The organism is Allorhodopirellula heiligendammensis (genome assembly GCF_007860105.1).
Classification (GTDB): domain Bacteria; phylum Planctomycetota; class Planctomycetia; order Pirellulales; family Pirellulaceae; genus Rhodopirellula; species Rhodopirellula heiligendammensis.
In genome coordinates this window covers 2186056-2243726 of record NZ_SJPU01000002.1, presented here as the reverse complement: position 1 = coordinate 2243726, position 57671 = coordinate 2186056, and the positions used below count along the sequence as shown (strand labels likewise).

29 protein-coding genes (2 of these 29 only partly in view) are annotated in these 57671 nt (G+C 57.3%); 15 read left to right on the top strand and 14 right to left on the bottom strand.

The window, feature by feature from the left end; genetic code table 11:
- The 3 genes in view from Poly21_RS18495 to Poly21_RS18485 are tightly spaced (each overlapping or abutting the next) and all read right to left on the bottom strand, a layout consistent with a single transcriptional unit that may run on beyond the window.
- Positions 1–123, bottom strand: partial view of a hypothetical protein gene (locus Poly21_RS18495; protein ID WP_146408336.1) — the beginning only. It extends 3444 nt beyond the left edge of the window; the window shows 123 of its 3567 coding nt (coding positions 1–123); its start codon is at positions 121–123; its stop codon lies off the left edge, out of view.
- Entirely contained in the window at positions 123–686 is a 564-nt protein-coding gene (locus tag Poly21_RS18490) for a KdsC family phosphatase (RefSeq protein WP_436967503.1), read from the bottom strand. Before Poly21_RS18490 ends, Poly21_RS18495 begins: the two co-directional genes overlap by 1 nt.
- On the bottom strand, positions 683–1684 hold the full coding sequence (locus Poly21_RS18485; protein ID WP_302119533.1) for a KpsF/GutQ family sugar-phosphate isomerase: 1002 nt from the start codon (positions 1682–1684) through the stop codon (positions 683–685). Before Poly21_RS18485 ends, Poly21_RS18490 begins: the two co-directional genes overlap by 4 nt.
- 616 nt (positions 1685–2300) lie before the next feature.
- Here Poly21_RS18485 and Poly21_RS18480 point away from each other — a divergent pair.
- Positions 2301–4598 carry an ADP-ribosylation factor-directed GTPase activating protein isoform b gene (locus Poly21_RS18480; protein WP_302119532.1) on the top strand — a complete coding sequence of 766 codons (2298 nt, stop codon included), beginning with the start codon at positions 2301–2303 and terminating at the stop codon, positions 4596–4598.
- A gap of 216 nt (positions 4599–4814) precedes the next feature.
- Here the strand turns inward: Poly21_RS18480 and Poly21_RS18475 are convergent, their stop codons facing one another.
- The 4 genes from Poly21_RS18475 to guaB form a co-directional block, all read right to left on the bottom strand.
- A complete protein-coding gene (locus tag Poly21_RS18475) occupies positions 4815–5729 on the bottom strand; it encodes a phosphatidylserine decarboxylase (RefSeq protein ID WP_146408825.1) in 915 nt (304 codons plus the stop codon).
- A 127-nt stretch (positions 5730–5856) separates the two neighbouring features.
- Entirely contained in the window at positions 5857–7047 is a 1191-nt protein-coding gene (locus tag Poly21_RS18470; RefSeq protein WP_146408334.1) for a DUF2786 domain-containing protein, read from the bottom strand.
- A 147-nt stretch (positions 7048–7194) separates the two neighbouring features.
- A complete protein-coding gene (locus Poly21_RS18465; protein WP_302119530.1) occupies positions 7195–8985 on the bottom strand; it encodes a hypothetical protein in 1791 nt (596 codons plus the stop codon).
- The gene (gene guaB, locus Poly21_RS18460) at positions 8918–10402 is read right to left on the bottom strand and encodes an IMP dehydrogenase (protein WP_146408333.1); all 1485 of its coding nucleotides are present in this window, start codon (positions 10400–10402) and stop codon (positions 8918–8920) included. Before guaB ends, Poly21_RS18465 begins: the two co-directional genes overlap by 68 nt.
- Positions 10403–10686: 284 nt before the next feature.
- On the opposite strand from guaB, the gene Poly21_RS18455 reads away from it, so the two are divergent.
- Positions 10687–13383, top strand: coding sequence for a DNA translocase FtsK (locus Poly21_RS18455; RefSeq protein WP_146408332.1), 2697 nt, complete (start codon positions 10687–10689; stop codon positions 13381–13383).
- A gap of 188 nt (positions 13384–13571) precedes the next feature.
- Here Poly21_RS18455 and Poly21_RS18450 read toward each other — a convergent pair whose 3' ends face one another.
- The 3 genes from Poly21_RS18450 to fusA form a co-directional block, all read right to left on the bottom strand.
- Positions 13572–14756 carry a DUF1559 domain-containing protein gene (locus Poly21_RS18450; RefSeq protein WP_146408331.1) on the bottom strand — a complete coding sequence of 395 codons (1185 nt, stop codon included), beginning with the start codon at positions 14754–14756 and terminating at the stop codon, positions 13572–13574.
- A gap of 119 nt (positions 14757–14875) precedes the next feature.
- Positions 14876–15031, bottom strand: a complete 156-nt coding sequence (locus tag Poly21_RS27690) for a hypothetical protein (RefSeq protein WP_302119528.1) — start codon at positions 15029–15031, stop codon at positions 14876–14878.
- A gap of 1010 nt (positions 15032–16041) precedes the next feature.
- Positions 16042–18129: an elongation factor G gene (gene fusA, locus Poly21_RS18445; protein ID WP_146408330.1), complete on the bottom strand. Its 2088-nt coding sequence runs from the start codon at positions 18127–18129 to the stop codon at positions 16042–16044.
- Between the two features lie 1093 nt (positions 18130–19222).
- Here fusA and Poly21_RS18440 point away from each other — a divergent pair.
- The 11 genes from Poly21_RS18440 to Poly21_RS18395 all read left to right on the top strand — a co-directional run bounded on the left by Poly21_RS18440 (position 19223) and on the right by Poly21_RS18395 (position 52069).
- On the top strand, positions 19223–20170 hold the full coding sequence (locus Poly21_RS18440; protein WP_146408329.1) for a purine-nucleoside phosphorylase: 948 nt from the start codon (positions 19223–19225) through the stop codon (positions 20168–20170).
- The gene (locus Poly21_RS18435; RefSeq protein ID WP_146408328.1) at positions 20167–20919 is read left to right on the top strand and encodes a tributyrin esterase; all 753 of its coding nucleotides are present in this window, start codon (positions 20167–20169) and stop codon (positions 20917–20919) included. The genes Poly21_RS18440 and Poly21_RS18435 overlap by 4 nt, the downstream gene beginning before the upstream one ends.
- Before the next feature lie 231 nt (positions 20920–21150).
- Entirely contained in the window at positions 21151–22662 is a 1512-nt protein-coding gene (locus Poly21_RS18430) for a trypsin-like peptidase domain-containing protein (RefSeq protein WP_302119525.1), read from the top strand.
- A 30-nt stretch (positions 22663–22692) separates the two neighbouring features.
- A complete protein-coding gene (locus Poly21_RS27685; RefSeq protein WP_302119524.1) occupies positions 22693–22848 on the top strand; it encodes a hypothetical protein in 156 nt (51 codons plus the stop codon).
- Between the two features lie 530 nt (positions 22849–23378).
- Complete coding sequence (gene purD, locus Poly21_RS18425) at positions 23379–24686, top strand: phosphoribosylamine--glycine ligase (RefSeq protein WP_146408327.1); 1308 nt, start codon at positions 23379–23381, stop codon at positions 24684–24686.
- Positions 24687–24784: 98 nt separating this feature from the next.
- Positions 24785–26188, top strand: a complete 1404-nt coding sequence (locus Poly21_RS18420) for a UTP--glucose-1-phosphate uridylyltransferase (protein ID WP_146408326.1) — start codon at positions 24785–24787, stop codon at positions 26186–26188.
- Positions 26189–26587: 399 nt separating this feature from the next.
- Positions 26588–28219 carry an efflux RND transporter periplasmic adaptor subunit gene (locus Poly21_RS18415; RefSeq protein ID WP_302119522.1) on the top strand — a complete coding sequence of 544 codons (1632 nt, stop codon included), beginning with the start codon at positions 26588–26590 and terminating at the stop codon, positions 28217–28219.
- A gap of 71 nt (positions 28220–28290) precedes the next feature.
- A complete protein-coding gene (locus Poly21_RS18410) occupies positions 28291–29088 on the top strand; it encodes an ABC transporter ATP-binding protein (protein ID WP_146408324.1) in 798 nt (265 codons plus the stop codon).
- Between the two features lie 16 nt (positions 29089–29104).
- Positions 29105–30436: an ABC transporter permease gene (locus Poly21_RS18405; protein ID WP_146408822.1), complete on the top strand. Its 1332-nt coding sequence runs from the start codon at positions 29105–29107 to the stop codon at positions 30434–30436.
- Positions 30437–30789: 353 nt separating this feature from the next.
- Positions 30790–41694 (top strand): dockerin type I domain-containing protein, encoded by a 10905-nt coding sequence (locus Poly21_RS18400; RefSeq protein ID WP_146408323.1) that lies wholly within the window; start codon positions 30790–30792, stop codon positions 41692–41694.
- 586 nt (positions 41695–42280) lie between these two features.
- Entirely contained in the window at positions 42281–52069 is a 9789-nt protein-coding gene (locus tag Poly21_RS18395; protein WP_146408322.1) for a dockerin type I domain-containing protein, read from the top strand.
- Positions 52070–52146: 77 nt separating this feature from the next.
- On the opposite strand, the gene Poly21_RS18390 is transcribed toward Poly21_RS18395, so the two are convergent.
- On the bottom strand, positions 52147–53379 hold the full coding sequence (locus tag Poly21_RS18390) for an Lpg1974 family pore-forming outer membrane protein (RefSeq protein WP_146408321.1): 1233 nt from the start codon (positions 53377–53379) through the stop codon (positions 52147–52149).
- Between the two features lie 411 nt (positions 53380–53790).
- Here Poly21_RS18390 and Poly21_RS18385 point away from each other — a divergent pair, with 411 nt between their 5' ends.
- Both Poly21_RS18385 and Poly21_RS18380 read left to right on the top strand, forming a co-directional pair.
- Entirely contained in the window at positions 53791–55248 is a 1458-nt protein-coding gene (locus tag Poly21_RS18385; protein ID WP_302119520.1) for a sulfatase family protein, read from the top strand.
- A gap of 100 nt (positions 55249–55348) precedes the next feature.
- Positions 55349–55801, top strand: a complete 453-nt coding sequence (locus tag Poly21_RS18380) for a hypothetical protein (RefSeq protein ID WP_302119519.1) — start codon at positions 55349–55351, stop codon at positions 55799–55801.
- Here Poly21_RS18380 and Poly21_RS27680 read toward each other — a convergent pair.
- The 3 genes from Poly21_RS27680 to Poly21_RS18370 all read right to left on the bottom strand — a co-directional run.
- On the bottom strand, positions 55795–55962 hold the full coding sequence (locus Poly21_RS27680; RefSeq protein WP_302119518.1) for a hypothetical protein: 168 nt from the start codon (positions 55960–55962) through the stop codon (positions 55795–55797). The genes Poly21_RS18380 and Poly21_RS27680 overlap by 7 nt on opposite strands.
- Positions 55963–56475: 513 nt before the next feature.
- Positions 56476–57438: a polysaccharide biosynthesis/export family protein gene (locus Poly21_RS18375; RefSeq protein ID WP_146408318.1), complete on the bottom strand. Its 963-nt coding sequence runs from the start codon at positions 57436–57438 to the stop codon at positions 56476–56478.
- A gap of 14 nt (positions 57439–57452) precedes the next feature.
- Positions 57453–57671, bottom strand: partial view of an AsmA-like C-terminal region-containing protein gene (locus tag Poly21_RS18370; RefSeq protein WP_302119517.1) — the 3' portion only. Its footprint extends 3615 nt past the window's final position; 219 of the gene's 3834 nt are visible here — the last part of the coding sequence; its start codon lies off the right edge, out of view; the stop codon is at positions 57453–57455.

The window sequence follows — 57671 nt, the reverse complement described above, 5'->3', positions numbered from 1 at the left end:
AGCGATGGGTGCATACTCGACCACAGGCGGTTCGAGCCACTTCGCTGCGGTAAAGTGATAGCCACCTGCAGCGACAGCGATCACGCTGAGGCCGATGAGATAGTCGCGAAAGGGACTCGCCATCACTCCTCTTTCGTCAAGTGTTCGCGCCATCGGTCGCCACCGCGAAGCAGACGTTCGATCAGCTCACGCACAGCTCCTTCGCCGCCGCGGGCCCGGAGTGTCCAGTGGGCTGCCTCACGGACATCGGTCACGGCGTCGTCCGGAGCAGCGGCCAGACCGACACGCTGCATCACCTTCATATCGGGCAAATCATCGCCGATATAGCAGACGTTCTGCGGCTCAACTCCCATCGTTTGCAACATCGTAGCGGCAGCGACCCATTTGTCGTTCGCACCCTGGCCGACATGTTCAATGCCCAACTCGGCAGCGCGGTGGGCCACCATCTCACTGGAACGCGCCGTGATGATGCCAAAGTGAAATCCGCTCCGCATCCACAATTTAATTCCGAGCCCGTCGCGGGCGTGAAATGATTTCGATTCACGGCAGGTACCCTGCTCATCGGTTAGATACGTGATCCTACCGTCTGTCATGACGCCATCGACGTCTGACAAAATACAGGTGATTTCAGCGGCAATCTCAGCGTCGCTGCGCAGCCGGTGGGATGTGGGGATGACGGAGGTCACGTTGCGGGCGTCTCATGGTTGGTCGGGTGCAGGGGCAGGATTGGGGACGCCACCTCGGTCGTCGTCACATCGCCAGCGGCAATCAGATCCGTGATATCAATCATCCCCAGCGGGCGCCCATCCTGGCAGACGACAGGCAGCTCGCTGATGTGTCGCTCAGATAGAATCGCAACTGCTTCGGCAAGCGGTCTACCGCTGCGAATGACAACTGGCGTTCGAATCATGACTTCGTTGATGGCCCGATCGAGGCTATTTTCCTGTCGACGCTGGAGTAGTTTGACGAGATCGCTATCGGTGAAAATCCCAGTCAGGTGCTGGTCAGCATCCACCAACAGGACCGCGCCGCTACGTCGCTCGGGGGTTTTTCCCGCAATCGCATCGCGCACCGGCAGATGATCAGGCGACACCCGACATTCGTGTAAGCCACGCATGACATCGTCGACGCAGCAGAGCTTGCGGCCGAGTGCACCGCCGGGATGGTACTTGGCGAAATCGGCGGGCCCAAATCCTCGCAACCGCGAGGCCAGCAGCGCGATTGAATCACCAATCGCCAACATCACGGCCGTCGTCGTGGTGGGTGCCAAGTTATGGGGACAGGCTTCGCGGTGGCGCCCCATCGGCACCACAATGTCCGCCAGTTCAGCTAATGGATTGGCCTCATCCGCCGTGATTGCAATCACGCCAGCGGCTTGAGACTTGAGATACTCGCAGGCTCGAACCACCTCTTCGCTGCGTCCAGAATTCGAAAATGCAATTACCCAGTCGGCCGCTTGAACGCGTCCCAAATCACCGTGCACAGCTTCGCTGGGATGTAAAAAGTGCGATGGAGAACCCGTGCTGGCCATCGTCGCGACGACCTTCTGGGCGATCCACCCCGCCTTGCCTACGCCCGTTAAGACGACGGAACCGGCACACTCCGCGACTCGTTGGGCGGCCTCAGTGCATGCCGAGGAGGCAAATGCGACCGCCTCACTGATCGCCCGAGATTCGGACATCATCGTATCGCGAACAAACCGGACCTGCTCAACCTGCGACAGCGAAACCGAGCAACCCTGCGATGGTGGAAATGTGTCGGGAGCGGTAAGACCAGCTCCACGGGATGGTTGGGGTTGAGGCGACACGGCAAGCATCCATGCGGAACGTGCAAATTTGCTTCGCGCAGGCGGCGAAGATTACCAGACGGGAAGCTACTCAAACGAGCAGATCGGTCGCAAGATGAACCCGAACCTGCCAATTTTCTTCCCGCCAGTGAGTTTCACAGCATGATTACACGCTCAGAAAACATTGGGTTTTTGGCGTAGCTTCCGTTTGGAAACTCGCGCAGCTTGAGAGCTCTGACAGGTCTCCACTGATGCGACGCAAGCTACTGATGAGTATCGGCTGAAGCGTTGTCATTGGATCAGGCAAAGCTGATCATCCCCCAACATCCTCCTGGAGAGTGAACAAAAGATGCACCAGGGGAGTGCACATTCGGGTGAACTTATCAGCGCAGCGATCCGATAGGTACGGTTAGAACCCGTCGTCCTCGGAGAAGTCGTTGTGCCAGTACTGTACCCATCCCACCCAACAGATGTCTGTAGTCCTCGCCGCCGAAGATTGGCGCTGTGGATTTTGATGGGTTGTGCGTCACCAACGCTGCTGGGGGCTGGGCAGACATACGCCACTGACGAAGTCTCCTCTGCCATTGAATCGAATGAAATCGATGAGGTGCAGATCAAAGTGCCGACGTTCCGGCCCACACCAACGGTGCAATCCGTGTTGGGATTGCTGCCCGGGGAATACAGTGAACCCGTCGGCACCTCGATTCAACTGCTGCCGCCCGCCCCTCTCCTGTCAAGCGACAAAAGTACTGCGTCGCCCACGTCTGGCGTACCGCGTGAAGAACCTGCTGCAGCAGCGGCTGCCAAACCAGTGCCACCGCCGATGCTGGTAACTCAGGAAACCGCGAAATTAGGGAAACCGCAGTTAAGCTGGCAGCCCCGCGGATCCACGCTTCAACCGCCGACTCAACATGTCGCGGCGCAACCCACTCGGCGAGCTGCCGGTGAGCACGCGGCAGGAGCCGCCAATCCTGACACAACGACTGAGGTCACGAAAAACAATCTTCCCAGCCTGCAAAACGCTGGACAAGAGAGCATGCTGACGGCGAGCCGGCGCGGATATCCCGCCTGGATCGAACCCGAGCAAGCAGGCGTCGCTGCGAATGCCGCGAAAGCAGACGTTGGCAAGGCCGATCCATCGCAAGACGCGTGGCGACCACGGGGCACGGCGACACAGCCTCAGCCGCTGCGTGATCCGCTGCCGGAGTTGGCCCCGCCTCCCAAAATCACGCCACCGAGTGCCGTCAAAAAAGCCGTGCAAGGCCCGATCACAGCTCCCGTCGAAGACGATGTCATCACCTCGCGTCAAGCGACTGTCGGCAGTGGGCTGCCGAAACGCGCCCCTGTGCAAGCGACGCCGACGCAAGAAAAGCGTCCTGCATGGACGACTCCATCGGAGCAGTTGCCCACACTCGATGAGCTCCCCGATCATCCCGATCCGAAAATCTCGAAGCCCACGGCGGCTAAGAAAACAGACGCTCATGACGGCAACAACGAAGGCGTCGCCGAGGGACCGCTGGATGTGGATGACTGGGACGGCGCAGCCGTTCGCGAAATGAAAGCACCAGAGGATTCCGCGGCGAACCTGTCGACAATCGACATTCAGCCGCTGGTGATCGATACCGTCGAGACACTGCGTGCTGCCGAGGACACGGCTGACCTACGCGACATCCAAGGTCAGCAGGATCGATCCATCAAAGGTCTGTACGTTCCCCAAAAGACCTCACCCAAACCGTCGATGGGCCAGACCATCCGACGCGACGCGACGGGCCGCGAGAAAACGCACGCCGGCAGCGGCGCCGTTGCCGAGCTCAGTCCTGCCATCGCTCGACTACAACAACCGATTCTGCAAACTCTCCGCAGCTTTCACGCGCGAACCGAACAAGCGGACGCGCGAAGCAATTGGGGCATGATGCACGCCATCATGGTGTACGGTACCGATACGCGGATCATCGCCCGCCGCCGAAATTACAGCGCGATCGCGTGGATGGCGGGCAACAATGTATGCCGTGGCAACCGTCTGATGACGACCGAGCGGGGCAACATCAAAATTCGCGAAGGCACCGGGCTACAAGGTCACCAGGCCCAGTGGCTCGCCACGCTGTCCTTGGCAAGTGTCCCGGCTAACTATCCGCTCTACGCGGACAACAAGCGTTTCACAATTGAGGACCTTGTGCAGGTCGAGGCTGCTGCTTGCGAAGATGGCAAGGAACTCACCTTCACCTTGATCGGACTGGCTCACTATCTGGATACCAATTCCACCTGGGAAGGGGTTGGGGGCGAGCAGTGGGATTTTGAACGATTGATCGCTGCGGAACTGGATCAACCTATCGTCGGTGCTGCCTGCGGGGGAACTCACCGCCTCATGGGCTTCGCCCACGCGTTGCGAAAGCGACGACTTGAGAGCGAACCGATCGAAGGTCAGTGGAAACGCGCAGAGAAATTCCTCGACGATTTCGTGCAGTATTCCTATACGCTACAAAATCGCGATGGCTCGTTCAGTACAAACTGGTTTGAGTCCCCGGAAGATAATGGTGACCTGTCACGCAAAGTTCAAACAACGGGACACATCCTCGAGTTCTTGCTGACCCACCTGCCCGATGAAGAGGTTGTCAACGATCGGGTGGTCTCGGCTGTGCGATTTCTCACTGCCGCAATGCGACGCGTCGACATGGATGACGCGGGCGTGGGCTACCGCGCACACGCCCTACGGTCATTGGCGATGTTTCACCAACGGGCCTATGGAACGGCGCCGGTCTACCCGCCTGGCCAAATGGCATTCGGTCAACACCGCAATCAGCATCAACGCTAAGCCCACTCGCGGCGATGCCCAATGCCCAAGTGGTCGACGTCCGGTTAATCCCGTCGACATCGATGACGCTCGAATGTGAACCGCGTGCCCTCAGGCACCGGGCAGCACTGCCGGCTCGGTAGCTTACGAGTCGCGGCGCACTCATGCCACGCGGTACGGAACTGGCCCCACCGCAGCCGATTAAAACGATCGGCCAACCTCGGTCGCGGTCGGTCGCTAGCTGGCCGATCCATCCTCGTGAATAGTAACCCCCAGATGATCCCCAACCCGGGCATAGAGTTCACGATGTTGGCGCGAATTCTCGATTAAATCGGAATCGAATTGAACTCGACCTGGAGGAAAAATCACGATGGTTGATGATCCTCCGAAGCGGAAATAGCCCTTTTCGCTTCCCTTGGCGACCGGAGCACCCTCACGGTAGGTTTGGCGAATACTACCAACGCAGGTGGCGCCGATTTCCATCACCAGGACTTTCCCAATGGTAGGCGTCTGAACCTCGGTCATGCACCGCTTGTTTGTCGCCAGAATCTGAATGTTTTGCCGGAGCGCAATCGGGTTAACCGAATACAACGGGCCGTTGATCAGGCGGGTAGGCCCGGGCACGCCTGCCACAGGAAAGTGAAAGCGATGATAGTCGACGGGGCATAGCCGAGATAGCAACAGGCTGCCCTCGGCGTACTCCTCGGCGAGTGCAGGATTATCGACCAGCGTTGCTAAATCGAACATCTCCCCTTTGATGAATAATCCCTCACTGCGAGAGAGGTCGGGGACGCAGAGATGACGACCATCCGCAGGGAAGACAATCGAATTCGGACGGGTATCGACCGGGCGGGCCGCGGGTTTCAGCTCACGATAAAAGAACTCATTGAAGTTGGCAAAGTCATCGACGTCACGGACAAACTCGTTTGCGTCGAGCTCGTAGTCGCGAACGAACGGAACGATTTTTTGGCGGGTGCTCGGCCGATCCATCTTCCACCCGTACCAATGCGAGAATACGGTTCGTTTGACAAGCGTATTGAGGGACACTCGCCCGAGCAACGTACCGTAGGTCCAGCGCAAGGCCTGGTCACCGTAGACTTTCTCCACGCACGTTTTTTGCAAGTAGCGATCGTAGTAAACAATTTCGTCCATGGCTTGCTTTTCGGAGATAGCGAGGTGGGCAGAGGGATGCCATCCCAGATCCCACGCTGATGTTTTGGTCTGGTCAAACAGCTTACTGCTGGCTGCTTGGCTCACGGTAATCCATTGTGGCAGCGTATTAGGAAGGCGTGGAGGAATGACCGAGGCGTTTGCGTCCACTGGCCCCCCGGAGGTCATGTTTGGATCCATGTTGTTTGCCGCGATGGGCAGCGTCTGGGTCGTGCTGACTGCGACCGCTACCGCCTTTGCGAACGATCGATACATCGCATTCGAGTTTCAGCCAGTCGCGGGCCGCCTGCTGGACCGCTAATGTGCGTGCATGAATCAAGGTGCTTTCGCTGATCTGTATCTCAGCATCATCAGCTGAATGGTAGCGAGGTAAGCCACGAACGTAGCCTTCGGCATACGAGGCACCACTCCCGCGTGCGTAGCCACCGTATTGTAACTGGGCCGACGCCGTAATGGTCAGCAACAACTCACGAAAGAGGGCGATGCAATTGTTGACATCGTCGAGGGGGCCATAAAACCAAAACAATGTTCGGGGGCCACGGGTACCAAAATACCAACTCGTCAGTGGGAAAATCTCATCAACAACGTAGGCAGCTAAACACTTTTCCCAACCGCACGCGCGGCGACCATTGACTGGGCACGCCATGTTGGTGAACCGCATGTTGTCAACATTATCGTCCTCGACGATATCGTCACGCGAGAGGTTGTGACGTAGCAGCAGGTTCTGCATCATCCGCAGCGCATTGCGTTTTTCCCCTTCGGTACTGGCGGCGTTCGTCGCGGTGCTGTCGAGGGATCGCAGGCGATGCAGAACCTTGTCGAATTCTCTCTGCGTGAGTGTCTGTTGGGCGCTTTGCTTGGACCGCCGTGAGGCGATGGGCATCGTTGATTCGCCGGCAACCACCGGACGTGTCCAATAGGCTGCGACAACAAAATTGTCGTCATCACTGGGGTTCCAAGTGTCATAAATCACGTGATCGATGACACTGCAAAAGTGCCCCGCACGGCGGTGCTTGGGCGCGGCCAAATGCACAATTACCGCGCCTGTGGGCAGCACTGCGGAGGCCAGACTCATGCCATCGCCCTCATGACGCTCCCATCCCAGCGTGTGGAGGTGCTGAGCGGCGACGCTGGTCGCTAACCCATTTCGCGGGGTCATGTCTGCGATCGCACCAAGAGCCCCGTAAACGTCGCGGTAGCTGGTGCCGGTGGCGATCGCAATTGCACGGGTGACGCAGTCACCGGCCAGCCCTACGTACCCGCTATCGGCGCGTCCGCCATCGTCCCAAATTAATTCCATTGCTCCGCGTCTCGTTCGCGTTCGATCCAGCGTGGTGTTGGCATCCACGCAAGTACGACGATGTTGTCAGCTATCCCATGGACTTTGCCAAGAGGACGGAGGGAGCAGGCGTCGCCAGGCCAGGGCCAGACAGTTCAGGACTCAACTCTACGGAACCAACAGTGCTGTCCCGGTGATGGCGGTGGCTTGGTACCACGCACCTTTCACGCTCAATGGCACGGGTGGGATAATCCAGGGGGCACAGTTGCCAGGGCGATAGTAGCCCAGCGCGTATTGGCATTCATGTGGGGAGTGGACACCCATCTTGTAAGGTAGCACGGCGATGTTCAGGAAGAAGTGAGCCGACGAGATAATCGGTTGAGCCAGTGGTCCAGCGGTATGACCGTATCGCTCAAGGTTAACTTCTTCAAAATACAGTGGTTTGTGACACAGATTGGACGCCGCATAGGTCATGGTCGTTGGTGTCCATTGCCGCGATGTATAGGCAACTTGCTCGATCAAGCATTCGGTGGGTAGCCCCCAGTTCTGCGAGATGTACGCGAGATCAGCTTCGCTGAGCTGATTCAGCGGCAACTCTTCCTTGCTACCAAACTCAGTGCGAATGATCGCGTTTTCATATGCGAGATCATCAAGTCGTCCCGTACCCATCGGCCGGCCGTCAATGCTGCGCCATGTGCGAACCTTCTGATTCTCATTGAAACGATCTTTGAGCTTCTCGAACTCTTTCAAGTCGATCACGTCGGGACGAAACGGCGGGCTCGGGTCAAGTGATACCTTATCGATTGTGGCGCTGCGAATTCGTTCACGGAACTCATCGCAGGATAATCCCGTGCCACTGTTGGCAGGACCGTTTTCCTCAGGATCAAAAAGCTCGGGGAGGCGACCGCCGTCGAAACCCTCACGATCACGACGGTCCCGCTCCGATTCGAGGTCGCCCCGCGAGCTACGACCGACATCACGGTTTTCAAAGGGATTGGGAGCAAAGGACTTCAGATCAGACGGCGAGTCTGTGGATTCTTCCTCCGGGATGCCCGGCGGTAGCACTTGCAAATTCGGTGTTTGGGGCGAAGCGGGCTCGACCAATGAGGGTTGGGCGGGATCGCTGCCGAGCATATCACGGATCGACGAACCATCAGTCCCCGCTTGAGCTGGTGGAGTGCTCGGGCCGGTGGGTTTTTGGTTGGTGGTCGGACCGAATCCAAAAAGGCTTTCCAGATTATCGTTGGCCGCCTTGCCTTGTGGGCTTCCCGAGCTCGGTGGCTGGGCAGGGGCGGTCGGCACGGTCATCGAGGGCGCCGGCGGAGGTAGTTCTGCGGTGGCCGCCCGACTGGGGGCTTGGAGCGCAGGCCCCGACTGACCGGGAGTCGTGGCGCTGGGCGGTGTCGTTTCAGGTCCACGGAATTGATTATCAGGCAACGCAAAGCCGCCACTAGGAGAATCCGACTGTGGATTCGTCCAGGCCACCTGTCGAAGCTCAGATGTAGTCTCCGGACGCAAGCGGTTGGTCTCGCTCGCTCGCGTCACTGCTGCAGTAGACGCGTCGGCTCCTGATACGATGATCCGCGGGCGATAGGTGCCGTTGTCCACTGGCGAAGCGGCAGTCGGTTGCGGCGGCGTCTGTGCGAAAGCTTCATCGCTGATTTGACGGGCCTGCTCGGCGGCCATCTGAGGACTCGTCCGCCACTTCAGGTTCCACCCGGGACGCTGGGTAGCGGCCGCGCTACTGGATGAGTTTGAGGAGTTCGCCATCATGGAAGAAGAGCGAACCTGGGGCACCGGTCGGAGGCCGGGATTGCCGTGCCAGCCCGTGGATTGGGCGGCGACCGGCGAGATGGACGCCGCGCCGATTAGCGCGGCGGCCGTGAGGGGGCTACACGGAATCGCCTGAATGAACGTCCGGGCTGTAATTCGGCGCTTCTTGCGTGATGGCAATGTCATGTGGGTGGTTCTCCCTCACCGTGGCTGCCGAAACGCGAATGAATTTCGCGTCTCGACGTAGTTCTTCGATCGTCCGTGTACCGATGTATCCCATGCCGGCGCGGAGTCCGCCGACCAATTGGTAGGCGTAATCCGACAGCGGCCCTTTGAACGGCACGCGTCCTTCGACACCTTCGGGGACGAGTTTGCCCGCTTCGGTGCCTTTTTGGCGATACCGGTCACTGCTGCCCTTCACCATCGCCCCCATCGATCCCATCCCGCGGTACGCTTTGAACGTTCGACCTTGGTAGAGAATCATTTTGCCGGGGCTTTCGGCGAGACCGGCAAATAGGCTGCCGATCATGACCGTGCTCGCCCCTGCGGCGAGTGCTTTGGTGATGTCGCCGCTGAAGCGAATGCCGCCGTCAGCGATGACAGGAATGTTTCGTTCGTGAGCGACTTGCACGGCACTGAGGATGGCCGTTACCTGCGGTACTCCGATACCGCTGATCACCCGGGTGGTGCAAATCGATCCAGGTCCGATGCCCACCTTCACTGCGTCGGCTCCGGCAGCGATCAAATCCGCTGCTCCCTGAGCCGTCGCGACGTTTCCGGCGACGACATCGATGTCCCATCCTTTGTTCGTTTTAATCTCTCTGACGGTGTCGATCACGTTTTTGCTGTGCCCGTGAGCCGAATCGACCACGAGCAGGTCAACGCCTTGATTGATGAGTTTTTCGGCTCGATCAAAGTCGCCGACGCCGATCGCAGCTCCGACACGCAGTCGGCCCTGTGGATCTTTGCAGGCCCGCGGGAACCGCTTCATCATGTCGATGTCGCGAATCGTAATTAACCCCGTCAGTTTTCTTTCTTCGTCAATCAGGAGAAGTTTCTCCACCCTTTTTTCCGTTAAAATCTTCTCAGCTTGCGCAAGACTCACATTCCCTACAGCCGTTACTAAATTATTTTTAGTCATGACGTCAGATACGGGCAGATTCGGATCCTCAAGAAAGCGCAAGTCACGTCGCGTCAGGATCCCGACAAGGGTTCGATCGCCCGTCACGATGGGGATGCCCGAGACGTTGGCACGATCCATCATTTCGGCGGCTTTGCCGACCTGCTCGTCGGGGCCGAGCGTCACAGGGTCGATAATGATCCCGTTGGCTGACCGTTTGACCTTGAGGACTTCTTCGGTCTGCTGCCGCACGGAGAGATTCTTGTGCACGATGCCCATGCCCCCTTCCTTGGCGAGCGCGATCGCCATTTCCGCTTCTGTCACGGTGTCCATCGGTGACGAAATGAGCGGGATTTGCAACCGAATCCGCTGCGTCAACTGGCTGCTGACGTCGACTTCGCTGGGCACCACCTCGCTGTAGGCAGGCAGCAGGAGAACGTCGTCGAAAGTAATGCCAAGATCGCCGATTTTGTCGTGAAACATCGCTGGAGGGTGCCATTGCCGAGGAATGGGTCGGGAAGGCGAGCGATTATGACGCGAAAACGAAGTCTGTTGTAGGGCCCGCCCCGAAGATGACGATAAAGAAGCTGATCGCTATTGGCTGCTAGCTGCTCGCGAACCGCCAATGGATTGATACATGCCCCAAATAGACGCGTAGGATGGGACCCTGGTCCCGTCCGAGACCGAATTGCTCGCTCGGGACCAGGGTCCCCAACTCCTCTCATGCACCCCATAGGTAATGGCTAATCGCTGCCCAGCTCTCGTTCATGTCTGAAGCCAATCTCGATACCGCCGAGTCGACTCGCAGTGTTTCCCTGCGACGGGATATTCCTGCGCTCGCCATTGTCGCGGCGACGCTGTTGACGTTTGTGGCTGTGTTGACGCACGATCCGGCAGACCCCGTCCCGAATTCAATTTGGCCGATTTCGCAGTTCTACTCGCCGGACGTTTCTGTTTATCCGCTCAACGAGAACATTCATAATGCCTGCGGCGCGCTCGGTGCTTTGGTCGCCTCGTGCTTACTCGACCTCGTCGGTATCGGGGTCGCGCTGTTGATCGGAGCGGGTGGAGGGGTCGCGACGGCATTGCTGATTCGCGGACAAATGAACGCACCGGTACTGCGCTCTCTCGGCGGCTGCGTGACGCTGCTGGCGGTTTGCACCGGAGCGGCAATGACGACGATCCAACTCGCCGGCATGCCTGTTGTCGGCAACGGCGGTTACCTTGGCGCGATGGGCTCAGGATTCCTGCTCCAGCATTTTAATTCGATCGGATCTTGGATCCTGACGCTGACGACTTTAGCCGTCGGTCTCCTGCTGACGACCGACTACATGCTGATCTACGCCGGTCGCCGCGTGGTGCTAGGCGGTGCCAAAGTGTCACGGCGAGGAATTTCACGCGCAGCCGGCGCTATGCCCGTCACCTTGAAACGTCGACGTCAACCATTCAGCGATACCGAGGCGCCGATCGAACTCGACGGTGAGCAGCCAGCCGAACCCACCTCAGGCAAAGCCAAACCGGAGCCTGAATTTCAGATTCGGCAGCCACGGCGGCCCACGGAGTCTACGGATGAACCCGTTCCAGCAACCGAGGCGCCGTCGCTATCGACTCCCGCGAAAAAGGCTGCCACCGCGCCACCGGAGTCCGACCGAGTGGAATACGAAGACGACGATGTCGAGGAAAGCGTCACCCGCGAGCTCGAATACGATGACGAGGTGCACGATCTCCGCAACGACGAAGCGCATGAGGAACCACCGGAACCCAATATTCAGATTCCTCGCAAAAAAGACATGCGGGAACAACTCGACGATGCTGTTCAGGACTCCAGCGGGGATCTGTCCGATTACAACTTACCCAGTCTCGAGTTGCTCGAAAGCAGTGACGGGTTCGACTATGACGAGCAAGAGGCTGAGGCGCGACGCAAAGCAATCCTATTACAGGAAACTATCTGTAACTTCGGGTGCAATGTGCGGGTTACCGATATTCAGCTCGGCCCGGTCATCGCGCAGTATGAGATCGAACTCGAAGCGGGGCTGCGGCTCAACAAGATCAGCGCGCTGGCTGACGATCTCGCCATTGCCCTACGAGTGCCGAGCGTCCGCGTTGTCGCACCGATTCCCGGCAAGAACACGGTGGGGATTGAAGTCCCCAACGAGATCCGCCAGGTCGTGCGGCTGCGTGATGTGATCGAACAATCCGACTCACGCGTTCACAAGATGAACATCCCAGTGTTTCTTGGCCAAGACGTCTCCGGCTCGCCGATGCCAGTCGACCTCGCAAAAATGCCTCACCTGCTGATCGCCGGACGAACCGGTACAGGGAAATCCGTCTGTCTCAACGCGATCATCGTCAGCATCCTGATGTGCTGCAAACCCGACGAGGTGCGGATGCTGATGATCGACCCCAAAATGGTCGAACTGAGCGGATACGGTCGCTTGCCTCACCTGATGCACCCCGTGATCACGGACATGAAGAAGGCCGAAGCAATCCTGGGCTGGGCCGTCGATAAAATGGAAGAGCGGTACGCGCTGCTCGCCAAGGCCGGGGTGCGGCACATCAACAGCTACAATGACTTGGGCCGCGAAGAGGTGCTGCGACGACTCGAGATCGACGAGGAAGAGGGTGGCAGCGACGTGCCCGACAAACTCCCGTTCATCGTGATCATTGCTGACGAAATGGCGGACCTGATGATGACGGCCGGCAAAGATGTCGAGCAACACATCATTCGCTTGGCACAAAAGAGTCGTGCGGTGGGGATTCACTTGATCCTGGCAACGCAGAAGCCGACCGTTGACGTGATCACGGGTCTGATTAAGAGTAACCTGCCGGCTCGATTGAGTTTCCAGGTCGCCAGCAAAACCGACAGTCGGGTCGTGCTCGACGAGAACGGTGCCGACAAATTGCTCGGCAACGGGGACATGCTGTTTCTGTGGCCTGGTACGAGCACGTTGATTCGCGGGCAGGGGACCTATCTTTCCGATGCCGAAATCGACCGGGTGTGCGAGCACTGCAGTAGCGGCGGAGAGCAAAAGTTCATCGGTGAGTTGATGAATCTCAAGGTGGACGCCGATGGCGAGGGCGGCGCCGGGGAACTCAATGTCGAGAACCTTCGCAAGAAAGACGAACTGTATGAAAGTGCGATCGAGGTAGTCGTGCGTGAGGGGCGCGGCTCGCTGTCGTTGATCCAACGATGTCTCGGCATCGGTTACGGCCGCGCAGCCCGATTGGTTGACTACATGGCCGAAGACGGCATCGTTGGCCAGTACAACGGGGCAAAGTCTCGTGAGGTGCTGCTCACGATGGCACAGTGGCAACAGATGCAGGGATTGCCCGTCGAGGCAGACGAACCGGTCGCCTCCGTGGACGCGATGTCTCAGAGGGTAGCGGCCGTTTCACAAGAAGGGGCACCAGAGGAGCACGAATCCTACGAGGACGACAGGGACTATGAGGACGTTGATGAGTAAGTGGGCGGAACCTGAAATCAACCGGCTGGCAGCGTGAGTGGCATGAGGTTCGAGTCGCCCCACTCGCTGAAAGTCCCCTACGCTAGGCTCACCGCTGTCATACCAACGTAAAAGCCGAATGAAACAAAAAACCTCACCTGCAATCTGCAAGTGAGGTCTGTACCTATTAATATTACGCGAATACTCGATTACAACGCAGCATTCGTTTCGTTCGATGCGCGAGTGCCCAATGCTCCCCACACTCCGAAGGGGCTTTGTGAACCTGCGGGTAGACGTACGCCACCTTCGCCCACGTGTGGACTCGAAGAATTCCCCGCTTCGATCGAATCAGTCACAAACTTGACGGCTCCGTCGCCCATCAACACGTGGCAACCGCCTTGATGTCGACTGCTTGGAGGCATGACACCTGTGTTGAACGAATGAGTCTGCATGCATAGTTCGTTGTTTGGAGGAAGAATAGTATTTACAGCGCCATGGAGACCGCGGTCCAGAGCCCATTTCATGCCGCGACGATCTTCCGGAACCGCAATTTCACCTGCAAAATTGGCTGTCGACAACCAAAAACTAGGCCGTGCTGGATCTATCGAAGGTCGGCAGCCAATCGATCCACCGGCAAGTGAAGGATCTGTGGTCAACTGAACACCCCGTGTGCGAATGTCATTGTCACCCAAATCGGACGCGATTTCTCCTGCGCAAATCGTATTTGAAAGGCCGTCCAATACATCGCGGAATCTCGATTTCTCTCGCGATACGAAGAATCCGCGACAACCTGCTTTCGCGGCAATTGATCGAGCGGTTGTTAAGCGACCCTGATCATCTTCAGGACCTTGATTGTAATAGGCGGAGTCTCCCGTGCATGCAGCGTAGTTGTGGCGTCCTTGACCTGGGATCCCTTGCCCAGGGTCGCTGGGGCAGCGAAGTCCAGGTATTTCGGTCAGAAAGGGGGCGTAAGGTGTCGCTGCCTGTGTCGTTAGAGTGCGACGGGGATTCGGCCCCATGGCCGGGAAATCAATCGTGCCATCGTTGTTCCAATCCAACGGGTTACTGATCTGACCCCACAAAGCCTGTTGCTCAACAAATGGCAGCACCCCGACAAGCCAACTTAACTCATTGTTGTTGTTGTTATTAGCATTATTACCTGTTACCAAACCCGGCGTGCCGCCATTGACTTTGGGCAACTGATCGTAGGCCGAGTGATAGTTATGGATTGCTAAACCAATCTGCTTGAAGTTATTACTGCAACTCATTCTCCTGGCTGCTTCGCGAGCAGCTTGAACGGCAGGTAGAAGTAAGCCCACTAAAACACCAATAATTGCGATCACGACAAGCAATTCAACCAAAGTGAACGCATGCCTCCTTCTTAAACTTTCCATACATGTACCTTTCTTAAACTGAAACTAGGGAAAAAGACGCGTAACTCGGCACCGCTATGACGCCGGTAGCTATGAAAACTGCAAGGAAACGTTTGCTTTTGCAAAAGCAAGGTTTTCCGTCAATCTGGACTGGTGCCTTCTGGATTTGGATGCTCCGCAGCGTAGTTAGCGAGCTCGTCTTGCTCGGTAACGACATTGGGGCCACTGGAGCCACTGCATCCTGCGAGAAATGCAAATAAAAGCACTGAGAATACTAACAATCCAGAAATGCGCATTTGAAAGTTAAGCTTCGGGTACGAAATGGAGAAACGAAAGAGGCAGAATAAGCGTGTTTACACACCGAAAGAGCGAAAGCTCTTGAAACGACGAACGGATGCATACGAAGAGCGCAGCCGGGCGGAAATCGACATTTCCATCAGTAAACACCGCGCTAATGGGGTAGTTCCGTCCCTTTTCGCGAATTTCAGGTTTGATAAAACCTGTACGACGCGTTCGGTAGACTCGCCTGCTTTTCGCGTTTCACCTGTGAGGGAGCTGAAGCGGCGGATGACGCCGGAAACTCCCGGCTATTGTGCTGGTTCCCCAAATTTGATGGCGTCCCCTGTTACTTGTTGCACTTGTTCCTGAACAGGCAACGCCACTTTGTGGGCTTAATCCGACGAAATCATACTAAGTGTTGACTGAAGGCTTTTCACGCTTCGCTCAGGTGTCCAATCATTCTATTTAAATGCGTTGTCGGCGAACCGAAATCCGTGAGGGACCGTTGGCACCATGGGCGCATAATTGATTCAGGGGTTCGCGGGCGACCGGGACACCCCAGGTTAAGCTGCACCGGTCCAGCATTTGACGCGAATGGCGTGGACTCCAGCCTCGCTGCTTACGCGGCTCGGCTGACCAAGTCCACGCCATTCAAACTTGACGCCGTTTCTCCCCGCCCTGCGACTCTACTGTCAGTGCAACTCACACGTAAATCATCTTTGGACTCTTGAGTTATCCCTCGAAAACCTCCGGCGCATGCTTTCGTTGGATGATCCACCTTGGCAAGCTCGCCAGAGCAGCCAGCCGGATCGAGTTCGCTTTCGCTACGCACCCCATCATCGCTAGCGTCTCCCTCCGACCCGCTGTTGCCCGGGGAATCGGTGCGAATCGGATTCAATTCCCCATGATACCGGGCTGGGTCGGTGACTAGCACGGGTAGGGCTTGCCAGCTTCGCTGGGCAAACAACAAAAAAGCCGGGAACTTGCGTTCCCGGCTTTGTACGTTTTAACGATCGGCAGTTCGTGACTAGCGAGCGGCGGCGAGTTCGTCTTTCTTGCGCTCGGCAATGATATCCTCTTGGATATTGCTCGGCGTTTGGCGATACATCGCGAGTTCCATCGTGAAGGTTCCTTGCCCTTGGGTCATGCTTCGCAGGTCGGTCGCGTAGCCAAAGGTTTCTGCCAAGGGAACTTCGGCGATGATCACGGTCATGCCTTCGTTAGTGTCGTTGCTGAGCATGATTCCCCGGCGGCGGATCACGTCACCGGTAACGGTACCTTGGAAGTCTTCGGGAACTTCGATTTCGACCTTCATGATCGGCTCCAGCAGCTTGGGCGAGGCTTGCTTGAAGTATTCCCGGAAGCACCCTTGCGCGGCTGTGTAAAACGCCTTTTCGCTCGAGTCGACTTCGTGATAGCTACCGTCGATCAACTCGATGCGGGTGCCCACCACGGGGTAATCAGCCACAGGACCTTTGCCAAGGCTGTCTCGGAAGCCCTTTTCAACAGCAGGAATGTACTGCTTCGGAATACGACCACCGACAATTTTCTCTTCGAACTCGAAGCTGTCTTCGCTGTCCGATTCGATCGGCATGAGGACGCCCTTGATGTGAGCGAACTGACCCGAACCACCGGTTTGCTTCTTGTGCTTGTAGTCGAAGTTGACGGTCTTGGTGGGGCTCTCGCGGTACGACACCTTGGGTGCACCGACTTCGATTTCGACGCCGTACTCGCGGCGAATCCGTTCGATGTAGATTTCCAGGTGCAATTCGCCCATGCCTGAGATCAGGATCTCGTTGGTCTCGTCGTCGGTATAGACGCTGAACGTAGGGTCTTCTTTGCGGAATCGCTGCAGAGCCTTGCTCATCTTGTCGCCATCGCCGCGGTTGAGCGGATTGACGGCGATCTTGATGACGGGCTCAGGAACGAACATCGACTCAAGCGTGGCGTAGTCACGCTCGGTGCAGTACGTGTCCCCCGAGGCACAATCGATACCCATGACGGCGACAATGTCACCGGCCGAGGCTGATTCGATTTCCTCACGCTTTTCACTGTGCATCCGCACGATGCGGCTGAACCGTTCCTTCTTGCTGGTCCGTTGGTTCGTGTAGGCATCACCCTTCTTGATGGTGCCCTGATAAACCCGCATGAAGGTCAGCTGGCCGAAAGGATCTTCGACAATCTTGAACGCCATACCAACGAAAGGTTTTTCCGGATCGGGAAGAAGTTCGATTTTCTTCGTTTCGTCCGAGGGATCACGACCGTAGATTTCTCGGTCCAATGGACTGGGGAGATACTTCGTGATCGCATCGAGCAGAGGTTGAACACCCTTGTTCTTGTAGGCACTGCCCATGTAGACCGGCGTGGCTCCGTTGAGCACGGCCTGACGCATGGTTTTGTAGATCATCTCTTTCGTGACTTCTTCTTCGCTGAGCAGCAGCTCCATCACTTCGTCGCTGTAGTTGGACAACGAGTCGAGCATGGCGACACGGGCGTCAGCGGCTTCGTCCTGCAAGTCTGCGGGGATCTCCGAGGTGATAACCTTTTCGCCTTGATCACCTTCGAAGGTGTACGCCTTCATCTCGATCAGATCCACAACGCCACGGAAGTTTTCTTCCGCGCCGATGGGGAGCTGAGCCAAGAAGGCGTCGGCACCGAGTTTGTTACGGAGTTGTTCGACAACGCGTCGCGGGTTCGCACCGGTACGGTCCATTTTATTAATGAACGCGAGACGCGGAATTTGATAGCGCTTCATTTGCCGGTCAACGGTAATCGACTGGCTCTGCACGCCACCGACGCTGCACAACACCAGGATAGCTCCGTCGAGCACACGCAGGCTGCGTTCGACTTCGACGGTGAAGTCCACGTGGCCAGGGGTGTCGATCAGATTGATGTGGTAGCCCTGATACTGAACGCTGGTTGCGGCACTGGTGATCGTGATCCCACGTTCTTTTTCCAGTTCCATATGGTCCATCGTCGCGCCGTCACCGCCACCGCGGACGTCTTCGATTTTGTGGATGCGACCGGTATAGAACAGGATGCGTTCGCTCAGTGTGGTCTTTCCCGAATCGATGTGGGCACTGATACCAAGATTCCTGATTTTCTCCAACTTCATGCTACATTCACCTAGGCTGACGCACACACTCGATCGTTGAAACCCCGGGATGCAACAAACGTGTGCATCAAGAAAAAAACCGGCGGCTTGCGAGGCTGAACGCCTCGATCGTCGTGGTGTGGAAGATTAAAATTCAATTCACCATTAGGTGCGCGCGAAGCAGAAATATCGCAAAGGTGGGGCTGATCGAAAAGCCCAAAAGGTACAATTCAACCTTAGATTGTCTGCAATTGGCGGGCCACCGGTAAAATCCAGTCCCCTATGCCGCTGGCGAATCTGCTATCAGCGGGGTATGGAAACCGCGTGGACGCACGCAACCGCTTGGCTCTGAGGCCGGTCTTCACACACAGCGCAAGTCTTAAGAACGGATTCCCACCCCTTGCAGACCAGCGACCGCGCATTCAATGCCGTTTATCAGCAGTCCAGTGTCCGCCATCGGACTGCTGCAGAAAAAAAGCAGGTCGCGGCCTTGTGACCAGCACGGCCACATGGGGCAGCACGGCCACGTGGGGCCACACGCAGTCTTTCCTCGGGGGCGACCGCCAGCGTTCTGGGGCGGTCGGTTACCGGCGTGGGCGATCGAGAACAGAAGGCGTCATCAGGGTCATCGACGTAGTTCGCCCCGATCTAGCGTCAGGACACGGGTCACGTGCCAGGACACGGGTCACCTGCCAAGGCACGGGCCGTTCATGGTAATTTGGAGGTGCCACGATCGAGCTCGTCACGCCGGGCGATGTCAATGAGCGGAGAATCGATCTCGAGTATCGAGAAAGCCACCGGGTAACTCGACCTATCGGGTCACTCCGCATACCAGCAAAGTCGTCTCATTATCAAGACACGCTGGACCGCACGGCCGAATTTCGGGGCTGCCAGATTGTTGTGGCCGAGATGATGATAGAAGCTCGTCAGCACTGCTAGACTCGCCGAGAAACCGAATAGTCTGACGATTCTGCTACCTGCCAAGCCCGACTCGCTCCCAGTTTCTGGAAACTAAAAGTCGCCGCGAGATGAAAACCGCTGGTAGCAACACGACAGCGTACTCCCCCAACCCTCAGTCCCCCCACGATTGAACGTCCCCAGCACGTCCCAACCCATGGCAAAATCCAGCCCATTGGCCGTCTCGAAACCGTCCTCCAGCTCTGGGGGCGTCAGTGCGATGGTCGATTGTGTTCGCAAACAGGCGGCAGGCTGGTTTGCCGACTCCGAGACACCGCTGCTCGCGGTGATTCTGGGCAGTGGGCTGGGTGGTCTGGCAGATTCCATCGACGTCGCTGCGAAAATCGGCTTCGACCAACTGCCGGGGATGCCGGTGGCAACGGCGTTGGGGCACCGAGGGGAATTTCTATTGGGACGATTCGCCGGAGTGCGGGTCATCGCGATGGCTGGTCGGCTGCACGCCTATGAAGGCCACGACATCCATGCCATCTCGCGTGGGATGGCGCTGTTGGCTAGCTTGTCAGTGGACGCTGTGATCATCAGCTGCGCCGCCGGTGGGTTGAATTCTCGCTATCAAACCGGTGACCTCGTGATCATTGACGAGCATATTGGCCTGCTGCATGGACAGATGGGCATGGCGGCACTCTGTCAGCAGGACACGGTGCGGGGGGCCCCGTCCGGTCTGCGCTGCGGACGCCCCACCTGCGACCCGGAATTTGCCGACATCGTCTACCAAGTCTGTTCCGCCGAAGGGGCGGCAGGCCGGATCCACCGGGGGACGTACTTAGCCGTCAGCGGCCCAAATTACGAAACTCGGGCCGAGTGCCGCATGATGAAGAGCTGGGGGGCTGACATCGTGGGCATGAGTACGGTTCCCGAGGTCGTGTTGTCGAGCCGCGCCGGATTGCGGACAATCGCCATTGGTGTAGTGACGAACATGGCTGTGCCCGATGCGCCGATGACGGCAAGCCACGAGGATGTGCTCGCAGTGTCATCGCGAGCCAGCGAGAGATTGCAGCGAATCGTTGGTGCCATTGCCGCTTCGCTCAGTCGCTACCCATTGCATCACGGACAGCCTCAGCACGTTGGGAATGGATTTGCATGAACGAATTCGAGAAGCCTGATTTCACCTTTGACCTTACCAAGCTGACCAGTGGAGAACTGCGTCAGGCGATCGCAGCAATCGACGTCGATCCACCCCATGCGATGTCGGACTCGTCCGCTGCAGAGGAGGTTTTTCCATTAGTACGGCTGACTGGATTGCAGCGTCAGGATGCGGCGTGCATGCGATGGGCGAACTGGGTGCGGGTACATGCCGTTGGCGATCTGGGTGACTTTGCATTCGCGTCCTTCGCTGGGATTGATGTGCGACTGGAAGGCAGCGCGGGCGACGGCGTGTGCGAGGGCATGCGGCGGGGTGTCGTGCGGATCACAGGAAGTACGGGCTGCGGACTGGGGGCAGCGATGATCGGTGGTACCCTCGCGGTCTACGGGTCGGCGGGGCCGCGAGTCGGTGCGGCCATGCGTGGTGGTAGCATTTTTGTTCGCGGTGATGTCGGTGATGACACGGGTGCGGGGGCGTTGGCCGGTACGATTGTCGTCGGGGGCGATGCGGGCGTGAACCTCGGCGACGGGCTCAATAACGTCACCGTTTTCTTGCGAGGAAAAGCCGCGTCGCTGGCCCCGGGTGTGATCGACGTGCCGATCCGTAAACGCGAAGAAGTACGTCTGGGATTGTTACTGATGAGCGCCTCGATCCGTGGTAAACCGGGAGAGTTCCGACGCATCATCCCCGAGGCTCGCTGGAGGGCGGAGGAAGCGGGGGCGGGCGAGGTCCGCCCCAATTGGCGGTGAACACAAGCATCGTTTTTCATGTTTTTTTGCTGTGAAACTCAAAAATTCCTCAAGTTTGCGATCACGCGGATGCTTTGGGGTTGTGATCGACCATGTCCATTGTCGACCATCCCGACTCGCCAGTGCGAACGTTCGGTGACACGGATGTGAAGGATCGCGACCGCGTCAACCAAGCTTGATACACGTTCGCCGGCGACACGCCTTTTCTCAGCGTCCAAGGAGGGACGAACTGTGCCGATTCGCTCATTCAATCAAAACGCTTTCACAACACGTGGTTTTGCGTGTTGCGTATTTTCGCTACTGGCGCTGATCGCCTGCGGAGCATCTGCGACGGCGGACTCCATCCTGCTCGAATTCAGTTCAGACAACTGCCCCCCCTGCCGCGCCATGCAGCCGATCGTCTCCGAACTGATCGCTCGCGGCGTGCCGGTACGCCAGGTCGACGTGCAAGCCGAACCGCAACTCGCACAGCGCTATCGCATCCGCAGCACACCCACGTATGTCGTCGTGCAACAAGGTCGGGAAGTCACACGATTGGTCGGTGCTCAAACCGCCGCGAATCTATATGCGGCACTGCAGAAAAACGCCGGCGGTGAAATCGTCCCCACTCGCAGTCAGATCGATGCGTCGTCTGTCCGCAGTTCCAGCATTCAAGATCCCCAGACGCGGTTGGCACCGCTCAGCGCTCCAACGAACTCACTGGCTCAATCATCCAGCCGAACGGTACGTCGCGAACGCGAAGATGACCGCTCCGCTAGCAACCAACTCTCCCAAGGCGATTCCTGGCAATCCTTGGCGTCACTGAGTTCCGCAGAGGTCGGCCCCACCAGTCCAACCCCTGAACGGATCATCGAAGCGATGCCGAGTGCGTCGCTGGCTGATGCAGTGGAGCGTGCTCAAGCCGCAACGGTTCGCCTGCGAGTGCATGACGGCCGCGGTTACGGTGCGGGCACGGGCACGATCATCGACGTTCATGGTGAAGAGGCTCTCGTGCTCACCTGCGGTCACCTGTTTCGAGACGGCGACGGCAAAGGCAAAATCGAAGTCGACCTCTTTGTCGGTGGGCAACCTCACACCGTGTCCGGTCAGTTGATCGACTACGATGCGGGTGATCGAGATATCGGTCTGGTGGCCATTCGCCCCGGTATGCCGATCAAGCCGATCGACGTCGTTCGCGAGCACGATGTGATCAAGGTTGGCCAGACCGCATTCAGTTTTGGCTGCGATCGAGGCGACCCTCCCACCCGCCGCGATACCCGGATCACCGGAGTCAACAAATACAACCAGAATGTCGGCGGATCCAATCTCGAAATCTCCGGTGCACCAATCGATGGTCGCAGTGGTGGCGGACTGTTTGACGAGCAAGGACGTTTGATCGGCGTTTGCAACGCTGCCGACTACAAATCTGACATCGGTATCTACACCGGCCCCGGCTCGATTCACTGGCAGCTCGATCGGGTGCAACTGACGAGGCTCTATCAAGCCGACCCCACTGAAAACCTGGCGTCCAATCAGATCAGTGCGATCGATCACAGCGAGGCTCAAGCATCGAGCTCATCCCCAATGGCGACCAATCAATTCGCTGGCGTGAACGTCTCCGGCGCAGTCGCCGCTGAAACCGGCGACACGGAGATGATCGTCATTCTGCGAGATCGTAACGGCAACAGCCGCGAACAGGTCCTCACACTTCGCCAGCCCGACGCACAGTTGGTCCAGCAGATTCGCCAAGCGGCACGTCGCTGATCGGAACACTCCAGCGATCCAAGGACGAGAATGACGACAAGAGATCGCGAGATCGAAGTGATTGATGTCAACAACGCTGTGCTGCCCAAAGGCATCCACCGGGAATACACGATCCGGGGTGCAGAGGCGGGGCAAAGACGTGTTGTGCGAAAACCGATAGCCATCACCGGCGACGATTGTCGCTGAATGATCGCCGCATGCGAAAAAACAATCGCAAGCTCGCGATCGGAGATCGCTGCCAATTCGAACTTCACCACTGGCACTTCACCACTGGCGCGGCTTCGAACTGGCCCGCAGCAAAGAAGCCGGTGATACCAAGGTCGTCAAAGCGGGATTCGGATTCAAAATCGGTGCCCTAACCCAGTGGTGACGGAAATCAACGCTGGCCGGTCGTGTTAACAAGCATCGAGTCTATGCCGATCCGGGCTGAATCGGGCTCGACCCTGCGTTCAGTTACCAAGGTATCTGCGGCGGGCGCGGCATTGATTTGAAGGAAGCACAAGCGTCTCCCGGCGCAGGGGAAATCGGGGTAGAATTCCACGTCTGCGAGACCCGCCGCACCACTGCGACTCGCTTCCGCGGCTGTTCCGTCACGGAAAAACCACGAAATCTTGGCGGAAACGGGCAAATTGCCTGCCGACGTCTTTCATTTTTGCCTCGGTTTCCTACGATCATCCCATCTTCTCCCGCTTCGCTCCTTTCGCCCCCGCTGATTCATGCCTTCCTTTAACGTTCTCATCGTCGGCAGTGGCGGTCGCGAACACGCATTAGCCTGGAAAATCAATCAAAGTCCGCGTGTTAATAAGGTGTATGTCGCCCCTGGGAATGCGGGCACCGGTGTGGATGCGATTAATATCGATATTGCTCAGGACGATCACGAAGCATTGATTGCATTTGCCAAATCCAACAACGTGGGTTTGGTGGTAGTCGGCCCCGAGGCACCATTGGTGGCGGGGCTGGTCGATGACATGCTGGCGGCAGGACTGAAAGCGTTTGGGCCTTCGAAAGCCGCTGCCGAGCTCGAAGGCAGCAAGGTCTTCTGCAAGAATTTACTTCGTTCGGCGGATATCCCCACGGCGGATTACCGCACATTTCGCTCGGCCGATGACGCCATGCGATATATCAAGGACCGCTACAGCGAGCCGAATGATCCCGTCAACGTGGTGGTGAAGGCTGATGGGCTGGCAGCCGGAAAAGGCGTCGTCGTCTGCACGACCCGCAGTGAAGCACTCGAAGCGATCGACCGCATCGCTGCTCGCAAGGAATTTGGTGCCGCCGGAAAGGAACTGATCATCGAGGAGCGGTTGACTGGTCCGGAGGTCAGTGTTTTGGCGATCACCGACGGCGAAACCATCCTCACCCTGCCCACGGCGCAAGATCACAAACCCGCCCTCGATGGCGACCGCGGTCCCAACACCGGGGGCATGGGAGCCTACAGTCCCGCACCCGTGCTCGACGAGCAAACGCTCGCAGATGTCGAGTCCGGCATCCTGGTGCCGATCGTGCATGCGATGAAGCGCGCCCGGCGTCCGTTCAAGGGTGTGTTGTATGCTGGCTTGATGCTCACGCCCGCGGGTCCCAAGGTGCTCGAATTCAATGTGCGTTTTGGCGACCCTGAGTGCCAGCCGCTGTTGATGCGATTGCAAACCGATATCGTCGATGTGATGGAAGCGACCGTGGATGGTCGATTGGGCGAACTCGATGAGCTCACGTTCGATCCACGCCCTGCCATCTGTGTCGTGATGGCCAGTGAAGGCTACCCGGCATCCTACGAAAAGGGCTATCCGATCACCGGTATCGAGGCTGCTGACGCGATGCAGGATGTCAAAGTCTTCCACGCGGGCACCAGCGTGGTCGACGGCAAAGTTGTCAACACAGGCGGTCGGGTTCTCGGTGTTACGACAATGGGCGATTCCATCAGTGCCGCGAAGCTCCAGGCGTACAAAGCCGTGGCACAGATTCGCTGGCAGGGCGCCTGGTGCCGCAAAGACATCAGTGACAAAGCGCTCGTGGTCGCTCGCTAAACCAACGCTGGGCTGTTCAGCCACTGGTATTGACGTCGACTGGGCATGTGCAGTTTTTTGACGACACCTTCTCCATACCAATTTTAACTGATGCTTCGATGACTACTACTCGCGATGAACTCACCGCCATTGTCGCTCCCTACGACCAGACGCACGTCCTGCAGTACTGGGATGAGCTTGACGCCAGCTCTCGCGACCAGCTCGCCGCTCAGATCCGGGCAGTCGACTTGGCCGAACTCGCACGCTTAGTCGGTGGCGATGACCAGCCCACTGACTACGCTGAAATGGCGAGGCGGGCCACCTTGCCGCTGGCGGTATCGGCTGATGGTAGCGGTGTACCCTGGTCTCCCGCCGAGGCTCGCCAGCGTGGCGAGGAGGCGCTCCGGGCAGGTGAGATCGCCGTTATTCTTGTGGCGGGCGGTCAAGGCACGCGACTTGGTTTTGATTTGCCCAAAGGGATGTTTCCCATCGGGCCGCTGAGCGATCGCACACTGTTCCAAATCTTTGCCGACCGCTTGATTGCTACCGGACGCCGCTATGACGTAGCCATTCCCTGGTATTTGATGACCAGTGAAGCTACCGATGCGCCCACACGAGCTTACTTTGAGGAGCATGGAAATTTCGGCTTGGCGGCGGACCAGGTCGTGATTTTCAAGCAGGGCACGATGCCAGCTGTCGATGCCCAGACAGGCAAACTGCTGCTGGCCGAAAAGGACTCGCTGGCATTGAGTCCCGATGGCCATGGCGGCACACTGACCGCCCTCGATCGCAATGGGTGCCTGGACCGCATGCAGGCCAACGGGCACCGGCATCTGTTCTACTTCCAAGTCGACAATCCGCTGGTCACGCTCTGCGATCCTGAATTCATTGGTCATCACCTGCTCTCCGAAAGTGAGATGACTTCGCAGGTCATCCGAAAACGCTACCCCAGCGAAAAAGTGGGTAACGTGGTGGAAGTGGATGGACGCACGCACGTGATCGAATATAGCGATCTGCCGGATCAAGCTGCCGAAATGACGGACGAGAATGGCGGGTTGAAACTGTGGGCGGGCAGCATCGCGGTGCACTTGTTCGACGTCGCTTTTCTAGATCGGGAACGGGGAAGCGATTCATCACTGCCGTTTCATCGCGCCAGTAAAAAGGTTTCCTATCTCAATGAGGCTGCTCAAGCGGTACAGCCAGAAACTCCCAATGCGACGAAGTTCGAGAAGTTCATTTTCGACCTACTTCCTGCCGCTGAGCGGACCATCATTTGCGAGGTCGAGCCGGGCAAAGCGTTCGCCCCAGTCAAGAATGCCGACGGAGCTGAGGCGGATACTCCTGCTTTGGCCCGTCAAGCGATCGTGGACTTGCACCGCTCGTGGCTAGCCCAGGCGGGGGCCGCGGTGGACGATGGTGTAAAAGTTGAAATCAATGCAAATTTTGCGCTCGATCCTGACGAATTACGGGCTAGGATAGCTCCGGAACTTCATGTCGCCGCGGATCAATACTTTGATGCCTAAGGGCGTACAACTGCGTTTTCAATGCGCCGGCGAGATAGCGTCGCTACGGTGGCCGACCTGACGCGACCAGCTAAAGATTTGGCGTAATGCCATGATGTCTGCTGTCTCCCGCGTGGTGGTGTGTCGCGTCGTGCAATCGAATTTGCAGTGTTGACTTCGTCCGAAAACATTGTTTCAAAAGGACTTACGACGGACATCGATCTTTTTTTAGGTTGAGTTTCGTAGAAACTACCGATCGATTTGCCGTTGACCGGGGTTTCATGGTTGCCAATTGGTGTTTGCACGCAAGATGCAACTCAATAGGCTTCGTAAATGGGTGAAATTTATCGCCTTGCCACGCCTCAGGGATCGTCAATCGATTTTTCGTCCCTGCCCCCCCTCCTTGCCCCCCTCCCCACTATGTTCTCCCACGCTTCGAGTCGATGCTGTTCCGTCACCTCGCCCCGCCATGGCGGGGTGAAGGTTGTATTGCTGGTGCTGCTAGCCATTGCCGGCGGTGCAGGCTGGTATGCCTATGACCTGTACAAGGAACGCAGCAAGCGGATTTCGCCTGACGATCTGCTGATCAGCGAGGTCACTCAAGGTCCATTCGATCACACGATCGTCGAGCAGGGCGAAATTGAGAGTAGCAGTAATACGGAGGTGATTTGTGAAATTGAAGCGCGCGGCAATGCCGGGACTGCCATTCTGTGGGTAATTGATGAGGGCACCCACGTAGTCAAAGGCGATAAACTGGTCGAACTGGATTCGTCGAACCTGGAGGTTTCTCTGAAGGAAAACCGAATTGAGGTGATCACTGCTGAAGCGGCCGTGGCGACGGCAGCAGCTCTGTTGGAGCAGGCGACGATTTCGCGCGAGGAGTATCTCGAAGGCTTGTTCCTGACCGAAGAGAAAGCGATCCTCAGTGAGATGGCGATTGCCGAACAGGAGATGCGGAAGGCTCAGTTGGCACTTGAGAGCAGCGAGCGACTCGTGGCAAAGGGGCTCGTCAATTCGTTGCAGCTCGAAGCGGACAAATTTGCACTTGCCAATACACGAAATCAACTCGATGCCGCCAAAGGGCGGTTGCGAGTCTTGCAGGATTTGACCAAACGTAAAATGTTGGTGCAGTTTGATAGCGACATTGAAGCTGCGAAAGCCGGCCTGACCGCCGCCCGCGAAAAGCTCTCCGAAGAGCAACTCGAGTACCGCGAAATTGAGCAACAGATTGCCAACTGCGTGATGGTAGCGCCGACGGAGGGTGTCGTTGTGCACGCCAACAAACAAAGTCATCGTGGTGATTCGGAATTTGTTGTCGAAGCGGGAGCGGTTGTCCGTGAGCGGCAAACCCTGGTGCGTCTGCCCGACCCGAGCAAAATGCAAGTTCGTTGCAAGGTCAACGAATCTCGCATCACGCTGCTTCAGAAGGGAATGCCCGCAAAGATTCGCATCGACGCCTTGCCCAATCTAGGATTAACCGGGCATGTTGCGAAAGTAAATCGCTATGCCGAACCGGGCAGCTGGTTCAGTTCATCGATCAAGGAGTATGGTGTCATCGTTGAGATCACCAATCCTCCTGACAATATACGCACCGGCATGACAGCGGCCGTCGAAGTGTTCGTCGAGCAATTGCCTGACGCGACTCAGGTTCCGATTCAAGCGGTGTATGAACACGACAAGAAAATGTACGCCTTGGTGCAGACCGGCGTCCAGGATTTCCAAACGCGCCAGGTGAAGATCTCCGCCACCAACGATACCATGGCCAGTATTACCGAGGGACTCGTCGCTGGTGACAAGGCGGTTTTGAATCTCCGCGAGCACCTGGCGTTGATGGACCTGCCTGAGGTCGTGGCTGAGGACAACAGCGATATGATCAGGAAGTATCAACCAGTCGCCGCCGCTGATGCAGAGACATCGAGCGCGGAAACGGTCAGTGCCCGGCCAGAGGTTGAGGATGAATCAAGCGTCCAGTCGACGTCTACTCCCCGTCGTGGAGAGGCGAAAGAAACCGCTGAGATGACCACCAAGAATACCGACCAACCGGCCGCATGAGAAATTTCCTGCAGCGTTCCGGAGAACCATCCACCTCACATCCATCGCCGGCGGCAGCCGGAAAACCGGCGATGACGCCCTATCAGCCAGCGAGTCCTATTGCTGCAGCGAAACTCGCTACGCGGATTGATGGGTTGACGAAAGAGTATGTGCTCAAGAGCGAAACGGTCAGGGCACTGCGGGGTGTATCGTTCGATGTCCCTCAAGGGGATTACGTAGCAATCATGGGACCGTCGGGAAGTGGCAAGAGCACGCTCTTGAACATGCTCGGCTGCCTCGATCAGCCTACCGCCGGCAGCCTGTACCTTGGTGACGATAACATTAGCCTGATGTCGGACGATCAGCTCGCCGATATTCGCAGTCGCCGGATTGGGTTTGTGTTCCAATCCTACAATCTGATTCAACAACTCACCGTTGTTGAGAACATCCAGGTTCCCCTGTACTACCAGGGGCTGCTCGGTGCGAAGGAATACGCTCGGGCGGTTGAACTGGCCGAACGGGTTGGACTTGCCGATCGGCTCGACCACCGCCCCAATCAACTTTCTGGCGGACAGCAACAGCGTGTCGCCATCGCCCGCAGCCTCGTCAATGACCCGTACTTCATCCTTGCTGACGAGCCGACGGGAAACCTCGACAGTGTCACGACGGATGAAATTTTGGCACTCTTTGATCAACTCAATGGCGAAGGTCGGACGATCATCCTCGTGACTCACGAGGACGATGTTGCCGAGCGTGCCCGCCGGATCGTCAGGCTCAAGGACGGTATGCTTTATAGTGACGAACCCGTCAGCGATGAACGTCGGCAGACTGCCCGGGAGCTGCAAGCAGCCGCTGCAATCGCGGTGAAGAACAAACAGGGACTCTCATGAAGGCGGTTGGCCGATGCTGATGTGGTTGCGAACAATTCGCATGGGGGTCAAGAGCTTGACGCTGCACCCGTTGCGCACCGGCCTGACGATGCTTGGCATCCTGATCGGCGTGTGGTCGGTGATTGTGTTGACGGCCATCAGCCAGGGTGCAAGTAACCAGGTGCAGAAACAGATTGAGTCGCTCGGTGCGACCACAATCATTGTCCGCTCGGTGAAACCGCCTGAGGAGAAACTCGCTGGTTCATCGGCGTCCAAATATGGTCTGTCTCGTAGTGAACTCGACCAGATCATCGCCACCTTGCCGATGATCGACAAAGCGGTCCCGATCCGCGAGATCAAACGCCAATTCACACATGGTGACGAACTGATTTCCGGACGCTTAGTCGGATGCACGCCGGGCTATAAAACCGTCAACCGGCTTGAGTTGCGGCGGCGGGGTGGCCGGTTTCTGACCGACGCTGACAGCGCGCGGGCGGAAAACGTCTGTGTGATCGCATCAGGGATCGCCGATGGCTTGTTTCCCTATGAAGACCCCGTCGGTAAACGTATCTATGTTCCTGAACATACCGATTACTACCGCATTGTGGGTGTGCTCGAATCCCGCAGCGCTTCGGCAGCGATCGGCGGTTCGCTGGATTCGCAAGATTTCAATCGAGACGTCTATATCCCGATCGAAACCATGCAAAAGCGTATTGGTGACACCATTGTCACTCGCCGCAGCGGCCAGTTCCAAGTCGAAATCATGGAACTCAACCAGATCACCATGCAGGTAGAACGGGTCAGCCAAGTGCGGCCGACGGCCAAGGTGATCGAGAGCATTCTGGCGGCCAAACATAAAGACGCGGGAGACGTGGCCGTGGTGGTACCGCTCGAACTGCTCGAACAGGCTCGCAACCTAAGACTGATGTTTTTGGGGATTGGCGTTTTGATCGCGTGTATTTCGCTGTTGGTCGGTGGTATTGGAATCATGAACATCATGCTGGCCAGTGTCACCGAGCGGACCCGCGAAATCGGAATCCGCCGCGCCTTGGGCGCTCGCCGCCGGGATATTGTCCGACAGTTCTTGGTCGAAACGATCCTGTTATCGTTTGCGGGTGCTGCGTTAGGAATCGTGCTTGGATTTCTTGGTCCACCGATGTATCGCGGCGCGATTCTACTCATCGCCAAGGGGTTTCCTGAGCAGTTTGCAGTATTGCCCAGCGCGATTCGAGATTCACAGCCCACGATCGTAATGGAAACCATTCCACTCGCTGTGGTGATCGCTGTCGCGGTAGGATTGGGTAGCGGCCTGTACCCCGCGATCCGCGCCGCGCGAATGAATCCCATCGACGCACTCCGGCACGAGTAACCAGCAGCCAGTTCCATCAAGTCCTTTGGAAGGGCGCGTCATCGAAGATGGGTTTTCACCAAACCGGTCGCTAAACGAGATGGCGAAGCTCGCCCTCGAAGGGATCGGCTCCGATTGGGGTGGAATGAGTGAACCGAGTCGCGTCAGCGCCCGGGCCTGACGGCATCACCCGGTACTTGAGGGCCTCGCCCGGTGCCTGACGGCACTCCGCTTACATTCGTGATCGCGCGACGTCCAAGCCATGCGAGCGGGTCCACGCTCCTTCTGCGGGAAACGAGGCCTACGCCCTCTGCACTTTTAAGTTAAAGTGGGAGCCCTTCGATGTGAATGAGCCTGGCCCGTTAGAAGAAAACATGATGAGCAATTTATTTGGATCCGAGCGTCCGCTGCGTACAAAATCCTCCCGTCGCCGACGACGCATTAAGCAACGTTCGACCTTGGCGTCACTCTTTCTAGAGCGTCTCGAAGATCGCCGCATGCTGGCGACGCTCGACCTGAGCGGTGGGGCCCTCAGCTACGACGGCAGCTCAGCTACAGGCACCTTGGCCGTCGAGCTCGTCGGCACCGACTACCAATTCACCGATACAGAAAACATTACGGTCAGTGGCGCGGACGCGGCGAGTTGCACGGGAACCGGCACCATGGTTGTCTCCTGTGCGGTCAGCGCCGTGACCTCCGTCGACATTGATGTCGCCCATGCGGCAACGATTTCAGACCTGACACTCACAGGAAACCTGTCCGTGGCGGCGGGGAATGTGACGCTGAATGGTCCGGTCACCAGCGGCGACACGGTCACACTTACTGCAAGCGACGGTGCGATCACGGACAACAACACCAGTGATCCAGACATCGCGGGCACCAACATCAACCTCACCGCTACCACGGGCATTGGCGCGTCGACGGATGCCAATCCCACGTTGGAAATTAATGGCACCAATTTGAACGCCGCGACCAGCGGTGGCGACATTTTCATCACCGATACGGCGGGCGGTGTGGCCCTCGAGGCAGTGTCGGCGGGTGCCGGGCTCATCAATCTGACCTCCCAGAATGGAGCAATCACCGATGGCAACGGTGCCGACGTCAACCTCACTGCAGCGAACGGTCTGACCCTGACGACGACAGGGGCCAACAACGCGATCGGTACGAGTAGCGATGCCATCGAAACTGCGATTGCAACGCTCACGGCCACAACCAACGACGGCGACATCTACATTGCCGACACGGCGGGCGGAGTGGCCCTCGGAGCGGTGTCGGCGGGAGCCGGATTCATTGGCTTGACTGCTCAGGACGGCGCGATCACCGACGGTAACGGCGCGGACATTAACCTCACCGCGGCCAACGGTGTGAGCTTGACGGCAACGGGGACCAACAATGCGATCGGAACCACGGGCGATGCGATCGAGACGGCGACAACATCGCTCACGGCCGCAACCAACGATGGCGACATCTACATCACCGACACGGCGGGCGGTGTGGCCCTCGGTGCGGTGACGGCCGGAGCAGGATTCATTGGTCTGACCGCTCAGAACGGCGCGATCACCGATGGCAACGGTGCGGACGTCAACCTGACTGCGGCCAACGGTGTGAGCCTGACGACGACAGGCGCCCACAATGGGATCGGTACTGCTGACGACGCGATCGAGACGACGACCGGATCGCTCGACGCCACGACGAACGATGGCAACATTTACCTTACCGATACAGATGGCGGCGTGGCCCTGGGTGCCGTGTCGGCCGGCGCGGCATTCATTGACTTGACCGCTCAGAACGGCGCGATCACCGACGGCAACGGTGCGGACGTTAACCTAACTGCCGCCAACGGCGTGAGTTTGACGACGACCGGATCCAGTAGCGCCATCGGGACGGCCGATGATGCGATCGAGACCGCCATCGGAGCGCTCACAGCCACGACCAACGACGGCGGCATTTACATTGCCGACTCGAATGGGCCGGGAATGATCATCAACGCCGTTCTGGCGAAGGAAAACGGACACACGCCTTATATTGATGGCAACAATCAAATCGTGCTGGATAATAATGGGACGCAAGGCACCGATGACGTCTCCATCTCTGTTCAAGGCAACGTCCTGCTCAATACCGTTACGGCTCCGGATATGGCCACGATCACCTCGATTGCCGGCAGAGTACTGGACATCAACGAAGGTTCCAACAACGTCCTGGGGCAGAGTGTGAGCCTCATCTCCAACGGCTCGATCGGCCAAGACGGCGATGCGATTGAATCGTCGGTCGAGACTTTTAGTGCCAGCACAACCGATGGTTCGATCTTTCTGTCATCGCTGCTTGTGAGCACGGCGGCGTCCGTCGTCGCAGGCGGGGCGGGCAACCAGGTGTTGGTGACGAGTACAAGCCCGAGTCTGCAAATCCAGACCATTACGGCACAGGGGAATGTCACGGTGCAAAACGGAGGCGGTTCACTGCTCGATGACAACGGGACGGATGTGAACATCACCGGATCAACCGTCAGCCTGAGCGGCGCGTCCGGCATCGGAACTGAAGTTGATCCGTTGGAGACACACACTGCAAACTTGAGTGCGACGGTCAGTGCCCCCGCATCCGGCATCACCCCCGCCGCTGTCATTTTCATCGACAACAACGACGGTGGCCTCGTTGCGGTCAGTTCGGTTGCAGCTACGACGAACGGTGGCGACGTGGCGATTAACTACCTTGGTGGTTCTCTCTCGTTCGTCGGGAGCACGCAGGTGCTTAACGCCGCGGGTGCGGCGGTGACCTTTGAGACCAAGACTGGCGATGTCAAGGTTGGTCTTGTCGATGCCGGTAGTAGCGACATCAGCATCATCACGCCAGGGGCCATCACCGATGAAGGCAACGATGCCGACGTGGACGTCCGTGGGGGCTCAGTGAGACTCACCGCTGGGTCTGGAATCGGCGGTGACTCGAATGAAATCGAGACGGACGTCGTGTCACTGGAAGCGACGACGAGTGCCCAAGGCATATTTATCTCAGAAGCCAGTGCGTTCACGGTGAGCGTCTCGGCAACGGCCGGAGATATCAATGTGAGCAACACTACCGGCGACATGACCTTGGGACTTGTTTCCTCACCTAGCCAAGTAACACTCCACACCAGTGGCGCTATCCTGGACGGGAACGGCGCTGACAATAATGTATCTGCGGACACGCTCAATCTTTCCGCGGCGAACGGCATCGGATCGAGCGGCGACGCCCTGGAGATCTCGGTTAATACGTTAACGGCAGACGGCGGAGCGGGCGGTGGACTATGGATTGCCAATAGCATGGCACTCGCGTTGGCCTCGGCAGCGGCAACAGGCGGGCCGGTTTCCATATCTGCCTCGGGCGACCTCACGGTCAGTTCGGTGACCGCGACCGGCCAGGACGTCACGTTGAAGGCATCCGGCAAATTGATCGATGGCAACGGCACGACCACCAATGTTAGCGCCGCAAGCGCGACCCTGAATGGGTCCATGATTGGCACCTCAAGCGACAAGATCGAGACCGAGGTGTCTACGCTCACGGCGGCCACGACGAGCGGCGGCGTCTTCGTGAGTGATGTTGGTACCGGAAGTCTGACTCTTACCGCTACAGCCACCGGACAGGCGGCCGATATTGACATCGACAGCGCGGGCAGTATCGTCCTCACGACCGCGATCGCCCAGGGCGACACGGTGAAGCTAGATGCTGCCGGAACGATCACGAATGGCAACGCCCCTCCCCCGCCGGTAAAGTCCAACATTATCGCGAAAACGCTCGAAATCACTGCTCCTGGCGGTATCGGCACCCCCACGAACCCACTCGAAGCGGACGTGAATCAAGTGGCCGTGGCCGACGGTGGCTCAGTTGGCGCAAATATTAATTTCACCGGCCCGCTCCTGCTCACCGAAGCGGCGTTGGAAGCAGCGGGCAGCGGCACGCTGACGTTCAATGCAGATTCGATCGCGATTGAAAACATCAGCGACGATACTGCCACCATCGCGTCCGGTCGATCTCTCCTGCTGCAAACGACAACCGGGGCCATCGTATTTCTTGATCCCGCAGACACGATTGAGACGACTGGTGCCGGCACGATCACCATCCAATCGGGGACCGTCGTGGAGAGCGGGGCCGTCGCCGTGTTGGGCAACCTCAAGACGGCGGGCGGAAACATTCTCGCTACCGCCGACCGAACCATCACGATAGGCCAGTTCGATGCCGGGGCGGGTGACGTCACTGTCGAATCCCACGCCGGGATTATTGTCGACGGCAACGGGACGGCCGTGAACGTGATCGCTGGGACAGCGACACTCGCTGGTGCCGCTCCGACGGCACGCCAGGCCGAACTCGATGAAGAGTTTGCAATCGCTAACGCGGCAGCGTTCACAGCGCAGGCGGCCGCAGAGCAAACCACGGCCAACGCTCTCGAAGGCCAACTCAACATTGCCAATCTATATGTAGAGGACTTACAAGTTGCGGTTGCCAATGACAAGGTTGCCGCCGATTCTGCTGCCGACGCATATAACCGTGCAACGAATACTTCGAACGGTCTGAACGTGGCTGTGGCAACTGCGGGCACCGTCGTCAGTGCTGCCAGTGTCGCGACAAGTGCCGCAGCACTGGTTGCGGGACCTGCCCAAGCCATTCCGCTGACTGGTGATTTAGGTGCAGGCACGATTTTGGCTGGACTCCAAATTGGTTTAAATGTTGCCCAGGTTGCACTGAACGTGGCCTCCATCGCGGCGACCTCGTATGCGTTTACCGTGACCGACTTGGGCAATGAAAAGTCAGCTGCGACCGCGCAACTTCTCGCCGACTCGTCCTCACTGAATCTGGCGCTGGCGTCGCAAAATTCCTTGTCGGAAGCGAACTCCATTTCGCTGGCAGCGGCCGCCAATTCAGCGATTGTTCGCGATGCCTCCGAACGTGTTCGTGACCAGGCCATCTTGGCCCGTGATCAAGCAAATGTGATCGGCTCCGCTGCCGAACCGCTCGGCCTCGACGTCAGCGGGGTGGTCAATGTGACTGCTGGCCCAACGGACAGCTACTTGGAAGTGACTGGCGCCACTGCCATCGACCAAATTCAGACCACCGGCAGTGTCACCCTGATCTCGACCGGCGCCATCAGCGACGCCGACGCGGGAGCTGGGGCGGACGTCCTGGCCACAGGACTGAACATCGCTGCCGCAGGCGGCATCGGAGCGACAACGGATCCCATTGAAACACGTGTGGCTACGCTCAATGCCACCAACACCACCAGCGGGGACATCGTGATTGCCAACATCGCCGGTGACCCGGCGGCGCTCGACATCACGGGCATCTCAAACTCCGGTGGCGGCGATGTCGTGATTTCCAATCAGGGCAGCACCGTGGGTGGCGAAGGCATCACGGTCAGCGGCCCAGTGAGTGCCAACGATGCTACCGCTGCGGTAACGATCAACTCCGGCAGTCCGCTGACCATCGACTCGGACATCACCGCGGCGGGGGCGATCGTGCTGACCGCATCAGACACCGCGAACTCCGGTGATGACCTGACCGTCATGTCAGGTGCCACCATCGAGTCCACCGGCTCATCTGTTACGCTCCAGGCCGGTGACAATATTATCGTTGAGTCGGGCTCGACGATCCAAGCGAGTACCGAGATCGTCATCACAGCTGACTTTGACGACGACCCGGCCGATACGACCGGCGCCAACGTGATGATCGCCGGCACGCTCGTTTCGCCGACGGCCACGATTGGCGTCGGCGACAATGCCGACGACGACGACACGTTTACAATCGCGCCCCAGCTCGCGACGCCGATCACAGTGGACGCTGGCGATGGCAGCGACACGCTGAACTTCAACGCCAACGGCCTTGCCGTCACCATCGCCGGCAACCAGATCACGGCTGCGGGCATGCAACCGGTGACGTTCAACAACTTCGAGTTCGTGAACATCCTCAATGCAAGTGGCGGTGGCAGTATCACGCTTTTGGCAGCCGCCGGTGACGCCGACACGCTGACCCTGACGGGCACGGGTCCGCAAGCGGGTACGTTCTCGCTCAATGGCGGCGTGCCTATCGCGTTCACCGACGTGGACAGCTTTTACTTCAATGCCAACGACATGGCTGATGTCATCACCGTGGCCCCGTTCGCCACGTCGGTGCTGCCGTGGAATGTTGGCGTGACGATCGATGGCGGCACCGGTGACGACCAGATCATTTACAACAACGTCGTAGGACTGATTGATCGCACGAGTGTGACCGCGACCGCTCCACAGGCCGGACACATCGACTCACCTGGCGTGACGTCCGCGCTGAATAGTCAACTGGTCTCGTTCACGAACGTGGAGGAAATCTCGGCGAACGCGAACTCAGGCGAGGACGAGCAGCTAACCGTGAACCAACGCGACACCTCAGCTGCTGACACGACCACTCTGCTCGACGATACCGCCGAACTCGTTGGACTCTTCAACGTCGAAATGGAAAACTTCGTTGGCTTAACACTCAATGGCAGAGGTGGCAACGACACCTTCAACATCACTCCTGGCACAATTCCAGTGTTCGTCAATGGCGGCAATCCGATCGGCAGTACTGCCGGCGACCTGATCAATTTCCTGCCGACATCGACGTACATGCTCGAATCAGGCCCCGAGAATGATTCCGGCGGACTCGTGCCGAGTGACGCACAGCGTGTCAGTTGGGATCATATTGAACAGCTTTCTGTCTCCGGTGGTACGGGAGGAGTATTCCAGGGTACCAACGGTGACGACGCTATCACCATCATCGCCCGCGACAGTTCCACACACACGGCAGCCGACGGCGTTCAGGACTTCACCGTCAGCCTCAACGCCGGGCCGAGCATCCTGTTCTTAAACACACCGGTATTTACGGTAAACGCATTGGCTGGAGACGACGATATCGTCCTACAGACCCTGGACCCCGCCGCGGCGGTCTGGGATGTGGACTTAACCATTCGCGGTGGAGCGTCCTCTTCCACGACCGGTACTGGGCAGGGAGGAGACGTTTTCTCATTGGAATCCCAAGGAACACAAACGGTGACCTACTCACCTTCGGTTATCGAGGTCGCCGAACTTTCGTCAACGATCAACATCAGTGCAGTTGAACAGGTTGGTTACGAAGGACAGGGCAGCGATACTCTGACTATCAATGGGACCGGACGGGATGACAATTTTGTCGTGAGTCTGGGCAATGGCGGTAGCGGCAGCCACCGGTCCAACGCAGCACCATCGTTCGATTACACCGGCGCAAGTGACGTGACGGTCAATGGCGGGACGGGAGGATTCGATGTCCTGAGTCTACTCGGTGGTGGGGGCGTCGACACGGTGACCTCGACCGCCACGGTTGTCACGATTGCTGACCAAGGCACGCTCACGCTCGGCAGCAACCTGAGCCGCTTTGAGCTGCGCACTTTTGGTGGCAATGACAATATCACTCTGGATCTTGATGTACCCGGCATACAAAACTTTGTCGATGCTGGTGACGGCAACGATGTCATTGACATGGCCGGTTCGCAGGGGGCCACGATCTTCGGCGGGCTAGGCGATGATACCATCACCGGCTCGGATGATGCGGATCTGATTTTCGGTGGAGCCGGCCAGGACGTCATCATGGCAGGAGGTGGGGACGATGAAGTCAACGGCGAGGCCGGCAACGACATCATCATGGGCGGGCTAGGAACCGATAGACTATTTGGTGGTTCCGACAGCGATGTTTTTAACTGGAATGCTGGCGATGGCAGCGACTTTGTCGACGGCGGTAGCAATGCAAGTGACATCCTTAACGTCAGCGGCAGCAGTGCCGCTGACGAATTCATGTTGCAACCAGCCAATGACTCAACCCATCTCCAGGTCATCCTTGGTGCGGGCATCGTCGATACGCAGGGCGTCCAACAAATCAATGTCAACGGCCTGGGCGGCGGTGATGCGTTCACGTTAACCGACCTCACGACGACCGAAGTGGTCAAAGTCAATCTAGACCTCGGCGCCGCTGGGTCGAAAGACATGATCGGGGTCCATGGTCGCAGCGTCACCGACGACCTACTCGTTTCCAGTACGGGTGGCGTCGTGAACGTCGCCGGGCTGGAATACGACGTCACAGTGAAGAACGCTGCTGCGGCTGATCAGGATCTGCTAAGGCTGTTAGGGAACGAGGGCAACGATATCCTCACGGCGGCAGCGGGAGTCCAAGACACGATCCTAATGACCCTTGAGGGCGGAGCGGGCGATGATTTCCTGTCCGCCGACGCTACCTTGATTGGCGGTCCCGGTGACGATCATCTCCATGGCGGCGCTGGCGATAATCAGCTATTCGGCAATGAAGGCGAGGACACGCTGATGGGCGGTCCTGGCAACGACACGTTCGATGGCGGCAGCGGCTTTGATACGATTTTGATCCAAGGAACGTCCGCCAGTGACAGTATCGGCGTTGACCAATCATCGGCGACGACCCTCACCGTTCAGCTCAACGGCGTGAACGATACCGACACCCTGATCGCAGGCACGATTGAGCAAGCTCAGGTGGACGCTGGGCAGGGCGACGATGACATTGGTGTCCGGATTTCGCAGGATCTCAATGCGACCCCAGAGAACAGTCTGCGCGTGACCGTTCACGGCGGTGAACCCGACGCGAGTGATCGCCTGCTGGTTATCGATGATGGGATTGGCAATACCGTGCAAAACCATCAGGGAGCCGACGAACAGAGTGGTACCGTGATCGTTGGTCCGCTGTCACCGGTGTCCTACAGTGGGATTGAATATGTCAATATTGCGCCGCTCGATACCGATTCATCGAGCAGCACGTTTGGAGGCACGGGAAGCGACAGCCTGGGGCGCATCGTTGTATTTCACCCAGATGTTTTCTCCTACAACAGTACCTTTCATAATCCCACCGAATTTTCAGATTTGGTTCAGTACACGGCCAAACCATCCATTGCGCCAGGCTCCCAGGCTGATCCGTTTGGACTCGGTTCCGAGCTTCAGGCGGATGTGGACTGGTATCGTTTCACCGCCCCAAAAACGGGCACCTTCGAGTTTCAATTATTGTTTGACGCGGTCCCCGTGCTTGCTAACGGGCAGGCCGGCCTGCCCGGTGACGGACAACTGCGATTAGACGTTTTCAACGCCGACGGGACACCGATTACACGACTGCCCACGGAGACGAATGATGCGACCCAGGCGATTGGAATGGAGGCTGGGCTTAGCTATTTAGTACGTATCCAGGGAGCGACTCCGGATTCGATTAATATTTATGACATCAATGTTGCTGATGTGGACGCGATCGGACCGCAGATTGTTGATCCTGATGGTGCCGGACCGCAGCAGGCAATTGAAATCACGGGGATTCCCACCTACAACCTGTTTGACGTCAAGCCTGTTAGCCAAGGGCCGACGCCGTTGGTCAATAGTCTCACCATCCATATTCAGGACGGCCCCAATCGATTCCCTGGGTTTACCTACGGAGCCTTGGACCCCGACATCTCCTCGGCAGCAGGTCTTTACACTCTGACTGGAGATCACAATGGGATCATCGACATCTCGGCCATTGTTGTGACCAACGCCCCTGTCACTGCAGGCGGACCGGCAACCGCCACGATCGAATTACAGTTCGATTCTCCTCTGCCGGACGATCGCTATACCCTGATGTTGAGCGACTCAATCGTCGACCCCAGCGGGAACCAGCTCGATGGCGAGAGCGATGCCCAAGAGCCGCAAGGCGGTCCGACGTTTCCTTCAGGTGATGGAGTCCCGGGTGGCGATTTTGTAGCACGCTTTACGGTGGATTCGCGAGCAGAAATCGGTGTTTACGCCGACGGTAGTGTCTTCATTGATACCAATGGGAATCGACAATTCGATCCTGAGGCGATTGATAGCGATTTTACGAATGAAGATATCGTCTACAAACAGGGAGAACAAAACTCTCTGACGATTGCTGGAAATTTCGTACGCGATGCTGATGGTATCGCTGATGGATATGACAAACTTGCAACCTATGGCTCTTTCGGGGGAGCGTTGCGTTGGTTGATTGACACCAACAACAACGGTGTTCCCGATCTCGTCGTGACGACATCCCCCCAACAAAACGGGCTACCCTTCGCTGGAAACTTCGACGATAATTCAGTCAACGGTGATGAGGTGGGTCTCAAGAGCGGGACGACGTGGCACCTCGATACCGATCATGACTTCCAAGTCGACAAGACGCTTGCGGGCAACATGACAGGTTCGCCGTTCGTGGGAGACTTTGACGGCGATGGGATCGATGATCTCGGCGCATGGTCCAACGACCTGTTCGTGCTCAATCTGAGCAGTGGCGACGTCGACAATATCGACGGCTACACGGATGTGTCCTTCACATTCGGGTTTCCAGGTGTCCGTGAACAACCGTTTGCGGCTGATTTTAATGGTGACGGCCTCGCTGACATCGGCCTGTGGCAGCCTGACGGCACCGGCGTAGTACCAGAGGAACAGGGCGAGTTTTATGTTTTGATGAGTCATACGAGGCCGCTCGCAGATGCACCATTGGGAGGCGGGCCTGCATCGGTTGTCACAGTGCCGGACCGAATCACAGCCACGATTGACGGCTCGGGTGGCACTGAGATTTCGTTCACACCACAGTCGTTTGGGTCGGACTTTTTCGCCGCCTTTGGTGATTCCGATGCGCTGCCTGTCGTGGGCAATTTTGCTCGCCCGTCGCTATCAGCTTCGGGAATTCCAGTAGACCCGGTGAGTTTGGCTGTACTTGGTACGACGAACCTCGATAACCCCTTTGATGTCAACCGCGACGGCAACGTCACAGCCCTGGATGCGCTGTCGATCATTAACTACCTCAATAGCGAGCAGTCGACGTCAGTGGGGTCGATCTTAATTGAGTCCGGCAGCACAATGTTGGACGAGGGACCGATGTTCAATGTCAATGGAGACGGTTTCATCACGGCCTTGGACGCCCTCCACGTGATCAACCATCTCAATGAGCTCGACAGCCAGATTGCGAATCCCGAGCCCGTCGCCCCGGTCATTGTTCCGGCGAAAACTCCTGACTTGTTCTCCGATCGCGAGGATGAGCGGACGCGGGAGCTCGCAACGGTCATTCACGACGTTGCCGAGGGATTGGTCAAATCCGCAGAGGATGCGCAGCCCGGCGGTTCGCAGTTGAGAGACTCTGCCAATTCGTCTCAGCTGCGAGTCGATGACTTCTTTGCAAACTGGGACCGGGAGACCGCTGCAGATCGATCGGCAGCTAGAGATTCAGACGTTTCCTTTGACGTCGAACTCTTAGCGACACCCGAGCGCTAACTCGCTATGGGTAAGGGTGAATCGGTTCGCAACCGCGGATCCGTAGCGTCCTGACAATCTTCCGTCCAAACGACGTAGGTGTGCAGAGAGTGATCATCACTACTCCATCGTCGACTTGGACGCCGTTGTTCTACGAATGCGTCGATCCTTGGGCATTGCCAATGAGATGATTCGACGCGGGGGGATGGAAGCGGCCGACGCCTTCGCGGCGTGAACTGCTCTCTCTCGACAGCGTCTGCTGCCCCCTCTGTTTCGTAAAGTTCGCGAACGATGGCGCCCCTGTCCACTCGGCGGGGTAGTTCTCCCCAGAGAGGTTTATTGCGGAATCGCTTAAGAAACCAAGTCGAACTGAAAATGACGCATTTTTGTAGTTGACGCGCTATTGCTTTCGTCTGTCGGATAGGCTCACATTAGTGCACTCAACAACCTTAGGGGAGCGAAACCCCTCCTCGGGGCGTGTGTTGCCGCGCGCCCATGCATGTTGTCTATGCACATGGCGGGAGCTGATTGCCTTCCCCCTGTGCATCACACGCGGACGTATGAAGCAGTCGCTGTCATTGTGCTTAGTCAGTTTTAAGGGAATACCATGAAGAAAATGTTTGACATTAAGCGTTCATCGGCGTTGCGAACACATTCGTTTCGTCGCCGTTGTGCATTGCGGCGGTCGACATTGGCGTCGCTCTTTTTGGAAAAGCTTGAAGATCGACGCATGTTGGCGACGCTCGACTTCAGCGGCGGAGTGATCAACTACGACGGGAGCGCCGCTGGCAGCACGTTGGTTGTGGAACGCGTCGGCGCTGACTACCGATTTACGGATACGGAAGCCATCACGGTAACTGGTGGCCAAGCGGGCAGCGTTAGTGGATCGGGCACGATGGTGGTGCTGAGTCCAGCCAATTTGGTGACGTCCATTGACATTGATCTGCTCGGTGGCACTGACGCGGTGACGATTGCTGATCTGGCGCTCGCGGGAAACCTATCCGTGACGGCGGAGAATGTGACGCTCAACGGCCCGGTCACGAGCGGCGACACGGTTGCGATTCATGCCAACGGCGGCTCAATCACAGATAACAATGCCAGCGATCCCGACATCGTGGCGACCAACATTGACCTCACCGCTGTTACTGGTATTGGGAAGTTAATCGATGCCGATCCCACTTTAGAGATCAATGCTACGAACCTGAACGCCTCCACTGTTACGGGAGGCGTTTTCATCACCGACACAGCGGGCGGTGTGGCGCTGGGATCAGTGTCGGCAGGCGCGGGCTTCATTGCTCTAACAACTCTGGATGGTGCGATCACCGATGGCAACGGTGCGGCCGTCAACCTGACTGCGGCCAATGGTGTGAGTCTGACGACGACGGGATCAAACAGCGCGATCGGTACGGTTGGCGATGCGATCGAGACCGCAGTCGGAGCGTTCACGGCCACGACCAACGACGGCGGCATTTACATTGCTGACTCGAACGGGCCTGGGCTGATTATCAACTCCGTCGTGGCGAAGGAAGGTGGCAAAACGACGGTCATCAACGGCAGCAATCTAATTGTGTTGGACGACAATGTTACCCAAGGAACGATGGATATCTCCATCTCCGCCCAAGGAGACATTTTACTCAACACCGTTAGTGCTCCCAATATGGTCACGATTACCTCCGTGACAGGCAGAATACTGGACATCAATCAAGCGTCGAACAACGTTTTGGGGCGGAGCGTGAATCTCGTCGCCAACGGTACGGTTGGTCAGGACGGCGATGTGATTGAATCGACGGTCGAGACTTTTAGTGCCAGCACGACCGACGGTCCGATCTTCCTATCGCAGCTGATCGAGAGCACGGCGGTCTCAGTCGTTGCTGGTGGAACAGACAATAATATGTTGCTGACGAGTACGGGCGCGAGCCTGCGTATCAAGACCATCACGGCACAAGGTACTGTCACGGTAGAAAACAGTGTTGGGTCACTGCTCGATGACAATGGGGCGGCCGTGAACATCACCGGCTCGATCGTCAACCTGACCGGTGCATCGCGCATCGGAACTAACCTCGATCCGTTGGAGACGAACACGCCTGACTTACGCGCGACCGTCAGTGACCCTGCCGCCGGCATCACTCCGGCTGCTCCTATTTACATCGACAATAGGAGCGGTGGCTTGGTCGCGATTGACTCCGTCGCAGCCAGCACAAACGGGGGCGATGTAGCGATCAACTTCCTGGGGGGATCCCTCTCGTTTTTGGCGAGCACGCAAGTGCTCAACGCAGCGGGGGCAGCCATGGCGTTTGAGACTAAGACCGGCGACGTCAAGATCGGCCTCGTCGATGCGGGCACTCGCGACGTCAGCATCGTCGCAGCCGGAGCAATCGTTGACGACACCAACGATGCCCTCGTCGACCTTCGCGGTGGCACGACAAAACTCACCGCGGGCGCTGGGATCGGCGATAGCCTCAACGGTATCGATACGGCCGTTGCCACACTGAACGCAAAGACGGATTCCAGCGGAATTTATATCCAAGAGGCCGATGCGTTCGACGTCAGCGCTATCGCGAAGTCCGGTGATATCGACGTGCAAAATGGGATGGGCGATATGACCGTTGGGCTCGTTTCCTCGCCGAGCCGAGTGTCGCTTCTTACCAGCGGCGCAATGCTAGACGGGAACGGCGACAATAACAATTTATCTGCAGACACGCTCAATCTTGTCGCGACGAATGGCATCGGTTTCGGCGGAAACGCGCTGGAAAGCTCTGTCAACACTCTGACAGCAGACGGCGGAGCGGGTGGTGGACTGCTGCTTGCTAATAGCAAGTCGCTAGTGCTGACCTCGGCATTGGCAACGGGTGGAGCCGTTTCCATCTCTGCATCTAGCAACCTGACGCTCGGTGCGGTGATCGCAACCGGCCAGGATGTCACCTTGACTGCATCTGGCCAATTGATCGATGGGAACGGCCTCACCAATAACATTAACGCACTTAGCGCCACCCTAAAAGGATCGGCGATTGGCACGTCTGGCGACAAGATCGAGACCAATGTGTCAGCGATCACGGCCACCACGACGACCGGGGGCATTTTCTTGAGCGACGCGAATCTCGCTAGCCTCACCCTCACCGCCACGGCCCTGGGACAGGCGGCCGATATTGATATCGACAGTGCGGGCAGCATCATCCTCAACACAGTCACCGCCAAGGGCGACACGGTGAAGTTACGCGCCGTCGGATCGATCACCGACGGCAACGATCCACCGCCGCCCGTTCAGGTCAACATCATCGCGAAAACGCTTGATGTCGCCGCTCCTGGCGGTATCGGCACCCTTGCTAACCCATTAGAAGCGGAGGTGAATCAGGTGGCCTTGGCAGACGGCGGCGCAGTGGGCTCGAATCTGACCTTCGCCGGCCCGCTCTTGCTCACCGAAGCGTCGCTCGAAGCGTCTGGCAGCGGCACGCTGACGTTTGATGCCGAATCGATCACGATTGAAAACATCGCTGATAATACCGCCACCATCGCATCTGGTCGCTCGCTTGTGCTGCGGACGCCGACCGGGGCGATCGTATTTCTCGACACAGCGGACACCATCGAAACGTCCGCCGCCGGCACGATCACAATCACAGCCGGGTCGATTGTGGGCAGCGGCGCAGTCGCCGTGCTGGGCAATCTCAAGACTGCTGGGGGAAACATTCTGGTTAGCGCCGATCGAACCATCACCATTGGCGAGTTCGATGCCGGTACGGGAGATGTGACCGTCCAGTCTCATGCCGGGATCATCGTCGACGGCAACGGGTCGGCGATCAACGTGATTGCCGGGACGACGACTCTCAGCGGTAACGCTCCAACCGCTCGAGAGGCTGAACTCGATGAAACGTTTCGGATCGCAGAGGCTGCTGCGGCGAAGGCGGAGGCAGCCGCGGAGCAGACTGCAGTCGACGCCTTGGGCAATGGACAGGCAATCGTCGACGCCGAGGTGGAGAGCGGTATGATAAATGTGCCGGTGCTTCAGATAATATCCGACAACTTGGATATTGAGTACTACGCACAACAGGATCTCGTCGACGGCCTGAGCATCGCTTCGGCAACTGCGAACGTTGCGTCGGTGGCGGTAACGACTGCGGCCACGGTCGCACTGCTCGTGGCGGCTCCCGCGCAAGGTGTTCCGCTGGTGGGTGACCTCGGTGCCTTCACTGTCCAGGCAGCTATACAGGTCGCCGCTAATGCGGTTGAATTGGTGAGTACCGGGTTGGCCATTGGAGTCACCGCGGCATCAATCGAGCTGGCCAAAGTAGGCGTCGCGGATACCACCGCGAATTTCACACTTCAATCCGCCAAGGACAGGCTGGCATTGGCGATCGTGACACAGCAGGCGTTCGCGGAATCGACTTCGATTACGCTAGCAGCGGCCATCAAGTCTGCGATTGTTCGCGATGCGTCGGAGCGAATTCGTGACCAATCCATCCTGGCCCGCGACCAAGCCAACGTGATCGGCACCTCGACGGCACCTCTCGGCCTCGACGTTAGCGGCGTGGTCAATGTGACTGCCGGACCGACAGACAGCTTCTTGCAAGTGGTCGGGGATACAGCCATCGACTTGATCCAAGCCACCGGCAGCGTCACCCTGGTCTCAACAGGCACGATCACTGACGCCGACGCGGGAGCCGGGGCAGATGTGCTGGCGAAGGGCCTGCGCATCGTCGCTGCCGGAGGTATAGGAACAGCGGCCGATCCCATCGAGACCCGTGTCGCCACACTCAATGCAACCAACACCACCAGCGGGAACATCGAGATTGCCAACACGGCGGGCGCCCCGGCGGCGCTTGACATCACAGGTATTTCAAACTCCGGTGGCGGCGATGTCATGATTTCCAGTCACGGCAGCACTCTGGCCGGCGAGGGTATCACAGTGAGTGGTCCGATCACCGCAAGTGACGCGGCTGCTGCTGTGACGATCAATTCAGGTAGCCCTTTGACGATTGATTCGGATATTACTGCCGCGGGCGCGATCGTGCTGACCGCAGCGGAAACGTCCGATGGTGGCGACGACTTGACCGTCAATTCAGGTGCGACAATCCAGTCTACCGGTTCGTCAGTGACCCTCCGGGCTGGTGATAATATCACAATTGCATCCGGATCGACGATCCAAGCCAGCACCGGGATCGTCATCACGGCCAACTTCGACGACGATCCGGCCGACACCAACGGGGCCAACGGGGCCAACGTGATTGTCGCCGGTACGCTCAACGCGCCGATCGCCACGATCGGTGTCGATCCTGCCGCCGACGACGATGACACGTTTACCATCACGCCTTCAGTCGTGACGCCGATCACCGTCGATGCCGAAGATGGCAGCGATACGCTGAACTTCATCGCCGATGGTCTTGCCGTGACAATCGTGGGCAACCAGATCACAGCAGCGGGCCGGCAAACGGTGACGTTTACCAACTTTGAGTTCGTCAACATCATCAACTCAAGCGGTGGCGGCAGCGTCACGGTTTTGGCGGAGCCTGGCAACGCTGACTCGCTGGTCCTGATCGGCACCAGTCAGAAGGCGGGCACGTTCACGCTCAATGGAGGCGTCCCGATATCGTTCAGTGGTGTAGACAGTTTTAACGTCAACGCTGGCGATCTGGACGACGTCATCACCGTGACCCCGTTCGCTACCTCGGTGCTGCCGTGGAATGTCGCCGTCGGAATCGACGGCGGCGCTGGCGAGGACCGCATTATCTACAACAACGTGGTCGGACTGGTCGACAGTACCCGCGTGACGGCAACCGGTCCGCAGGCCGGACACATCGATTCGCCCGGGGTGACATCGGCGCTCAACAGCCAGTTGGTCTCGTTCACGAACGTGGAGGACATTACGGCAAACGCGAACCCTGGCGAGGACGAGCAATTGACCGTGAACCAGCGAAGCACTTCGGCTGACGATACGGCAACCCTACTCAACAATGATGTCCAGCTCATCGGGCTCTTTAATGTTGATACGGAGAACTATGTCGGGCTGACACTCAATGGTCACACTGGCAACGACACGTTCAACATCACTCCCGGCACCATTCCAGTGTTTGTTGACGGAGGCGACCCGATTGGTGCCACTGCCGGCGACCGGATCAACTTCCTACCGGTTACCTCCTACACACTTGAGCCGGGTCCGGAGAATGACTCCGGTGGATTCGTTCCTGATGGCCCAGGTATCCAACGTGTCAGTTGGGACCATATCGAGGAGGTCACTGTCACCGGTGGCGTTCCAGGCGTCTTTCTGGGTACCAATGGCGACGACGACATCACGATCATCGCCCGTGACAGTTCCACTCATGCGGGAGCCGACGGTGTGCAGGACTTCACCGTCAGCCTTAACGCTGGGCCGAGCGTCCTGTTTCTCAACACACCCGTGTTCTCCATCCAAGCTCTGGCTGGCGACGATGATATCGTGCTGCGGACACTGGACCCCACCGTCGCCGTCTGGGACGTGAATTTGACCATCGACGGCGGCACACCTGCCGCAACCACGGGCGTGGGTCAGCAAGGTGACGTGTTCGAACTGGAAACTGAAGGCGTTCAAACGGTTACCTACAGTCCGGTCGAGATGAGTATCGCTGAGCTTTCCTCCTTGATCGAGTTCAGTGACATGGAACAGATCGTCTTCCGCGGCCAGGGTGATGACACGCTCACTATGAACGGCACCGATCGAGACGATTACTTTGTAATTAATCCCACCAATGGCGGCAGTGGCAGCCATCGCTCGAATTTGTCACCAACCTTTCATTTCAGCGGCGCCAAAGCCATCACCGCGACTGGCGGGAACAGTGGCACCGACAGAGTCATCGTAGAAGCCACCGATGACAACGATGTGGTGACAGCCTCGGCAGCAACGCGACTGGTCACGCTCAAGAGTCCCTCGGGGCTGACCTTCACCCCAGTCGTCCTCGGGGCGGGAATCGATATAGTGACCATCGAAGCCAAGGCAGGCGACGATCTGATTTTGGTGTCGCCCGATCCTTTCGGTGGTGCCCCTGTGCAGTTTAACGTCAATGGCGACTTGCCCAATGCCAGCGACCGACTGGCGATTGAAGATCAAGGGGTCGGAAATACGATTCAACACCATCAAGGCCCCGATCAACGCAGCGGATCCATCATCGTAGGCGACTTGCCACCGGTATCTTACGAGGGGATCGAATACGTTGACATCACTCCGCTGGATACCAATTCATCGAGTAGTACGTTCGGAGGCACGGGCAGCGACGGACTCGGTCGCATCGTCGTGTTTCATTCCGACATTTTCTCGTACAACAGCAGCTTTCATAACCCCACTGACCTTTCGGACTTGGCCCAATCCACGACCCAGCCAAACATTAACCCGGGTGCCCAAATTGATCCTTTCGGAAATGGCGTGAATCTCCATGGAGATGAGGACTGGTATCGCTTTATTGCACCGAAGACCGGAACTTTCCAGTTCAAAGTCCTCTTTGATGCGGTTCCCACTCTTGCTAACGGGCAACCTGGTCTGCCCGGTGATGGACGCTTAAGACTGGACATGTTCACAGCTGATGGAATGCCGATTACCCGCCTGTCTGCAGAGACGGACGCTGCGATCCAGACGATTGGTACCAGAGCGGGACGCACATACTTGGTGAGAGTTCAAGGGGCGACGCCCAATTCAATCAACCCTTATGATGTCGATGTCCAAGACGTGGATACGTTAGGACCTCAGGTGTTCGATCCCGATGGCGATGGTCCTCTGCAGGCGATTCAAATCACCGGAAATCCAGCTTATAACATTTTTGACGTGAAGCCCATTAGCCAAGGCCCCACTCCCTTGGTCAACAGTCTGACGATTAACATCCAAGATCTTCCGACTCGATTCCCCGGATTCGCATATGGTGCGTTGGATTACGACATTTCCTCGGCAGCAGGTTTGTACCAACTGACAGGTGATCACCACGGAATTGTCGCGATTTCGGATGTCATCGTTGTCAATGCTCCCGTCGTATTCGGCGAGGTTGCGACCGCTACGATCGAGCTACGATTTGATTCTCCGTTGCCGGACGACCGCTACACACTCACGCTGATCGACTCCATTGTTGACCCCAGTGGGAACAAACTCGATGGCGAGAGCAACGCCCAGGAACCGCAAGGTGGTCCGACACTGCCCTCGGGTGACGGAGTCTCCGGTGGCGACTTTGTCGCAAGATTCACCGTCGATTCGCGTGCCGAGCTTGGTTTGTATTCCAACGGCAGCGTCTATGTAGATACCAACGGCAACAATCTGTTCGATCCGGAAGCGATCAACAGTGATGATACAAACGAGGACATCGTCTACAAATTGGGAAACCAAACCTCTCTCACGATCGCCGGTAATTTCGTACGTGGCGCTGCTGACGTCGCCGATGGGTACGACAAAATCGCCACCTACGGTACTTTTGGAGGAGCCCTCCGTTGGTTAATTGACACCAACAATAACGGAGTTCCCGATCTCGTCGTCACGACCGCTCCTCAGATCAATGGGTTGCCTTTTGCTGGGAACTTTGACGGCAACTCTGTCAACGGGGATGAGGTGGGCCTGAAGTCTGGGACGACATGGCGTCTGGATACTAATCACGATTTCCAAGTCGACACGATACTCGCCGGCAACATGACTGGTTTGCCCTTCGTCGGCGATTTCGACGGCGATGGGATCGATGATTTGGGCGCTTGGTCGAACGATCTGGTGGTCCTAGATCTCAGCGGCGATGGCATTGATGGGAAAACAGATGTCTCTTTCAAGTTCGGTTTCCCCGGTGTGCGCGAGATCCCTTTTGCGGCCGATTTTAACGGAGATGGCCTTGATGACATCGGCCTGTGGCAGCCAGACGGCTCGGGACTGTCGCCTGTGGGACAGGCTGAATTCTATGTTTTGATGAGTCAACGGAAGCCTCCAAAATTGCTCAACGAGGCTCGGTTTGCAGGCAACGGCCTGCTGCAAACGACGCAGCCGTCCCAGTTACGGATCGCCGATGAGTTCATACCAATCGACGTCACGGAATCTTATGTGCTCTCTGCTACAGCACGATCGGGCGACGGAGAAGGCGGTTTCTACGATCCGGCCAATAGACAGTCTCTGGGATTTGCCAGCTACGATATAGACCATCTTCTGATCTCACCCCAGCATGTGCTCAAACATGCCGGTGCGACTGATACCGTCCTTACGGCAGATCTAAAACCTGGTGATACTCAGGTCTTCGTTCAGAATGCATCGGGCTGGTCTAACGGTGGCGCCAGCTATTCTCGATCCCTAGCCTGGTATGGCTATACCGATAGCCTTGGACATACGTACGACGATTACACCTACACTCGAAATGTTGCAACTAACTACGTCAGTGGGCTTTGGGATGCAACTGGCATCGTGGGCAATGTGATCACACTCAACACGCCGTGGACCGGACCTGAGATCTCTGCAGGAACGGCTGTCCGTAACGCGACGCTGGGAGGTACATACAATTACGCAGGATTGTCAAACCAAACGGTACCTGATGAATGGACCCGATATGAGGCGACGTTGAGTGGGACCGGATTGGACAACACGCAGTTTCGCCCTGGCACTGCGTTCATCAAACCGATCGTGCTGGCAAATTACCAAGGCAATGCGAATAACCAAATCTCTTGGAGAGAGATCCAGGTACATGAAGCAGCAACGGTCATTCCATTAGTGGAGCGAATCACTCCCACCACAGATGGCTCAGGAGGTAATGAAATTGCATTCACGCCGCAGCCATTTGGTCCAGACTTATTTGCGACGTTTGGTAATTCTGCCGCCTCGCCCGTCGTTGGTAATTTCGATCCTCCGGTGGTCGCATCGGCGGGGAACCCAGGGAATCCAATTCGTCTGGAGAGCCTGGCAACAACGAATCTGGATAATCGTTATGACGTCAATGGAGATGGGCTGGTAACGGCTCTCGACGCTCTGTCGATCATAAACTATCTCAATACCGAAGACGCTTCGACGGGAGAATCGATTCTGATCGAAGCGGGAAGTACGGTATATGACGACGGACCGATGTTAAATGTCAATGGGGATGAGTTCATTACGGCTTTGGACGCACTCAACGTCATTAACTACCTCAATGAGGTGGACGCGGTCGATTTGAGTTCCGAGCCAGACGCATCAGTCGTAGTGCCGATGGCGTCACCTGTCGGCAATCAACAACCCCAGCGCGAAGTGAATGGAGAATCACCGACAATCATTGGTGATCTAGTCGATGGAATAATCAAGTTCGCTCATGTCACGCCCGCTAATGAACCACTCGATCATCTCGATCGTGCATTTGCGACTTGGAACGAGGATTTCAATGAGCACAGCGCAGCCGACGAAAATTTAATTTCGTCGGTGGAAGATGAACTGCTTGCCTTGCTAGATCGCTAAAGTCAGGACGGCGAGCTCCGCGTTTGCCTCGTTCTCAATCCAAATAATGAGAACGATGCGAGCTGCTGCGTGCAGATTTAGAACCGCAGTTCAGCACGGGCATTGAAGCCGTCGAACGTGATCGCCTGGCTCATGTCGGCGAAGTGATTGTTGTTGTCACGAACGCCATCAATCCAATCTGCGGTCGTGATGCTGTTGAACCAACTACTGACCGCGTATCCAGCTGAGATGCGGCAGTGCTGAGTAGCCTGCCATCCCGCACCGATTTCCACATCGAGAATGGTGACCAATCGTGCGGTGTTGAAATCGTTCGAGGAAACGTAGGCGTTATCTCGTGTGTTGAGATAGCTGGCGTCAAATTCACCGGCAAGAAAACTCGCGTTTGCTTTGCCGTAACCGTACAGTCCATGCCCGACGTGGTGCTCGGCATCCAGCCCCAAACGAAGACCAGCTCCGTCGAAGTCAATCTCCGATGATACGGCATCGAGATTCCCGACCGTCTGATACATCGCGTCGATCTCTTGTTCCATGTGCGCATAGCGTGCCCCAATGAGCATGTTGATGGCACTATAATCATTTCCATGCAACAAGAAGCGGTAATCGAGATCGAAGACATGAAAGTCCAATGCTGTTCGCCCTGATGCCGTTAGCGCGTTCGACGCGGCGTTGAGCGCGTCAGGGTGAATCAACAATTTACTCAGCGTCGAGCCAGCGATCTGGTCCGTGTTATCACTTATAAAGCCGGTGTACGTTGCAACGATACTGTGGCAACGATCGAACGCTTTGGTCAAGCCAACTCGATACCCGAAGTCAAATTCGCTGTCGAGCACGCCGGTGCTGCCCGCTGGAACCGTTCCATTGACCACCGCGGCATAGGCAGTGTCGCTGTTGCGAGCGCGAAGCAGCATCCCTTCACCAAAGACACCCGAGCGATGCACCCATGGGGGCACGCAGCACAGGGCAGTTGGAGCGGGGAAGCTGGCACTGGCGACATGTGATCCCGCCGTGCTCATTGGGCCTTGATGACCGACCAAGCTTAAGGGGGCCTCGAGATCAGGGTTCGGGAAAAACGAAAACTGAGGTGGTTTAACGTTCTTCATCGGACGGGCAACGTCCTTTGCCACCGCAACGTTCAAGTTGGTGGTGGGTGCGGAATCGATCGCCGGTGCATCCAAAGGCGACTTCGGCGTTTCAGTCGATGCATCGTCGGCTACCACGGGACCACAAAGCATCAAAAGCACGCCAGCAGCAAACCAGCGACGAAGGCACAGCAACATCGTTTCATCCTGAAAATGAGGTAGAGCGTTCATTCCATCATGGACCCTCAGTTTGTCTTTTCGTCACCCCCCAAGCCGCCACCGCAACAAAGATGTTGTCGTCCCAATAACCGAAATTATTAGTGCGACCGAACATTGTTTTCGCTATCGATCGAAATCCAGTTCGCACGCACTTTCGTTTGAACTTCGTCGCGTCTAGTCGTCTCGAAGGCAAGCCAGGGACGTGCTCTGTGACGACGTATCGGAGCATGATATGGGCGAATGAAGCAGCTAAAATCAACGGGAGGCGATCGCCCCAGCCGTAAATGTTACAATGCGGCTTTCAATCCCGTCCTTGCTCGCACGCTCAAATCGATGAACGTGCGGTAAGTCATCGTCAGTTCTACACGTCATCAACCAACTAATATGTTTGCCATCCGGATATCCGCATTCTCCGTCATAATCGTGACAACGCTATTTTCTCTTATTGGAAGCGTCAACTTTGGAGGTCAATCCAGTTTATATGCTGATTCTGTCGGTCGCCCGAACTTCGTGATCATCTTCACTGACGACCAGGGCTATGGAGATCTGGGCTGTTTCGGCTCGACAACAATCAAAACGCCGCATATTGACAAAATGGCAAGTGAGGGTCGGCGGTTCACAAGTTTTATGGTAGCGTCCCCGGTCTGCACACCGTCTCGGGCTGCGTTGATGACCGGATGTTACCCGAAGCGAGTCGGGATGCACCATCACGTTTTGTTTCCGCAATCCACCATTGGATTGAACCCAGACGAAGTCACCATTGCCGATCACCTGCGTGGATTGGGATACGCGACGGCTTGCTATGGCAAATGGCATCTCGGCCATCACCCCGAGACACTACCACGCCAAAACGGTTTTGATGAGTATTTTGGGATTCCCTACTCCAACGACATGAATCATCCGGACAACAAAGGAAAACCGAGGATTCCATCGGATCAATTGTGGACCGATCAATCCACAGCAATCAATCAGTGGAACGCACCTCTGATACTCAATGAGACAATTGTCGAGTTACCCGCTGATCAGCGTACGATCACTCGGAGGTATACCGACCATGCCGTTGATTTCATCAAAACTCACCAAGACGAACCGTTCTTTGTTTACCTAGCGCACTCAATGCCCCACATCCCGCTGTATGTCCCTGCGGACGCGTACGATCCCAATCCGGAAAACGCGTACACCTGCGTGATCGAACATATCGATGCCGAGGTGGGCCGCGTGATGACGACGATTAAAGAGTTGAATTTATCCGACAACACGTATGTCATTTTCACGTCCGACAACGGTCCGTGGTTGCAATTCAAAAACCACGGGGGATCTGCCGGACCACTCCGTGAGGGCAAGGGTACTACGTTCGAAGGTGGACAACGCGTGCCCTGCGTGATGTGGGGACCGGGCCGAATCCCTGCGGGTTCGCAATGCAATGAGCTAATGGGGACGATCGACATGCTGCCGACAATTGCAGCATTGACAAACTCCACACTCTCACCAGATCGAAAGATCGATGGGATGGACCTATCCGCTTTGGTCACCGGCGAGACGACTGAATCACCGCGACGAGAATTCATACACTATACCTCTCATGGCGATTTAGAAGGAATTCGGCAGGGGAAATGGAAGCTATTGGTTAAGCGGAGAAAGAAAGCAAATAACCACGCCTCTGGTGACAAAAAAGTGTCGCCCGAGACCCTCACCACAATCATGCTCTTCGATCTGGCCGCCGACGTCGGTGAGCAGCGGAATCTTGCCAAAGAACATCCCGAGATCGTTGAAAAGCTGCGAAAGCGTATGATAGAGCTTGATTCAGAGATCGAAGCGGGAGCCCGCCCCACCTGGAAAATGCCATCGAAACCTAACGCGGACAAAAAGGCTCCGAATTGATCTTTCGCTAGCTGCCGTTTTTTCTATGATCGCTATCACGCGTCACTCGCCCGAGTGCGCGCTGGATTGACTGGACAGTCGTTGCACTCAAGGACGAGCGATGCGGACAATACTATTTCTAGGGCTGGCTATCGGAGCCGCCTTCATGGCCAACTGGTTCACGATCGAACGCGATGGTGATCGCACTCGGATCGATATCAACAAGGACGAGATCCGTAACGACGCACAGCATGCGATCGAAAAGGGTCGTGAAATCCTCGATAAACGCGAGCATGGTCGCCAGGCCAACACACCTCCTGGGGATGGATACGCGCCAACGCAGCAGGGTTGGCCGCAGTCGGCTCCCGTCCAAAACACCGGTTATTCCGATCAAGGGCCTTACGGCAATGCGCCCGGCTACGGCTACCAGCCCGGGCCTGGCGAGCAAAACTATGGGACGCAAAATCAAGGGCCGCCGCCCGCCGGACAGCCCTATGGCAATCAATCCGCTCCCAGCGGATACCCACTCACCTATCCCGCATCAGCACGAACGCCACCACCATGGCGTCAGTAAGCATGCCAATCTCGCAAGTCCCAGCGAGAGGTAAGTTCAACGCAGACGCCCTCATTGAACAAGACGGGGCTCCAGATCTGTTGTCGAGTCTGCATGTTCAGGACGCGGCTGGCGAGATCGATTTCCGCGCGTGAGTTGTGCCGCGACGATGCACGATTCATTGCGAATCACAGCCAGGTAGAGCGTGAGCGTAGAATGGCATCGCGGGGGCCGGGAGAGCTGTGAGCTAGATCAAAACAGCCATAGCGGACCGCATGACATGGATGGTCAGTCGGCGCAGGCGAGCGAGATGACGACGCGAACCTTGTCTGGCAGCCGGCTGGGGACCATTGGCACCATTGGCGTACAGCTTATGCAGGGGTCACGGGCGAGCGGAATATCCCGCGTCGACTTGCACTTCAGCAGAGCTTGGAGCGACTGGCGTGAGCTTGAGCAGACAACGATGTGAGCCGAGTACCGTCAGGTACCGGGCGACATCGCCAGCCCGGCCGCTTATGCGTCTCACCTCTCTAACTTTACCCTAGTCGAGCTTGACGCCATTTCGCCCGGCCCTGGGACGCTCTACTGTCAGGGCAACTCACACACACAACTCTTTTTTGGACACCTGAGTTATCCCTACCAAGCCTCCGGCGCACGCTTCCGTCGGATGCGCCAGAACATTGTGGTAGCGGGCCTTAGTGTTTCTCTGAGTATTCTTGGCAATGGGGACAGCTCTTTTCGTTGCTCCAGGCGAGGCTTTGTTTGATGTCCTCCCACAGCGTCATGCTGGGGACGTAGATCCGGTCGCCAGGCATGAGTTGATAGTTAGTTGAAACATCACCGAGCTGCAGAATCTGCTGGTAGCAAATCGGTATGATCAAGGCTTCCTCACCTAGTTGCGGTCTTGTAAGAATGATCTTGTGGTCGTTAGCACGATCGGACAATCCTCCCGCCGCGATCACCGCATCGAGAACCGTTTCGTGCCCAATCAAGGGATAAGATCCCGGTGCATTGACCTCCCCCATCACATAGAACAATGTGCTATCTTGATTGACCAACCGCACCATTACTCCGTAGTCCACGGGTTCGGAATCTTCGATCGGGACGCCGAGCCCATTGCTACGATGTGCCGCCAGTGAAACACGCGACTGTAGTTTGGCGATCTCTTGGGTCGTCACGACTTGCTGAACTCGTCCCTGAATTTCTTCGGCAGACATGCCGGCGACTTGCAATCGTCCGTACGCCCCCAGTTCGATCGTGCCGTCTTGCTGGACGGTTTGGTCGGAAGATATGCGCACGGGTGAATTGAAATCGTTCGGTTCGATTACCAAAACGTCGCCCGCCTCCACGCGGTGAGCAGGCAGGCTTACCTTGGCGAGTTCTGTCGGCACTCCCGAGCCATGACCCGCCGCCTGTCTCTCCTCATGGGCATGTGATAGCAACCGATGTCCGCCAGCAGCTACCGGCAGTCCCATCGAAGCTGCGGTGCGGCAACCGGATTGAGTGGCAACCATGGCAGCGATCAAGCCACAGCTGCTCAAGCAAGCGATGAGCATTGCCAAGTCGCACATCCTCAACGATGCTGCAATCCGGTTATTGTCCGCCTGCCTATCACAGTGTTGCGATTTCTCTGCAGGCCGTGGTTCGTGAGTGCTCATTATGAATTCTCGGCTTAACGTAGTTGGCTGGTTGTTCGCAAATTAGCCACTTGCGTGGCGGCTGATCCGAAACTGTTACTTAAGAAAAATCGGACTGCGTCCTGAGTGAGTTGCTTCCCCGGTTGCAATCGCAGGGTGGGAGTTCCTGCGGTGCCTCCGACGTGCACCCGAACCACGCGATCCTTTAACAAGTCATTGGCTTTCGCGATCAGCGCGATGGGGGCTGGCGCCGC

Excerpts from the sequence above, each read along its gene's own strand:
- Poly21_RS27680 (WP_302119518.1), bottom strand. The coding sequence starts at position 55,962 with ATGAATCGTGCATCGTCGCGGCACAACTCACGCGCGGAAATCGATCTC.
- Poly21_RS18435 (WP_146408328.1), top strand. The coding sequence starts at position 20,167 with ATGAACGAATTCGAGAAGCCTGATTTCACCTTTGACCTTACCAAGCTG.
- Poly21_RS27690 (WP_302119528.1), bottom strand. The coding sequence starts at position 15,031 with ATGCGCATTTCTGGATTGTTAGTATTCTCAGTGCTTTTATTTGCATTT.
- Poly21_RS18485 (WP_302119533.1), bottom strand. The coding sequence starts at position 1,684 with ATGATGTCCGAATCTCGGGCGATCAGTGAGGCGGTCGCATTTGCCTCC.
- Poly21_RS18420 (WP_146408326.1), top strand. The coding sequence starts at position 24,785 with ATGACTACTACTCGCGATGAACTCACCGCCATTGTCGCTCCCTACGAC.
- Poly21_RS18415 (WP_302119522.1), top strand. The coding sequence starts at position 26,588 with ATGTTCTCCCACGCTTCGAGTCGATGCTGTTCCGTCACCTCGCCCCGC.
- Poly21_RS27685 (WP_302119524.1), top strand. The coding sequence starts at position 22,693 with ATGACGACAAGAGATCGCGAGATCGAAGTGATTGATGTCAACAACGCT.
- Poly21_RS18380 (WP_302119519.1), top strand. The coding sequence starts at position 55,349 with ATGCGGACAATACTATTTCTAGGGCTGGCTATCGGAGCCGCCTTCATG.
- Poly21_RS18395 (WP_146408322.1), top strand. The coding sequence starts at position 42,281 with ATGAAGAAAATGTTTGACATTAAGCGTTCATCGGCGTTGCGAACACAT.
- Poly21_RS18390 (WP_146408321.1), bottom strand. The coding sequence starts at position 53,379 with ATGAACGCTCTACCTCATTTTCAGGATGAAACGATGTTGCTGTGCCTT.
- Poly21_RS18440 (WP_146408329.1), top strand. The coding sequence starts at position 19,223 with ATGGCAAAATCCAGCCCATTGGCCGTCTCGAAACCGTCCTCCAGCTCT.
- Poly21_RS18450 (WP_146408331.1), bottom strand. The coding sequence starts at position 14,756 with ATGGAAAGTTTAAGAAGGAGGCATGCGTTCACTTTGGTTGAATTGCTT.
- Poly21_RS18475 (WP_146408825.1), bottom strand. The coding sequence starts at position 5,729 with ATGGACGAAATTGTTTACTACGATCGCTACTTGCAAAAAACGTGCGTG.
- Poly21_RS18470 (WP_146408334.1), bottom strand. The coding sequence starts at position 7,047 with ATGGAATTAATTTGGGACGATGGCGGACGCGCCGATAGCGGGTACGTA.
- Poly21_RS18410 (WP_146408324.1), top strand. The coding sequence starts at position 28,291 with ATGACGCCCTATCAGCCAGCGAGTCCTATTGCTGCAGCGAAACTCGCT.
- Poly21_RS18465 (WP_302119530.1), bottom strand. The coding sequence starts at position 8,985 with ATGACATTGCCATCACGCAAGAAGCGCCGAATTACAGCCCGGACGTTC.
- Poly21_RS18480 (WP_302119532.1), top strand. The coding sequence starts at position 2,301 with ATGGGTTGTGCGTCACCAACGCTGCTGGGGGCTGGGCAGACATACGCC.
- Poly21_RS18455 (WP_146408332.1), top strand. The coding sequence starts at position 10,687 with ATGTCTGAAGCCAATCTCGATACCGCCGAGTCGACTCGCAGTGTTTCC.
- fusA (WP_146408330.1), bottom strand. The coding sequence starts at position 18,129 with ATGAAGTTGGAGAAAATCAGGAATCTTGGTATCAGTGCCCACATCGAT.
- Poly21_RS18375 (WP_146408318.1), bottom strand. The coding sequence starts at position 57,438 with ATGAGCACTCACGAACCACGGCCTGCAGAGAAATCGCAACACTGTGAT.
- Poly21_RS18400 (WP_146408323.1), top strand. The coding sequence starts at position 30,790 with ATGATGAGCAATTTATTTGGATCCGAGCGTCCGCTGCGTACAAAATCC.
- guaB (WP_146408333.1), bottom strand. The coding sequence starts at position 10,402 with ATGTTTCACGACAAAATCGGCGATCTTGGCATTACTTTCGACGACGTT.
- purD (WP_146408327.1), top strand. The coding sequence starts at position 23,379 with ATGCCTTCCTTTAACGTTCTCATCGTCGGCAGTGGCGGTCGCGAACAC.